Source organism: Rossellomorea orangium, assembly GCF_019334305.1.
Lineage (GTDB): Bacteria > Bacillota > Bacilli > Bacillales > Bacillaceae_B > Rossellomorea.
Genome location: NZ_JAHWGH010000006.1, coordinates 57,116 through 111,439 on the forward strand (window position 1 = coordinate 57,116; position 54,324 = coordinate 111,439).

Genomic DNA, 54,324 nt, shown 5'->3' on the forward strand with positions numbered 1-54,324 from the left:
CTTATAAAGCGGAGGCGGCTTGAACAGAGACGACAAGCATTTCTGGGCAATCAGAAGAGGGTGCTTTTTACCCTCAGCTGATTGAACTGAAATGACCTCGAGTCTCTAGCCGCCGGAGCTGGATTGCAGTCTACTGGTAATAGTAGATGCAACAATTGGTCGATATTCGGCTTTCTTGACATCAATCCTTTATCTAGTTTTCAGGGAATAAATATTATATGAAAATATAAAAAAAGCCTTGAAAAATAATATATACACGATATAATAGTACTTGTCCTTAAAAAAGAGACAATACATAGTCTGGTGACAATGGCGAAGAGGTCACACCCGTTCCCATGCCGAACACGGAAGTTAAGCTCTTCAGCGCCGATGGTAGTTGGGGGATCTCCCCCTGTGAGAGTAGGACGTCGCCAGGCATATCGTTCCGCAGTAGCTCAGTGGTAGAGCTATCGGCTGTTAACCGATCGGTCGCAAGTTCGAATCTTGCCTGCGGAGCCATTATATGGAGAGCTGTCCGAGTGGCCGAAGGAGCACGATTGGAAATCGTGTAGACGGTTAACGCTGTCTCAAGGGTTCAAATCCCTTGCTCTCCGCCATCTAAATTTTAATTAAGGCCCATTGGTCAAGCGGTTAAGACACCGCCCTTTCACGGCGGTAACACGGGTTCGAATCCCGTATGGGTCACCAAAGTTTCTTGCAAAAGCAAAATAATTTACCATTACATAACGGAGGATTAGCTCAGCTGGGAGAGCATCTGCCTTACAAGCAGAGGGTCGGCGGTTCGATCCCGTCATCCTCCACCATGATTTTTTGCGAAGCGTAAGCGGAGTAAAATAATTTTCCTTAATTATTATATGTAAAGTAACACATTTTATCGTCGCGGGGTGGAGCAGTTCGGTAGCTCGTCGGGCTCATAACCCGAAGGTCGCAGGTTCAAATCCTGTCCCCGCAATACCATTTTTGCTTGTTATTAGTAAGAGATTAGCATTAATCTTTTATGAGTGACGCAAGGATAGTTATTTTCGCTAGCGCGAAAAAACTTTGGTCCGGTAGTTCAGTTGGTTAGAATGCCTGCCTGTCACGCAGGAGGTCGCGGGTTCGAGTCCCGTCCGGACCGCCATTTTATTTTTACATAGTGGCTCAGTAGCTCAGTTGGTAGAGCAATGGACTGAAAATCCATGTGTCGGCGGTTCGATTCCGTCCTGAGCCACCATTTATTTACTTGATGCCGGTGTAGCTCAACTGGTAGAGCAACTGACTTGTAATCAGTAGGTTGGGGGTTCAAGTCCTCTTGCCGGCACCAGTCAAGTGATTTAGCTGGAGGGGTAGCGAAGTGGCTAAACGCGGCGGACTGTAAATCCGCTCCTTCGGGTTCGGCAGTTCGAATCTGCCCCCCTCCACCAAGATTTTTTACGAAGCGAGAGCGGAGTAAAATAATCTTCCTTAAACTACACGCAAGAAAACATGTGTGTTTCATATAGGGGTATAGTTTAACGGTAGAACGAAGGTCTCCAAAACCTTTGGTGTGGGTTCGATTCCTACTACCCCTGCCAATTTTATATTCTTCATGGCGATTGTGGCGAAGTGGTTAACGCACCTGATTGTGGTTCAGGCATTCGTGGGTTCGATTCCCATCAGTCGCCCCATTAAAGTCACATTTTTATTTCCGTGACATATACTAACAGTGGGCTATAGCCAAGCGGTAAGGCATCGCACTTTGACTGCGACATGCGTTGGTTCGAATCCAGCTAGCCCAGTAGTGCGGAAGTAGTTCAGTGGTAGAACACCACCTTGCCAAGGTGGGGGTCGCGGGTTCGAATCCCGTCTTCCGCTCCAATAGTAAGGCGGCATAGCCAAGTGGTAAGGCATGGGTCTGCAAAACCCTGATCACCGGTTCAAATCCGGTTGCCGCCTCCAAATGTAATGCCGGTGTGGCGGAATTGGCAGACGCGCACGACTCAAAATCGTGTTCCTCTGGAGTGCCGGTTCGATCCCGGCCACCGGTACCACATCGCGGGTGTAGTTTAGTGGTAAAACCTCAGCCTTCCAAGCTGATGATGAGGGTTCGATTCCCTTCACCCGCTCCAACTTACATACGACAGACTTTCTCTTTATGAGGAAGTCTTTTTTATTGTTTTTTATAAGGCTGTTTTCGCAAAGATTGTTGCTATTAATATACAAACTAAAATTCTCGAATGCTCTGTCATTTAGGGAGTGGGAGTGGTGCAGGAGGTGATGGGTACAGTCCCGCTTTCCACGGACGTTCGGCCAGAGCCTCCTCAGCCAAAACCGCAATGCACACTGCCTAAACCAATACAAACCACCAAAAACCCCAACTACATTATTTACCCTCACCACCACCAAACCAAAACCCATCTAGTCAAAATAGTGCACCTTCTTCGTCAATTGAGTTCCCCTTTTTAAGAAAGCGCTACCATTATAATGAAAGAAAGCGATTACATGATTAAGGGTGGTGATACGGGTGGAACCGAAAATTCAGACTGGACCAGTAAGCCCAGATGTACAAATGAAGGCAGTGACAAAGAAGAAGTTTAAGTATAAAAGCTTACTGACGTACGCTGCCTTTGTAGGACCGGCACTTTTATTTTTCTTAGTGATTCAGATTCTTCCATTCTTGATGGGGGTGTATTATTCATTTACCTCATGGAATGGTGTAAGCTCGGTAGTCGAGTGGGTTGGATTCGATAACTACAAAAAAATCTTCACGGATGATAAGACGTTTTTTAATTCGTTCATGTTTACGACGAAGTTCATGTTTGCAGCTGTGATCATCAGTAACTTGATAGGATTCGGATTTGCTTTGCTGCTCAATGCTGCCTTGAAGACGAGAAATATTCTCAGAACTGTGTTTTTTATTCCGAACGTCATTGGTGGATTGTTACTCGGGTTCATCTGGCAGTTCATCTTTGTTAAAGGATTTGCATCACTCGGGAATATGACGGATATTGGATTCTTTAAAATGCCGTGGTTGGGTGATGAGAAGACGGCGTTCTGGGGAATTGTCATCGTATTTGCCTGGCAGATCTCAGGGTACATGATGGTCATCTACGTGGCAGCGTTACAAGGGGTCGACAATTCACTCCTTGAAGCAGCGAAGATGGATGGGGCATCGAACTGGACGCTTCTTACAAAGATCATCATTCCATTGATCTTACCGGCTTTCACGATTTGTTTCTTCCTTACGATCTCAATGGCCTTTAAGATATTCGATCTGAACATCTCGCTGACAGGCGGTGGGCCGTTCAACTCCACGCAATCTGTTGCGATCAATATTTATCAGGAAGCATTCCAGAATAATCGTTATGGTCTCGGGACTGCGAAATCGATTCTGTTCTTTGTGGTAGTGGCCGTGTTTACGACGGTTCAGGTGATGGTGACGAAGAAGAAGGAGGTTGAGGCATAATGATCAATCGCTATACGAAGAGAACGTTTGTATTAGAAATCATCGGAATTGTGATCGGGCTCATTTTCCTTATCCCTTTTTACTTCGTATTGATCAACTCGGTAAAACCGTTCGCAGCGATTCTAATCGATGCGGCGGCGTGGCCAAAGGAATTTGTGTTCTCTAACTATGCAAAAGTGTGGGAAGTCATCAATTTCCCCCGGGCTTTCTGGAACTCCCTTGTCATCACGGTTTTCAGCAACCTCGGATTGGTAATCATCAGTTCAATGGCAGCATGGAAAATGGTGCGTACGCCAGGGAAATTCAGCAAAATCTTATTCGTAGTCTTTGTGTCAGCCATGGTCATCCCGTTCCAGACGGTGATGATTCCCTTGATGAAGGTTGGGGGAACGTTAGGCCTTACGAACAGCATTCCAGGTTTGATCATCATGTACTTCGGATTTGGTGTACCGCTTTCCTTGTTCTTGTATCACGGGTTTGTGAAAACCGTACCGATTGAAATCGAGGAATCAGCGATGATAGATGGCTGCAGTCAGTTTGGCGTGTTCTGGAGAATCGTCTTCCCATTACTGAAGCCTATCACAGTTACGGTGATCATCCTGAACACATTATGGATTTGGAATGATTATCTGCTCCCACTACTGGTGTTACAGGATGCGGAGCTACGTACAATCCCACTGGCAGCAAGCTCGTTCTTCGCCCAGTATACGAAGCAATGGGATATGGGTCTTGCGGCACTCGTTCTCGGGATCACACCGATCATCATCTTCTTCCTATTTTTACAGAAGCATATTATCAAAGGAATAGCGTCAGGTTCGATCAAGTAGATATAAAGTTTCTGTCGAGATGGTCTATCATTGATACAGAAATTTATATAAAATAATTTATATCAGGGAGGTCAATCCATTTATGAAGCGTATTTTATTACTATGTATGTCTTTGGTTTTAGTATTTGGAATTATTGCAGGTTGTTCTTCTAAAGACAAAACAAGCAGTTCTGGCGGGGATTCAGGTTCAGGTGATGATGTCGTGACATTGAACTTCTTCCAGTTCAAGGTTGAAATTGCCGATCAGCTTCAAGAAATGATCAAGGAATTCGAAGCAGAGCATCCGAACATTAAGGTGAAGCTTGAAACCGTGGGTGGAGGAGCCGATTACGGTGCAGCACTTAAAGCGAAATTTGCTTCTGGTGAAGAACCGGATATTTTCAACAATGGTGGATTCAAAGAGTTAGAGCTTTGGAAAGAAAAGCTTGCCGATCTTTCTGGTGAGCCATGGGTAGAGCACGTCCTTCCAATCGGGAAAGTGCCGATGACGGATGAAGACGGTAAGCTATACGGCATGCCGGTTAACTTAGAAGGATATGGATTTGTATATAACAAAGACTTATTTGAAAAAGCAGGGATCACTGAGCCTCCTGCGACGATTGATGAATTGAAAGATGCAGCGAAAAAGCTTGAAGCGAAGAAAATCACTCCATTCTCAGCTGGTTACGGCGAGTGGTGGGTTATTGGTCAGCATTTACTGAACATTCCATTTGCACAGCAGGATGATCCGGATAAGTTCATCGCAGGACTTTATGATGGATCTGAGAAGATTGTAGGGAACGAAAAGTTCAAGCAGTTCAAAGAGGTTCTGGACACAGAGCTTAAATATGCAAATGATAATCCATTAACTACGGATTACAATACACAAGTAACGCTGTTTGCTTCTGGTGAAACTGCTATGCTTCAACAAGGAAACTGGACGGAGAACATGATCACGGAAATCAATCCTGATATCAACATGGGCTTCCTTCCGATTCCGATCAGCAATGACGACAGTGCAGATCGCCTGCCTGTAGGTGTACCGAATAACTGGGTGTTGAACAAGAATTCAGAGCACCTTGAAGAAGCGAAAACATTCTTGGAGTGGATGGTCTCTTCTGAAACAGGAAAGCGTTATATCACGGAAGAATTTGCGTTCATCCCTGCATTTGATAATATCGAGCCAAATGGTCTTGGTGACTTGGGTCAATCCATCCTTGACTACTCTAAGGACGAGAAAACGATTCCTTGGACTTGGTTCAAATGGCCGGATGGTGCGAATAAAGAATTCGCAGCAACGATCCAGGAATATGCAGCGGGTAAAATTGATTATGATACTGTACTTGAGCGATTCCAACAAACGTGGGATAACCTGAAGTAAACAGAATAGTAGAAAGCATGTCTATTGAAGGCATGCTTTCTATTTTATAAGTTTAGTAGGAATATTTCGAAAAAACACTTTCAAGAGCAGGGAAAAACACTTTATACTAGGGTATAAGTGAGACCTGGGAGGTCCGTCCCTCATGTTAAAGACAAGCATTCGGAATAAGCTGATCGCACTGTTGATGATTACGACGATTGTGCCGTTCGGCAGTTCGATCATTATTACATATTTGTATACAAAGGATTCGATAGAGGAGCAGGTGGTAAAGGAGAGCAGTAATCTGCTCTACCAGGGGAAGGTGAATTTGGAGAGCTATATCAATGAGCTCAACGGATTGACTCTCTCACTCTATAATAATCCAGATTTTATTAATTTCATGAGATCGCCAAGTAAGGAGAATAATTACTTGACGATCGGCATCGTGAAGAATATTGTGCAAACGATTCTCTATACAGGAGATACAATCAACGGTGTACGTATATCCTTTGCTGACGGTGACCGGGTCATCTCTGCAACGAAGCGTTCCACAGTTGTATTCTCTAATAGAATAAAGGATTCACAGTGGGAATACTTCCGGAAGGCTGAGCGAAGCCCATATAACATGTACATTGAACCAACCTATAGTCAGGAAGAGGAGAATATTAATCGGTCGAAGGAAATCATCACGATTCACCGGGCATTCAGAAACGTTCCGGGCGATGAAGTGCTTGCGTATATTTCCCTGGATATTTCACCGGATAAAATCATTGATTTGAGCAGGAATCTATATAATTCTGACTCAGAGGAATTCTACCTCCTGTCTTCAGAAGGGGAAATGATTTACAGCTCAGACCAAGATGTATCGGATGATGGAAACAACCAGAAGTGGATTAAAAGGATAATGGAGTCAAAAGATGTTTCAGGGACGCTTGAATGGAAGGAAGATGCGTTCAATGGGGTGATGATGTTCGATCAGCTCCCTGCTTCAGCCGGCGGGTGGTTCCTCGTGAAAAGGGTATCTTATGCAAATCTTTACGAAAGTGCCTTTAGTGTGGCGAAGATCAATATTTTGTTTGGGGTCCTTGGACTGACCCTTGTGGTCCTGGCGACATTATTTGTTTCATTTAAAATTACTTCTCCGATCAGGATTCTGCTTTCAAATATCCAAGAAGTTGAGAAGGGGAATATGAAGGTCCAATCCAAAGCATTCGGTTCCGATGAAATTGGGATCCTAGGATTCCGTTTTCAGCAGATGATTGAGCGGATTAACCATCTGATCAACCGTGAATATAAGCTGGAACTAGAAAATAAGACAAATCAATTAAAGGTGCTTCAATCTCAGATCAATCCGCATTTTCTTTACAATGCGCTTCAATCCATCGGGACGATTGCCTTAAAGAACAAGGTACCGCAAATTTACTCCTTGATCACCCACCTGTCGAAGATTATGAGGTACGGGATGAATATGGAGGAGGATGTGGTTCCGTTAAGCAAGGAGATCAATTATACAAACGCCTACCTCCTTTTACAGAAAGAGCGGTTTGGCGAGAACCTTGAGTACAGGGTTGAAGTCGATGAAGAGGTGAAGGAGGTTCAGGTTCCAAAGATGATCCTGCAGCCACTCATTGAAAATTATTTTAAACATGGGTTTGACATCCGTGATGGAGTGGGGCGAATCTTTCTGAACTGTTATAGGGATAGAGAAGAGCTGGTGATGGTTGTCCATGACAACGGAGTGGGTGTGACGGCAGAAAGGCTACAGGAAATTGAGGAACACTTCAAAGCCGATGCATGGAATAAAACCGGGGATGAGACCAGCATCGGTCTGAAGAATGTATATGTAAGGTTAAAGCTCTACTTTGACCATAAGGCTACCCTATTGCTTCAGAATCATGAAGATGGAGGCTTCATGGTCACGATGAGGATGCCAATACGAATGGAAGGTGAAGCAAATGAAAGCAATCATCATTGACGATGAAAAACATGTGCGTGAAGGGTTACTTTTATTAGCAGAATGGGATAAGCATGGTATCCACACCATCCTGGAGGCGGAAGACGGGGACGAAGCCATCGAATTGATCACAGAGCATAGGCCGGAGATCATCTTTACAGACATGAGGATGCCGAAGCGTGACGGTATCAACTTATTAAAATGGCTTCATGCCTCTGACCTTACAAGTAAAACCATCGTTGTTAGCGGGTATGATGATTTTGAATATATGAGAAATGCGATCTATTATAAAAGCTTTGATTACATCTTGAAACCGATCGAGCCTGATGTCCTGAATGAAACACTTGGTAAAGCCGTGAAAGAGTGGAATGAGCATGCACGATCAAGAAAATCCCAGGTCGAGGAAAACAGGGTCATGAATGAGGCAAAGCCTCTATACTGGGATCGGTTTTTTTCAAGCCTCTGTGCCAAGGAGAGCATTACGGCAGAGATGGTGGAAAAGGTCGAAAGAGAGTTTGGTGTTTCATTACGACAGATAGAGAAAACGGTTGCGCTCCTGCCGATCAAGCCGATTGTGATGAAATCCTTTCAAGGTGACAGGGACCTTGCATTTTTTACCCTCATCAATATCTGCAATGAGCTCTTGCGTAAGCAGAATGAGGGGGTATGCTTCCGGAACAGCAATAAAGAAGAAGAACTTGTCATTCTGTTCTGGAATCAAAAAAACATACCGTATTTGCTAAAGGAAATCTATTCTTTAATCTATCAATATAGCAAGGTCTTTACCATTTTGGCACTTGGGAAGAAGTCGGAAAAAGTGAATGAAGCATACGAATCCGCTCTCGAAGTATTTTCTAGGCACAATCTGCTCGCCCAAAATAAGATTGTCACCCATCAGGATGTGATGGAAGGTTCGCTCCTTCATTTATTGGATCACTCCCATGAAATGAAGTGGGCGATCCGTTCAGGCAGCAGACAGCAGGTACACTCCCAGCTTGAAGAGATTTTCAGTCAATTGGAAAGCAGTCATACCCTTTCATTGGAGCAGCTAAAAGTATGGGAGGATCAATTTGAATTACTTCGGAACAATTGGTTGAAAGAGTATCAGATCAAACGTCAGGAACCATTCTACAGGGGCATGGACTATTGGAACGAAGACGGTTCTTTTTCGTATAGGAAATTTAAAGAAGAGAAGTCAAAAGAATTTTTCGAGCTCATACAAACCCTGACAGACGTGAAATATCAGAAAGAAAAAAATAATATGCAGCAGATCGAGGAATACCTGCAGCAGCATTACCAGGAAGATATCAATCTTCAGGAAATGGCCGACAGATTCTTTTTGAGCAGGGAATATATTTCACGGAAGTTCAAACAGGATTATGGAGCCACCATCACGGATTATGTCACGAATATCCGGATGGAGAAGGCAAAGAAGCTCTTGGAAAATCCTTATTTGAAGATATATGAAGTAGCCTACGGTGTAGGCTATGGGAATGAAAAGTATTTCAGTAAGGTTTTTAAAAAACACGCTGGTGTCACACCAAATGAATACCGGCATGCCCAAATATAAACATGGAGGTTTTACAATGGTAAACGTAACAGTATGGAATGAAAATCGTCATGAACAGAAGAATCCGAAAGTGAGAGAAGTGTATCCTGAAGGCATTCATGGTGCCCTTGCATCCTTTCTTGGAGAAGCGTCCTACAATGTGAAAACCGCTACACTGGATGAGGGAGATCACGGATTGACCGAAGAAGTACTGGAAAGCACGGATGTATTGGTTTGGTGGGGACATATCGCCCATGATGAAGTGAAGGATGAAGTCGTTGAAAGGGTGAAAGAGCGTGTCCTTGACGGAATGGGATTGATCGTCCTTCATTCAGGTCATTTCTCGAAAATCTTCAAAACCTTGATGGGAACTTCCTGTGATTTGAAATGGCGTGAAGCCGATGAGAAGGAACGAATCTGGATCGTGGATCCGAGTCATCCGATCACGGCCGGTCTAGGGGAGTATTTCGAGCTTGAAAAAGAAGAAATGTATGGCGAGCACTTTGATATCCCTGCTCCTGATCAGCTTGTGATGGTGAGCTGGTTCGAAGGGGGAGAAGTGTTCAGAAGCGGATGTACATATCAGCGAGGGAATGGAAAGGTATTCTACTTCCGTCCGGGGCATGAAACGTACCCGACCTACTACAATGAAAATGTCCAAAAGGTCATTGTGAATGCAGTGAAATGGGCATCACCGGTCGATCATGCAAGACCTGTATACGGTAATGCGCAGCCATTAGAAGAAATCAAAGGTTCTAAATAGAGGAGGAAAAATCATGAATACATTAAAAATCGGAGTGATAGGATGCGGAAGCATCGCAAAACACCGCCATCTTCCAGAGTATGCGAACAATGAAAACGTAGAGGTTGTAGCCGTCTGTGACATCGTCGAGGAACGTGCATGGAAAATCGCTGATGCAGTGGGAGCGAAAGCGTATACAAATTATAAAGAATTACTGGCAAATGCTGAAGTGGACGCTGTGAGTGTCTGTACTCCGAACTATCTGCATGCACCGATTTCCATCGATGCGTTGAATGCAGGGAAGCATGTATTATGTGAAAAACCGATGGCGACTTCAAGGGAAGAAGCTCAAAGCATGATCGATGCCGCGGATAAAAACGGCAAAAAACTGATGATCGCTCACAATCAGCGCTTTGTTCCTTCTCATCAAAAGGCGAAACAGCTTATTGAAAGCGGGGAAGTGGGTAAAATCTACAGCTTCCGTTCTGCTTTTGGCCATGGCGGACCTGAAGGCTGGAGTGCTGATGGAAAGGACAGCTGGTTCTTTAAAAAGGATGAGGCATTCATCGGTGCCATGGGAGACCTTGGTGTTCATAAGACAGATCTTCTCCGCTATATTCTGGGAGAAGAATTTGCAGAAGTCGGTGCCTTCGTTGAAACAAGTGCCAAGGAAAATGCCGATGTGGATGATACGGCTGTCTGTGTATTGAAAACCGAAAGCGGCACGATCGGTACCCTTGCAGCAAGCTGGTCCTATGTGTCAAAGGAGGATAATTCTACGATTATTTATGGAGAGAAAGCGATCCTCCGCTTAGAGGATGATCCGGTAAACTCTCTTATCGTTCAATATGTGACCGGGGAAGTAGTGAAATATGAGCTTGGAGGCATTCAAACGAATGACGAAGGCGGCCAGACGAATTCCCGAGTAATCGATCAATTTGTTCAAAGTATTCTTCAAAATGAAGAGCCTCCTATTACGGGTGAAGAAGGAAAGAAATCTCTTGAGGTGGTTTTATCTGCCCTGGAATCAAGTGAAACAAAACGGATCGTAAAATTGTAAAAGAGGTGAATGCAGCGATGACTAAACTTCGGATGGGCGTGATCGGCGTCGGGGGCATAGCCCAGACGCGTCACATCCCTACTTTTATCAAACTATCAGATTCTGTTTCGATTGAAGCGATCAGTGATATCAACCCTCTCACGGCCCAAACCGTGGGAGAGACCTTTAACATCCCCAATGTGTTCAGCGATTATCGGGATATGTTCGAGCATGTGGATGCCGTGACGATCTGCACGCCGAATAAATTTCATGCAGAGATCACGATTGCTGCCCTCGATGCAGGTCTTCATGTGTTTTGTGAAAAGCCGATGGCGATGACTCCGGAAGAATGTGAAAAGATGATTGAAGCGGCGGAGAAATCTGGTAAGGTTCTAGCCATCGCTTATCATTATCGCTTTATGAAGGACTCCCGTGCTGCGAAGCGGGTGATCATGGAAGATGAGATCGGAGAGCCGATGGTGGCAAGGGCAAGGGCGATCCGCCGCCGCAAAGTACCTGGATGGGGAGTGTTCACCAACAAGGAACTTCAAGGCGGTGGCAGCCTGATCGACTATGGCTGTCACTTCCTCGATCTATCATTATGGCTGCTTGGAAATCCGACGCCTGTTGAAGTAACGGGTACGACGTATAACAAGCTTAGTAGAATGCCAGATCAAGTGAATCAATGGGGAGATTTCGATAAAGGCAGTTTTGAAGTGGATGACCATGTGACTGCTTATATCAGGTTCGATAACGGTGCGTCCATGCTTTTTGAGACATCCTGGTCCGCAAATGTGAAGAGTGACGAAGAAAGCATGAGTATCTCAGGGGAAACGGGTGGAATCGATTTATTCCCGTTCCAGATGAACCAGATGAAGCACGGTATGCTACTGAATAGTGAAGCGGATTGGGTACCGGGGGAGGATGACCCAAGTCTCCCTCAGGCCCAAAACTTTATCAACAGCTGTCTAGGCTTAGAAGAACTTATCGTCAAACCTCAGGAAGCCATGCAAGTGTCCCAAATCATTGATGCCATCTACAAAAGCAGTGAAACCGGACAAAGCATCACATTGAAATAGGAGGAAGCGTAAATGAAACTTGGTGTATTTACTGTATTATTCTCACAAAAGAATTTGGAAGAAATGCTCGATTATGTAAAAGAAGCGGGACTTCACGCTGTGGAAATTGGCACGGGAGGATATCCCGGGAATGCCCATTGTGACCTGGATGCCCTTTTGGAGAGCGAAGAAAAAAGAAATGAATACTTAGAGAAAGTCACATCAAGAGGGCTTCAGATCAGCGCCTTCAGCTGTCACGGGAACCCGATTTCACCCGACGCTGCCTTCGCAGAAGAATCCCATGCGGCCCTTCAGAAAACGATCAAGCTTGCCGGATTTATGAACGTACCGGTCGTGAACTGCTTTTCAGGGACTGCAGGTGACCATGAAGGGGCAAAGCATCCGAACTGGCCGGTATCCCCTTGGCCGAATGAATATGGAGATATTCTTAAATGGCAGTGGGAAGAAAAGCTGATTCCTTATTGGAAAGAGATAGGGAAGCTTGCTGAGGAAAACAACGTAAAAATCGGTCTCGAGCTCCACGGGGGATTCCTTGTACATACTCCGTATACGTTATTGAAGCTTCGTGAAGAAACGTGTGAGGCAATCGGTGCAAACCTTGACCCGAGTCATCTGTGGTGGCAGGGAATCGATCCGGTTGCAGCGATTAAGATCCTCGGTAAAGAAAATGCGATTCACCATTTCCATGCGAAAGATACGTATATCGACCAGGATAATGTGAACATGTACGGTCTCACGGATATGCAGCCATACGGCAGCATCCAGACACGGGCGTGGTCCTTCCGTTCTGTAGGATGCGGACATTCATTGCAGGAATGGTCCGATATGATGAGTGCCCTGCGCACATTCGGATACGACTATGTCGTCAGCATCGAGCATGAGGATCCGATCATGTCGATTGAAGAAGGCTTCGGCCGTGCGGTGAAGAATTTGAAATCTATCTTGATTGAAGAACAACCGTCGGATATGTGGTGGGTGTAGGGTTGAAGCAGAGGGTCCTATTATGGGGCTCTCTTTTTTTGTGTGAGGCATGTTGGATTTACCTTTTATTGTAAAATGGCTGGATTATTAGTGAAAGCGGCTTGTTTTTTATTAGAAACGGCCGGATTACTCACGATTTCCGCTGGATTATGTGTGGAACCCGCCGGATTATGAACCATTATGGCTGAATTCACCCCGCCACGGGAAAAGCCCAAGCATATAATGGAAGGTTCCGCTACAAATCCCCTTGAGGGAAATCAAAAAAGATCCCTGTAAAAAGGGATCCTCTCTGAACTATCCACCAACCACTTCAAACGATCCTTCGCCACCGTGGATGCTGATAAACATATCCATCAATGATTTCGTCAGTTTCTCGCTTTCTTCTCTGGAAAGGGAGGGCTTCAAGAAAATGATCTGTACGGCATTCTTCGTTTCTTCTCTAACCGGTGCACGGTCAGAGTCGACGAAGGGACTTCCGAAAGGTCCGTTCCCGTCACAGGCGACGATGAGGTTTTCCAGTGAATTCTCCCGACCGTTGAGTCCGGTGTACGTTTGACCGGGATCCCCGACTTTCAATGCTACTTGTTCTCCGGATAGTTGATCCTTATCGTATATTCCGATGGGAACTTCATATTGAAGGGAGAAGAAGTTGTTAAGGTCGATGGCAGAGTTAATCGTCGTCAAATAGTTTTGTTTTTTGACCCGGCGAAAAAGTGCTTCTGCTGAATGGCGGTAGCGATTCGGATCTTTACCAGTCTTCTTGAAGATATCCCGCCACACGGCAATCCCTTCCAACTCAGTAACGCTTTTATCATGAAGATCAAAGAAGATTGATTCCTGGAAAAGCTGGAGCCGTCCCTTCAGCATTTGAGGAGAAGAGCTGACTTCGATATGATGATAGTGAATGAATCCGACTTTGAAATCGGGGATTTTACTTGTAATGGATGAATCTATTGTGATTTCCACTTATTTTCCCTCCACATTTGTTTTAAAATAGTTTATCATAATACACATTGCTAATTCACGTGTGCGCGTCGCTAAAAAATCAGGAAGGAGGTAGGTGTAATGGATATAGATCAGTTAAAGCAGGATATCATTGCGTATAGTAAGGAGATTGGAATAGATAAGATTGGATTTACCACTGCCGATACGTTCTCGGAAATGAAAAACAGGCTTCTCCGTCAGGAAATGATGGGATATCAATCAGGCTTTGAGGAAAAGGATATTGAGAAGCGGGTGGAACCTGCTTTGATTTTTGATAAGCCGAAATCGATCATTGCCATTGCTCTTGCCTATCCTTCTAAAATGAAGGATGCTCCTCAAAGTAAGCGGGGAGAAAGACGGGGGATCTTCTGCAGGGCATCATGGGGGACGGATTATCACCATGTGCTGAGGGATCGCCTTTCGAAGCTCGAGGAATATATCGTATCCAGGATTCCCGAGGCACGTTTTAAGTCCATGGTCGACACGGGAGAGCTGGTGGACCGTGCCGTGGCAGAGCGGGCGGGCATTGGTTGGAGCGGAAAAAACTGTTCCATCATCACTCCTGAATTCGGATCCTACGTCTATTTGGGGGAAATGGTGACGAATCTTCCCTTTGCCCCGGATACGCCAATGGAGGATCAGTGCGGAACATGCAATAAATGCGTGGACGTCTGCCCAACGGGGGCCCTTATTGAAGGCGGACAGCTGGATGCACAGAAATGCATTGCCTTCTTAACCCAAACGAAGGGCTTTCTTGCGGATGAATACCGGATGAAGCTTGGAAACCGTCTGTACGGATGCGACACCTGCCAAACCGTATGCCCCGAGAATAAAGGGATGGACTTTCATTTTCATGAAGAGATGGAGCCGGATCCGGAAATTGCCAAGCCTTTATTAAAGCCGTTATTAACGATCAGTAACCGTGAGTTCAAACAGAAATACGGGCATGTTTCAGGGTCATGGAGAGGGAAGAAACCCATTCAGCGCAATGCCATCATAGCCCTGGCTCATTTCAAGGATACAACAGCGATAGATGATCTGATCGAGGTCATGAAAAAGGATGTAAGACCAGTCATGAGAGGCACGGCTGCCTGGGCCCTTGGAAAAATTGGAGGGGAAAAAGCCGAAGAAATCCTTCTTAAACATCAGGAAGTGGAAACAGATGAAGAAGTGTTAGCAGAAATTCAGAAGGGTCTGGAATTGCTGAGACCTTGATATATTTGGATGAACTCATATTTGCCATGAGTTCATCCTTTTTAGTTTTGAACAGAGGATGGTGAGCATAACAATAAGGGAGGAGGGAAGACGATGATCAGAAAGCTGTTAATGGAGAAGGTCCAACATGTGATCGCTGAATATACTTCTCGAAATCAGTCAGATTATTATAATGACAAAGTGACAAGAAAGAAAGAGTCATGCAGGCAGCGACACGCGGAAATTGTGAAGGTGGATGCAACAGGGAAGATTCAGCGTATCACACATCAAAGAGACGAAACTCAAAGCATTTTATATGATGTTCACTATAAATATCTCATCAAACATGGAGACCTGCTCTATTTGGAAGAGGAAGTAGAGAATCGGAGCGGCGTCTTTTACAAAGATAAGATTTATGAAGATAGAGAGATCGAGGTCAAAAGAGATGAGGGTCTGGAAGAAGAAGAAGAGGATATGATTTGTGAAGAAAAGGACAGAGTGACGTACAGTTATGACCGGCTCAGTGCCGTTCAATATGCCGAACGCTGGTGGAACAGCTACAATCCTGCATATAAGAAGTTTGAGAATGATTGTACGAATTATATTTCACAATGCCTTCATGCAGGGGATGCACCGATGCGGGGATACCCGACAAAGGGTAAAGGCTGGTGGATGAGGAATCAAAGCTGGAGCTACAGCTGGACGGTGGCGAACTCCTTAAGGTGGTATATCCCGAATTCGACGATTGGGCTTCGGGGAAGGCTTGTAGATGACCCAAAAGAATTGAAGCTCGGAGATGTGATCTGCTATGACTTTGAAGGGGACGGACGTTTCGATCATACGACTATCGTCACAGGGAAGGACGCAGCCGGTGAACCCCTCGTGAATGCCCACACGTTCAACAGCCGGATGAGATATTGGAAATACGAAGACTCAACGGCGTATACGCCCAATATGAAATATCGATTTTTTACAATAGTAGATGACCGTTAAGTGTTGTTCTATGTAGAAGAAATGGTATAATGTCACTTAGAGTTTTATGAATGAGGTGACATTGACATGGGAGTACATGTTGTATTATATCAACCAGAAATCCCTGCAAATACGGGGAATATTGCAAGAACGTGTGCAGCTACGGATACGACCCTGCACTTGATCCGTCCACTCGGATTCTCGACGGATGATAAAATGTTAAAGCGTGCCGGCCTTGATTACTGGCAGTTTGTAAACATCGTTTATTATGATTCCCTTGAAGAGTTCTTCGAGAAAAATGAAGGTGGAGAGTTCTTCTACTTAACCAAATACGGAAAGATCCCTCACACGAATTTTGATTACAGTGTGGAAGACAAGGATTATTTCTTTATCTTTGGACGCGAAACATCCGGGCTTCCGGATGATGTCATCCAGAACAATCTGGATCGTGCCCTGCGCATTCCGATGAACGAGAATGTACGTTCATTGAACCTGTCCAATACAGCGGCGATTTTGATTTATGAAGCGTTAAGACAAAGAAATTATCCAGGACTCTTATAAAAACCGAGGAATGAAAATCATATGATTTTCATTCCTTTTTTTATTTGGCTTATACTAAGGGGAAGAAACGAGAGGGAGAGAGTACATAATGAATGAAACCATTGAAACGATTCTTAAGCATCGATCCATACGACAATTCAAGAATGAAGCATTGAGTGAAGAGCACATCCGGACGATTGTTTCCAGTGCCCAGGCTGCAAGTACATCAAGCTATATTCAAGCCTACACGATCATCGGGGTGAAGGATCCTGAGAAAAAGAAAAAGCTTTCAGAGCTTGCGGGAAATCAAAGCTACGTCGAAGCAAATGGTCATTTCTTCGTGTTCTGCTCTGATTTATACCGCCATGAAAAGATCGGTGAATGGGAAGGAGCTGACGTCATCCCATCATTGGAAAGCACGGAAAAATTCATGGTGGCAGTCATTGATGCGTCCCTGGCTGCTCAAAATGCATCGATTGCCGCTGAATCAATGGGACTTGGCATTTGTTATATAGGCGGGATCCGAAATGATCTGGAATCGGTGAGTGAGCTGCTCGGATTGCCGGACAGGGTCATCCCATTGTTTGGACTGGCTGTCGGTATCCCGGAAGATCATTCGGATGTGAAGCCGAGGCTGCCGATGGAATCCATTTATCACGAGGATTCATATCAAGGTGATGAAGCATATATGAAAGAGGGCCTTGACCGCTATGATGAAACCATTTCTGCCTATTATCACGCACGTACAGCAGGGAAACGGTCGGATCGTTGGACAGGCCAGATGGCGAAAATGCTGTCGGGTAAAAAGCGGATGTATATGAAGGATTTTGTGGAGAAGAAAGGGTTTAATAGAAAATAGGCTTAACTGAACTAAACAAAAAGAACTGACCTCATCAGAGATCAGTTCTTTTTCGCTTTAGAGGGTCGCCTCTGAACGAGCCGCCTCCGCTTTAGTTTGAACCCGGTTTATCATTATATCCAGCAGTGAAAATCGCTACTAAGAACGTTAAAGATACACCTATGATCATTACAGTACCCATGTTTTATAAACCTCCCAGTTTACTTATTCCACAGTCTGTCTTTAGTATAGCCTATTTTTAATTTGATGTGAACGAAAGTAGGATTTTTTTTGCAGTTTTATGACAAATAAAGAAACCGTTTTATTTTTCAGGGCCTATCCCAGTGTTTGCAGTCATGAAAGACACTTTGTCTTTAATAAATATATCTTCTTAACATGTTCGGGTGAACAAGCGCATAAAGTATATTAATCGTCTCTCATTAAGCGACAGGGGGAGGTCCTTATGGATATTTTAAAGAAAATCGAACATTACCGAGAAGAAGAAGAGAAACTGAAATGGGAAGGGACGTTTGCTCAGTATTTAGACCTGCTGAAAGAGAAGCCTTGGATTGGGCAATCCGCTCATTCAAGAGTCTTTAATATGATTAAAGATGCCGGGGTTGAGGAGGTCGAGGGAAAACGGAAGTACAAATTCTTCAGCAATCAATTATTTGGCTTAGAAGAGGCGCTGGAAAGACTCGTTGAAGAATACTTCCATCCTGCTGCGAAACGGTTAGACGTGAGAAAGCGGATCTTATTATTGATGGGTCCGGTGAGTGGAGGGAAATCAACTCTCGTTTCCATGCTGAAACGGGGCTTGGAGCATTATTCCCGAACTGAAAGAGGAGGCGTATTCTCCATTAAAGGGTGTCCGATGCATGAAGATCCACTGCATCTGATCCCTCAGCACTTACGTGAAGATTTTTATGAAGAGTATGGGATCCGCATTGAAGGAAATCTCTCTCCGTTGAATACGATGCGGTTGGAGAAAGAGTATCATGGCCGCATTGAAGACGTCCAAGTGGAAAGAGTCTTCTTCTCAGAAGATAAACGTGTAGGAATTGGTACATTCAGTCCATCTGATCCAAAGTCACAGGATATTGCCGATTTAACAGGAAGCATCGACTTCTCGACGATTGCCGAATTTGGCTCTGAATCGGATCCGCGTGCTTACAGATTTGACGGGGAATTAAATAAAGCAAATCGTGGTTTAATGGAATTCCAGGAAATGCTGAAGTGTGATGAAAAGTTCTTATGGCACTTATTATCTCTTACCCAGGAAGGGAACTTCAAAGCTGGCCGGTTTGCCCTGATTTCAGCCGATGAGCTGATTGTGGCTCATACGAATGAAACGGAGTACCGATCCTTCATTTCGAATAAAAAGAATGAAGCCTTGCATTCACGTATCATCGTCATGCCGGTTCCTTATAACCTGAAGGTCACCCAGGAAGAAAAAATCTATGAAAAAATGATCAATGAAAGTGATGTCTCGAATGTGCATGTCGCCCCTCATACGTTAAGGGTGGCTGCGATGTTCACGATTCTCACTCGCTTAAAAGAACCTAAGCGCGGTGACATCGACCTTATTAAAAAGATGCGCCTCTACGATGGTGAGAACGTTGAAGGATTCAATTCCGCCGACGTCGATGAAATGAAGAAGGAATACCAGGATGAAGGCATGAGCGGAATCGATCCGCGTTATGTGATCAACCGCATCTCTTCCACGATCATTCGGAAAGAGGTACCTACTATCAACGCCCTGGATGTCCTTCGTGCCCTGAAAGAAGGGCTGGATCAGCATCCATCCATTACAAATGAACTTCGTGACAAGTATTTAAACTTCATATCACTTGCACGGAAAGAGTATGATGATATCGCCAAGAAAGAAGTTCAGAAAGCCTTCGTATATTCATATGAAGAGTCTGCGAAAACCCTTATGGATAACTATCTCGATAATGTGGAAGCGTACTGTAATAAAGCAAAGCTTCATGATCCGTTGACGGGTGAAGAAATCAACCCGGATGAAAAGCTGATGCGTTCGATTGAGGAACAGATCGGAATTTCGGAAAATGCGAAGAAGGCATTCCGTGAAGAAATCCTCATCCGTATCTCAGCCTATGCACGTAAAGGGAAGCGTTTTGACTACAATTCACATGACCGCTTGAGAGAAGCCATTCAGAAGAAGCTATTCGCTGACTTGAAGGACGTTGTGAAAATCACTACTTCTTCGAAAACGCCGGATGAGCAGCAACTGAAGAAAGTAAATGAGGTTGTTGCCCGTCTTATTGATGAACATGGCTACAACTCGACATCTGCGAATGAACTGCTCCGCTATGTAGGAAGCTTATTGAATCGTTGATCGAAAATGAAACCAGGAGGCGTCAGATGCCTCCTGGTTTTTCGTTATAGCTTTTTTCGTAAATTGTAGCTTTTAGATGTGGCGCGTAGTCGTTGCTTACAGCAAGTAGTGCTCGCTTTCCACGTGGCTCGCGGTGAGAAACTGCTGGTCCAATTAACTTTTAACTTTAATAGTACTAATCCATTTTTCTTAACTGATGTTCATGAACCATTCTGCTCTGTCAACACTTGCTGATTTAGAGGGTGACGGGAACTGCGTAGACTCCTACGGAAAACGGGCGTGCCGAGACCCCGGAAGCGTTCTTTGCTGAGGAGGCTCGGCCGAACGTCCGTGGAAAGCGGAGCAGTTCCCGTCACCCTTGCGCACACTCTTTATGACACAGAGCATTCGCAAACCAATTCTGTGTATGTATAACAACAATCTTTTGCGAAAAGAGACTTTGTCATAGTTTATCTTTTTCAGATGAAGGGAAAAGTAGTATCCAAAGAGGTGAAGAGATATGAGTAAGAATAAACATGAACTGGATAAAAATTTTGAACCTGAAAATGGCTCCATGGCACATGACATGGAAGAAATGAAGCAGTTAGGAAAGCAAATGGACAAGCTCAGGACAAATGAAGAACTGAAAGAGGATAAAAAACAGCCCGATCCCGTCCAATATAAAAAGCAGGATAAGGAATAGTTGACGGAAAACTCTGAATATAATAACCTAAAGATAGAGAGCTGGGCCTTTTAATAAATGAAGGTGGGTTGATAAGATGTCTGTCGAACCTAAACCCCGGATAGAAGCGCAACCTCTTAACGGAAGCATGGCCTCCAATATGGAGGAAGTCATTAAGCTTGGGAAACAAATGGAGAAGTTACGTTCCAGTGGCGAATTAAAGTTGCATAACCGAGTGTCAGATCCAGCTCAATATGAAGAAGAAGCTTAATCAGGTGTTATTGCCTGGTTATTTTTTTTGTGTTAAATGATGCTGTCAGTCAAGCTCCAACTGGACATAAAAGAACCCAAAGACAAGCCCTATGAAAAATAGGCTTGTCCAAACATAAAAGAACGATTAATTGTCGAAATTATTTGTAAATTTATCAATACTTCTGCATAGGATAGAGTAATCCCCGTTTCACTTCATGGGATACGTGCAGATTAGACAGTCAACATAGTGTATGCAGGAAAATGAAAAAATGTGAAAAAAATTAAGGAGGGGAATAATTTGAGTCAAATGGATAATCATCAGTTTGTCATTTCCAAGGAAGATTGGGCCCTCCACCGCAAAGGTCACGATGATCAACAAAGACATCAGGAGAAAGTACAGGATGCCATCCGCAATAATCTACCAGACTTGATCACGGAAGAAAACATTGTCATGTCCAATGGCCGAGACGTTGTCAAAATCCCGATTCGTTCGTTAGATGAATATAAAATTCGTTACAACTACGATAAGAATAAACATGTCGGGCAGGGAGACGGCGAGAGTCAGGTAGGGGACGTCATTGCAAGGGACGGCTCGCAGCAACAGCAGGGTCCTGGAAAAGGTCAAGGGGCCGGAGATAAAGCCGGTGAAGATTATTATGAAGCAGAAGTATCAATGCTTGAGATTGAAGAAGCCTTATTCAGCCAATTGGAGCTACCGAACCTGAAGAAGAAAGAACAGTATGTCCAAACCGTCGAGCATATTGAGTTTAACGATATCCGTAAAACAGGCCTAATGGGGAATATAGATAAGAAGAAGACGATGATGTCTGCCTTTAAGAGAAATGCCATGAAAGGAGCACCAAGCTTTCACCCGATCTTCACTGAGGATCTTAAGTTCAGAACATGGAATGAAGTATTAAAGCCGGAATCGAAAGCCGTCGTATTAGCGATGATGGATACGAGTGGCAGTATGGGAGTATGGGAGAAATATATGGCAAGGAGTTTCTTCTTCTGGATGACCCGTTTCTTACGCACGAAATATGAAACCGTCGAGATTGAATTTATCGCTCATCATACGGAAGCCAAAGTCGTATCCGAAGAGCATTTCTTCTCGAAGGGAGAGAGCGGAGGAACCATCTGCTCGTCAGCTTACCGCAAAGCGCTGGAGCTCATAGATGGCAAGTATCCTCCAAGCCGTTATAACATTTATCCATTCCATTTCTCCGATGGGGATAATTTGACGTCCGACAATGTGAGATGCGTCAAGCTTGTAGAAGAATTAATGAAAGTTTCCAGCATGTTCGGATACGGGGAAGTGAATCAGTATAACCGTCATTCCACGCTGATGTCGGCCTATAAAAATATTAAAAATGACGATTTCCGTTACTACATCCTGAAACAAAAAGCCGATGTATTCCATGCCATGAAGAGTTTCTTCCACAAGGAGCAGGAAAAAGCATTCGCGTGAGAAAAACCAGCCGATGAGGCTGGTTTTTCACTGTCATCTACAAATATGATTACATATGAAAATAGTAGGCAGTTTTAGTTTCTAAGTGTTAAAATAGAAAGAGATTTCTTAAAACATTCTATAAACGGTGAGGTTTATCATGACAAGTGAAAGTCAAGAAATTCAACAACTAAAGCAAGAGATAAAGGAATTGAAAGAACAGCTGGCTCAATCTGAGCAGTTGATCATGGACATCTCAGCCCCCATCATCCCGTCCATCGTTCCTGAAACCATATTAGTCCCTATTACTGGAAGGCTCAGTCCCGAGCGATTTGAAATGATTATCTCAAAGATATTGGACGTGTCATATGGAGGTGACATCAATACCATCATTGTGGACTTCTCTGCGGTATCAGAGAAGGAAGTTGGTGAAATTGATATCTTCGGCACTTATATTGATAACATGGCCAAGGCCATCGGCTTAATGGGGATTGAAACCCTCTTCGTTGGCTTTACCCCGTCCCTCACTCAAGTGATGATAAATTCAGGAATTAAAGAACTGCAGGGAATCAAAACGTTCCTGACATTCCGTACAGCACTTCAGTATTTGATGAGGGAGAAAGATATAGAATTTCAGAAAGTGGATCAATAAAAACCAGCCCAAAAGGTTGGTTTTTATTTTATTCTTTAACTGTAATGACCTTCGTACCATCCGTTCCCCCTATAATTAAAAGGTCTGTCATATCGGTGAAAAGACCGGTTTCCACCACGCCTAATAGTTGTTTTAGTTGAGTGTGGAGGGAAGCAGGCTGGTGAATGGTTGAAAAGTGGCAATCTACAATATAGTTTCCGTTATTGGATACGAAAGTTTCTCCATCTTTTTTTCGTAAAATGGGTGTCCCCCCTAAGCTTTCAATGGCTTTAACCGATACTTCCCATCCAAAGGGAATCACTTCCACCGGGAGGGGAAAGGATCCGAGCCTCGAGACTAATTTCGATTCGTCGACGACGACAATGAACTTCTTCGTCAAGGAATCGACAAATTTTTCCCTTAAAAGGGCGCCTCCTCCCCCTTTTATCAAGTTGAACTCAGGATCCACTTCATCTGCACCATCAATGGAAATGTCTAACTCACTGACTTCAGAGAAGCTGGTCAAGGGAATCCCGGCTTTTCTAGCCAACTTCTCTGTTTCAGTAGAAGATGGAATGGCCTTGATTTGTAATCCTTCTGATACAAGCTCCCCTAATTTCTGAATCGAGTAGTATACTGTCGTTCCGGACCCGAGCCCGACAACCATCCCGTCCTGTACATATTCTGCTGCTTTTTCTCCGGCCTGTTTCTTTTTCAGGTTATCCACATAATCGCTCCTTTCGTTAATGATAATAGTTTTACTAAGCATTCTATACTAGAATAAACATGAAAGAAAGAAGGAGAGATCGTATGATAAGATTCGGTGTCATTGGAACCAATTGGATTACTGACCGCTTTATACAAGCGGCAGAAAGAGTGGAGGGATTTCATTTAGAGGCTGTTTATTCAAGGAAGGAAGAACGGGCGAAAGCATTTGCTGAAACACATAATATCAACCGTTGTTTTACGGATATACAGGAGATGGCAAATAAAGAATATATTGATGCCGTCTATATAGCCAGTCCGAATTCTTTTCATGCAAGCCAGGCGATCACATTTATGAATAATGGCATTCACGTATTGTGTGAAAAGCCTTTGGCTTCGAATGAAAAGGAAGTTCAGCAAATGATTGCGTCTGCAAAGGACAACAATGTACTACTGATGGAAGCGGTCAGGACTACTTTCCTGCCTAACTTTCACGTCTTGAGAGAGAAACTTCCTACACTGGGTGTCATAAGGAAAGTCAATGTGAGCTGCTGTAAATATTCTTCAAGGTACGATGCCTATAAAGAAGGCAGGGTATTGAATGCGTTCAACCCGGATTTTTCTAATGGAGCCCTGATGGATTTGGGTGTATATTGCCTTTATCCCATGATCGTTTTATTTGGAGAACCAGAGGAAGTAACGGCAACTGGGATCATGCTGGATTCAGGTGTTGATGGTTCTGGAACAGTCATCATGAAATACGATGAAATGGAAGTGGTGTCCACTTTCTCGAAGATTTCGAATACGCACATCCCTACTGAAATCCAGGGGGAAGCCGGAACCGTCACCATCGATCAAATAGGTGAGTTCAGTAAACTGACGTTTTATTATCATAACGGAGAAAAATCTGTTTATACTCAAAAAGAGGACTTCCCTCACATGTATTATGAAATCAATGAATTTGTTTCCATCATCAATAATGGTGAGGAATACGAATCTGCCATTAATTCTTATGAGCATTCTCTAATCAACTCGAGGGTGATGGATAAAGCGAGAAAGCAGACTGGATTGGTATTTCCGGCAGATCGTATTTGATGGGTCGTGATGCTCATTGAGTGACTGAGAAAAGGGAGAGAGCCTATGAAAAAGGTATTAAAATGGACAGTGATTCTACTTCTGGCGGTGATTATTGTCGTTTTTCTGGCATTTTATATTTGGTCAGAACAAACGTATTCAGCCACGGAGAAATTGACGAAGACAGTCAAAATAGAGGAAGACCCGTTGATTGAAGAAGAAAATGATTGGCTTGTTTTTAAAAGTGAAGATTCAAATGGGAAAGGCGTAATACTTTATCCCGGAGCAAAAGTGGAAGTGGAGGCTTATGGGTATATCGGTAAGTCTTTAGCCGATAAGGGATACACCGTCGTCATCCCCAAGATGCCCTTTCATATCGCTTTCTTCGGAATGAATGAAGCTGAAAAGATTATCAGTGATTTCGATGAAAAGCTTGAGTGGTATCTGTCCGGTCACTCGTTGGGAGGTGTGGCCGCGGCATCGTATACCTATGATCATCAAGATGAGGTGAAAGGTGTCATATTCCTGGCGTCCTATCCAACGAAGTCAGCGGATTTCTCCAAGGGGGATATGCGGGTCCTCAGCATATATGCAGAGAACGATGGTCTCACAACAGGGGATGACATTGAAAAAAGTAAGAAGTTATTACCTTCTAATGCTGCCTTCCATAAAATTGAAGGAGGCAACCATGCGGGGTTCGGTGTTTACGGTCCTCAAAAAGGTGACAAGAAAGCGAGTATTTCCGTGTGGAAACAGCAGGATGAAATCATACAGGTGATGGATAATTGGATGAGGGAGAACTAACCCTTATCGTGCCGCTTGAGACAAACTCAAGCGGCCTTTTTTGATCCCCGAATAAAGGATAATGGACGTGGCAGGTCGTATATGTCATGGTGAAGGGAGAGATAGAAATGGAGTTTATATATGTATTAAAGTTGATTCCACGCTTGTATCAAGAAGAAAATTGGACGGCCGTGGATGAAGGAATTGTGCAACGTCATTTCGAACGGCTGAAAGAATTGACGGACAGCGGGACAGTGATCCTTGCAGGCAGAACATTAAATGAAGAGGAAAATGCCTTTGGAATCGTAGTGTTTGAAGCAGACGACGAGAAACAGGCAAAAGCATTCATGGAAGAGGATCCCGCCGTGAAAGAAGGCATCATGACAGCCGAACTATTCCCCTATCGGGTGGCTCTTCTAAGAAAAAATCAACATGTCATAGACTAGGAGATAAAGAATGGAAAAGTGGATTCAAGAACTATTTACAGAGGATGTATTAAAGGATGCAGCTTCACGTTTCGGCTGTGGCACAAGTCACGCAAAGAAGCTTGGTGATTTCGAAAACTATGTGTATGAGGTGCACAGGGGAGAGGTTCCCTATATCCTCCGCCTGACCCACAGTTCCCATCGTTCCAAAGAGGAAGTGGAAGCTGAATTGCATTGGATCAATTACTTACATAAACATGGGGTGAATGTTTCACTCGTGAATGATTCAGAAGCAGGAAATCTAGTAGAAGTCCTGGAGACGGGGGATACACGTTTCTTTGTGTGTTTATTTGACAAAGCTCCGGGTGCTCCTGTGAAAATCAATGACCCGTTATTTAATGATGTACTATTCTACAAATGGGGAAAACTCACAGGGCATATGCATAGGGTCACCAAAGGGTACAAACTGGATGAAAACAGCCGTAAGCGATGGGATTTGGATGACGTTCTGGATTACGAGAAATATCTGACGTCAGAGGAAGACAAGGATATCATTGAAAAAGGCCGTCTTAACAAAGAAACGATCAGGGGCTTCGATGAAACATCTGATAGCTTTGGACTCATTCATTCAGATATCCATCCGGGAAACTTTTTCTATCACGATGGTGATCTTCATGTATTCGACTTTGATGACAGTACACAATTCTATTTTGTAAGTGATGTAGCGATTCCGCTGTATTATTCGGTATGGTGGAAGTTCAGGAATGAATCCCTTGAAACCCGCAGTGAATTCGGTGAAAGATTCCTCACTGCGTTTCTTAAAGGATATAAAACAGAGTGTGAAATCGGAGACGAATGGATCAAGCGCATTCCCCATTTCCTGCTTCTCAGGGATCTGACCCTGTACTCCGTCTTCCATAAGAAATGGGATCTATCTCATTTATCGGAAGGTGAAGAGTCATTGTTGTCTCAAATCAGGAATCGATTGCACCACGATGAACCGATCGTAGACTTGGATTATGAAGAGATCCTCACTGACGTAAGGACAACATGATATGGGCTTTATTGATTACCGGAGGCATCATCGGGGGAATGGTCAGGCTGATGAAGTCGACATTCAAGAGTGGATACGGAATGTCGGATGACCTGTTTGAGAAGCCGGAGTATGTGAAAACGTGCATTCATTGTCATAAGAAAGTTCCAAAGGATTATTCAAAGTCCCTCTGTCCCCACTGCGGGAGGCTGGTGGAATGAGGAAAGACTTAAAGGTGTCGGCCTTTAAGTCTTTTTTTTATATGGAAGGGGGAAACATTTATTTGAGGAAGAAAGTTTGGTATGATGCTAAAGACTGTTTACATACAATTAAGAGGTGATTGAAATGAATAAAACCATAGGATTCATTGGATGCGGAAATATGGCAAAGGCCATTATGGGAGGCATATTGCAATCAGGGCTCGTAGATGAACGTTCGGTTCGTGCAAGCGCCCGGACAGTAGACACCATTGAGAGAGTGGAAGCACAATTCGGGGTGAAGGCGACGAAAGACAACCAGAGTGTAGCGGCCTTTTCAGATATCGTCTTCCTGGCAGTGAAACCTGATCAATACTTGGAGCTGATCGAAGAAATCAGAGATGCTCTGAAAAAGGATGCCATCATCATTACGATTGCAGCCGGAATCACGATTGATTGGATGGAAGAGCAGATTTCCCCTTCTGCCAAAATCGTACGGACGATGCCGAATACACCATCTCTTGTAGGTGAAGGAATGACGGCATACTGTGTGAATGGGAATGTGGACGATAAGGACCTTGAAGCCGTGCAAGCAATCCTCGAGAGCTTCGGTAAAGCGGAAAAGGTGGATGAAAGTATGATGGATGCCATCCCTGCCGTAAGTGGATCATCCCCTGCATACGTGTTTATGTTCATCGAAGCACTTGCCGATGGAGCGGTCCTACAGGGCATTCCGAGGAGTCTTGCGTATCAGCTGGCATCACAGGCCGTGCTTGGTGCTGCAAAGATGGTCCTTGAAACCGGTTCTCATCCCGGAGAGCTGAAAGATGCTGTTTGTTCACCCGGTGGAGCAACGATTGAAGCAGTGGCGGAACTTGAGAAACATCAGTTTAAAGGAGCTGTATTATCGGCCATGGAAGCATGTGGGCGAAAATCGAAATCGTTGGGAGAATAAGGCCAGACAGAGGTGCTTTTAAATTCATATAGGTAAAAAAATAAAAATTTTTAACTTGATATTTGTACATACAAATGAGTATATGTTATTATTTGTACATACAAATAAGGAGTGGGAAAATATGAAAACATTAGTATTGGTTGGACACCCAAACATTGAACAATCCAGAATGAATAAAGCCTGGGCGGATCGACTTGAAAAAGAAGAGAACGTCACTGTCCGTCATTTATATAAAGAATACCCCGACATGAAAATCGATGTAGAGAGAGAACAAAATCTGCTGTTAGAACATGACCGCATCGTCTTTCAATTTCCTTTTTTCTGGTACAGTACACCCGCGATTTTAAAAGAATGGCAGGATAAAGTACTTGAATTCGGTTGGGCATACGGTTCGGCGGGGACTAAGCTACATGGGAAGGAATTTCTGGTTGTCACATCAACTGGTGGTCCTTCCGGTGCTTACCGATCAGGAGGCTTTAATCATTATTCCATGAGTGAACTTCTGAAACCATTACAGGCAACGGCTAACCTGACCGGGATGAGATTCTTACCTAGTTATGTGGAGCATGGCGTCAGGGTATTAAATGATGAAGAAGTCGCTGATTCTGCCGAAAAAGTGGCCGGTTATGTGGTGGATGAGGATTTGAAGAGAGGTCGATAGGGCGGGGGGATATGAAATCAAGTATGGTATGTGATTTAATGGTAAAAGACGCGTTGACTAGGAAAATGACGCAATTATCATAAGAAATGACGCAATCACCAACCATAATGACGCAAATCGTTCTGAACATATCTCCCTTTAAAATGAATGATAGGACTGACACGGTGAATATCATTGAAAATAGCATTCTCCAAGAATCATTAGTGTTATAAAGGGCAGTTTTCCCTTAAAAGCCCATGAATTGGCGCGCTAATGAAACGTAATGAGTCTTCCTCACTTATTCTAGAGGTCCGTCCCTCTATAAAAAAACTGCCTCAGTAGCAAATCTACTTTGGCAGTTTTTTTAATGGGTTCTGAATTCTACTGTGATGATGGCTGTGACGGATATCTGGCCGGGCTGGACGGCTGTATTTTCGTCGGCTGCTTTTAGATAGGCGGCGTTCATGAAAGGAACTGGCGCGGGACGGGATTGTTCCGTAATGGATTTTGGTTGTGGATTAAGCTGCTGATTTGATTGGCCTGATAATGTGAGTGCCTTTTGATATGCCTCTTGATAGGCTAAAGCGAGAGCCTGTTGGTAGGTTTCAATGGGATTCGACTGGACGAATTGAATGTTTTCTATTCGATTTGCTCCACTCTTGATAGCATCATCAATGATCGTTCCTACATTTTCTATTGATTTAACAGTGACCTTGAATACTTGTCGGACTTCATAACCGGTGAACGTTTGTTTCCCATCCTCAAAATTGTATTGTGGAAATACTTGATAGCTGGAGGTCTGGATATCCTGTTGCTGCACGCCGTTGTTTATAAGGGACTGAACGACCTGGCTTGATAGTTGCTGATTCTTACTTTGAGCAACTTCAAGCTCTTTATCATTCGTCACAATACCTATTGATACGACGGCTTGATCAGGCTCCACATATAGTGTATGTTCCCCACTTACGGTTATGGTTCCATTGGATTGTTGGGATCTATAGTATGGGTAGGAGTGCATCCCGGAACCTACACACACGTAAAGGATTCAATTTTATCCAGATCGATGCCGAAGTAAACCCAGGTGAACCCGATCCATCTCCATCCAGCAATGGAGCGGCGTCCGACAAAGACGGGGTAGAACCAGAAGGAATCTCTTCTCAGCCATATATAGGTGTACCGGAATAAGCATCTTCTGATGGCGCCAGGATCGACTGCAAATACACCGGGTCCACCCTGCGTCCCTTGAAGTGACGTCTTTTGCGGTTGGAAGTTCGGTGGTGGGCCGGGTGGTGGTTGATTTTGTCCGCCCTGCCCGCCAGAAGGGGGTGGTGAGCTTGGCGCACCTTGGCCTCCGCCAGGAAATCCGGGCATGCCAGGGAAACCTCCTCCACCACTGCCTTGACCGCCTCCTGGAAATCCGGGGATACCCGGAAAACCTCCTCCGGACCCCTGTCCTCCACCAGGAAAGCCGGGAAATCCGCCGCCGGATCCTCCGCCAGGCAAGCCGGGGAATAATTGTCTGTGATCGTACATAGAAGAACCTCCTCATAAAGAATTCTCTTTATCTTATGAGGAGGAGGAATGGGCGTGCGTGTCTGATTCATCAGACCTGGTGATGAATCAGTATGATTCCATCGCTGTTTTCATTACGTTTTTCAACGTTTCTGCTGAATGGATGAACTGCGCTTTTTCTTTTTTATTCAAGGGGAGTTCGACGACTTTACGGATCCCCTCCCGATTGATGATGGCAGGGACACCGATGAAAATATCCTCCTGATCATACTCTCCTTCGAGGAGTGCTGATACGGTAAGGATGCTGTTTTCATTATTAAAGATCGCTCTGGTAATCCTGGCAAGCCCCATGGCGATGCCATAATAGGTGGCCCCTTTACGTTCGATGATATGGTAGGCAGCGTCCCTGACATTCACAAAGATGTCTTCGAGTTCTTGTTGGACAGTTTCCTTATTCATATCGATCAGTTCGTTTAACTGGCTTGCACCTATGGTTGCATGACTCCATACAGGGAATTCTGTGTCACCGTGTTCTCCCATGATATAGGCATGGATGTTTCGTGTGTCAATATCAAAGTGCTCTCCCACTAAGTAGCGGAGTCTCGCGGTATCAAGAATGGTCCCGGATCCGATTACTCTTTCTTTCGGCAGCCCGGAAAACTTCCATGTGGCATACGTCAAGATGTCGACAGGGTTTGTCGCCACCAGGAAGATCCCGTTGAAACCACTCTTCATGACAGAGTCTACAATGTTCTTAAAGATCTTTACATTCTTTTCGACAAGGTCCAGACGGGTTTCACCGGGCTGCTGGTTTGCCCCGGCAGTGATGACGACCAAATCAGCATCTTTACAATCACTGTAATCCCCTGCAGAAATCTTCATTGGAGAAGCAAAAGCGAGACCGTGATTTAAATCACGTGCATCCCCGTCGGCTTTTTCTTTATTCAAATCGATCATGACCAGCTCGTGGGCAATTCCCTGGTTAAGAAGAGCGAAGGCATAGCTTGAGCCAACCAAACCTGTACCGATTAAAGCTACTTTGTTTGTGCATTTGATTGTCATACGTCATCACCTATCCACTAATTATTTTGTTTTATCCAGAAAGAATGGATCCTGCTGGATAAACAGATGATTCCAGAAATACGTTAACATGTATATTGTGAAATACTTCACAATATGATCATAACATGTTTTACATAAATATTCTATTCTTAAATCATCTTATCACACATTTATGTGAAATGTTTCACAAATATGTCATATAGAGAGGGACGGACCTTGATTCCTAGGACCTGGTCCTAGGAATCAAGGTCCGTCCCTCCTAAAAGAAGGGTTTTTCTTGTTTGTGATGAATGTATAGGGGAAGAGGTGTGTGAATGGAGGTGTGTGTATGAATGTGATAAGTGGGGCTTTGAATGTACGTCCGTTGGAAGATAAGGATAAGTACACGCTTTCGAGGTGGTTATCGAATCCGGAGGTGTTGGAATTTTATGAAGGCAGGGACCGTCCTTTCACTATACAGTTGGTGGAGGAGAAATTCCTTTCGGACAGGGGTGTCATGAGCTGTCTTGTGGAGTATGAAGGGAATGAAGTCGGTTATCTTCAGTATTATCAGCTTGATCATGAAACGATGATTCGTTACGGATATACCAATCTCGATGAAGTGATTTACGGTACAGATCAATTCATTGGTGAAACGGAGTATTGGAACAAGGGAGTCGGGACACAGCTCATCCGTGCAGTGGTAGAGTATTTGCTGCAGAAGGAAGGCGTCCACCGCCTGGTGATGGATCCGATGACATGGAACACAAGAGCGATTCGCTGTTATGAGAAATGTGGATACAGTAAGGCAAGAATATTGCGGGAGCACGAGCTCCATGAAGGGAAATATCATGATGCCTGGTTGATGGAGTTCATTCCCGAGTAACTGGGAGTTTAAATATGAAAAGAAAATAGAATAAGCGGTTGCTTTAAGAGAGACAGGTAAATACGAAGCTCCCATAGAAAGATGGAGGGCACTGATCAAACTGGAATTGGGAATGGGTTCTAAATGGGATGTACTTATTATTATTATGAAGAAGCCCTTCGTTTGGGCGTGGACGCAAGAAACATGCAAGGTGCCTATCTTGGTTTAGGAAGTACATACAGAATGTGGGGAAATGTATGCCGAGAGTCAAAAAGTATTTCAAGTTGGAATCCGGCCATCCTCTGATAACCATGCAGGGAAAGTCTTTTATTCTATGACTTTGTATAATTTGAGGGAGTATTAGAAAGCCATGGACTTTTGGACTTAGTATTGATAAGTGTAAGTCAAACTTCTCATGATCCTGACATCAAAGCCTTTCAGAAGGGAAATTCTTACTATGCCAGCCGCTTAGAAGAAGTGTGGACTCAATAAAGATGAAAAATCGGAAAGGGAACGATATGAAAACCTATTTATATTTAGTCAGGCACGCACATTCTGTTTATACTCCTGATGAACTGAACAGGCCGTTATCAGAACGGGGCATGCAAGATGCACATAAACTGACAAATAAGCTGGAAAATGAACAAATCGAAGTTGTTTGTTCCAGCCCGTATAAAAGAGCTGTACAAACCGTGGAAGGGTTGGCGAATAACCATGACATTCTCCTCGTTGAGGGATTTAAAGAGAGGTTATTATCTTCACATCCTGTTGATGACTTTGACGCAGCCATTACAAAGGTTTGGGAAAACCCCTCCTTTTCGTTTAAAGGGGGAGAATCGAATCTCTTTGCCCAGGAAAGAGGGGTAAAGGCCACATTGGCATTGCTGGAAAAATATAAAGGGAAAAGGGTGGCCATCGGTACACATGGTAATATCATGACGCTTATCATGAATCATTTTGATAAGCGATATGACTACTGTTTTTGGAAAGAACTTGAAATGCCGGATGTGTATAAGCTTACCTTCGAGGAAGACAAACTATTGAATGTAGAAAAAGCTGTGTGAGAATCTCACGCAGCTTTTTCAATTCTACCGATAATTGAATAGGAATCGGTTAACCACTGGTATAAGTAGCAGCAAGATGGCGATGAACGATACAAACACCGCTCCTGCCCAATTCCCATCTTTCCATACCAGTTTCGCAAACTTGAAGGTGTAAAGGGAAATCAGAATGATCACTACATACAGAAAAAAGTACACTGCCAAACCCCCATCAATCTCTAATTTTCTCGAGGCTTCTCGGTCTTAAATGTTTTCCGAATTGATCCAGCTTAATATGGAATCTGACATCCACATCCGCATCGGGATAGGATTTCATCCAATCATAGTCTTTGTAGGAATCTAAGGTTAAGAAATGCTTTCTTCCTGCTAAATACCATTTAAAGGGCTCTCCACCTAATTCCTGGGTTTTCTTAATGAATTTTTTACTGATTTCTTCATATCTTTCTTGCAAATGTTCATCCAGTATTTCTTGCTTATGGATGTCCTCGACGTAATTGATGGCACTTGGAATAGAAAGAATCGTAATGGACATCCAAACATCCACTTGGATGGTTGGGGAGGGCTCTGAAACATCTACTCGGACCTTCGTACTGATATTCCTTGCGTTCCCGACAACTCTATAAGTTTCATCCAATGGGTCAGGAAATGAGAAACGCATTTGTTGCGGTTTTTTCCCACCGGTCAAGACCGAAGTCAGCCTGATTTCTTCTCCGGTGAATGTATCTATCATCTTTCCATTTTTGAAGACTCCTCCTCCGATCATCTGAGTAGGCGTTCCTCCTTTTTTATCAAGCTGGCCGGAAAGAATATTGTCCTCATTCAATGTATTCTTTGCTTCGCCTTTGATTCCGGTTGAATAAATGCTGAGGGAAAGACCCGCATCTTCTTCTGTTTCCGTTAAAAACTGGTGATAAGTCGAAGGAGGAACCATGGCGATTGTTTCCCATCTCCTTGACATGAAATCATAAAATTTATGCGGGCTCGTTTCAAATGCAGGTTTATTGCTTCTGAGATAATCTTCCGCCCTTTCCTTCGACACAATCATATACATATCCCTTCTGACCTCCGGATCCCTTGCCAATGTGCTGATTAAAGGAAGAAACTCCTTGGACCTTGCAAATTCTTCCCCCACGATCATGGCCTTCGTATGGAAGAAATTGATCTTCCTGGTTTCAGATGCGTTTAGCAAGTATTTGGCAGTGATCAGATCCGGAGCCTGGATGGTGATCGTTCGCTCTTCTTGCTGGTTAGATGGTTGACTGCCCGGACTTCCGGCAGCAGGGTCTGCCAGCTGAAAGGTAACAACGAGACCTTCTCCTTCAACCGGTTTGTCCAATCCGATGACCAGAACAAAACCTGCTTCTTCAATTTCAATCTTATTGGCACACCCACCTAGAAATATGGCAAAAGCAACAAACAGAAGCTTAATTTTTTTCACTTTTGAAAACCTCTTTTCCTTTTGCCACAAGATAAATGAATATAGGAATGAAGAAAAGCAGGAGAGAACTGGATGTCAAAATGAAATCTCCCCGAAGATAAAGCATATTCTTGATGTTATTCTCAGGCATGATCCCAATGATCACGGTCAGGGCTGCCAAGGGGAGTAATAACGGTTCGAATTCCTTGATTTTAAGAGTCGCAGATAAGACTAAAGCAGAAATGTACAAATAAAATGAAAAGCGAATGATGCTCGCGACACTCCAAAAAGCAAAGAACAATGATTCAATATTAGAAACAAACCGCCCAAGTTTAATCATCCGTAAAATTTCATGAAACGGATAGGCAATGAATTCAAAGGTTGGGTAATCGAAGAAAGCAATGAAAAAGGCAAAGAATAACGATAGTTCTAAAACCGCCAAGCCATATCCGATGAGAATTCCCTTTCTAAAGGCAGGGTAGCCTTTGACGAAGGGGAAGATCATGGCCATGTATAAAATATCGCCCGATATGGATGAGTACTTTACCCCTTCCATCACTAACGGTTTGAGTCCGGGACCGAGTATGGGGAAAAGGTGTTGGAAATAGAGTTTGTTCCACAATAAGATGATGGCAAAAAGCAATGAGAATTTTATATAAGGAATGCAGATCCATGCGGTACGTCCAATGGCCAACAATCCCCGATTCGCTAAATAGTAGGAGGCCCCTACTAGAAGGATGTAAAACGAGAGGTTTGTTGATTCCTGAAAATACATGGATGTGATAATATCCACATATCCCCTTGTATTGACAATCGTAGAAGAAAAGGCTATCAGAAATAATAACATTCCTATCAGAAATCCAATATACTTTCCTGTCACCTGAAAGGCAACCTCAATAAGATTGATCTCCCCGAATTTTTTGACCAGGGAAAGAATGGCTGATAGGGGAACGACAAAGCTGACCGCGGATATAACCGGAATCATCCATGTGGCAGTAGTCGTCTCTTTAAACAGGATGGTTGCTGTCATATCTGTAAACTTGATTCCCAGAATCAGTAAGATAATCGCAATGAATTCCCTTGTCCTTATCCTCCGATCCTCTTTCATAAGCATGGATCATTTCCTCCTTTCAGGCTTTTTCATGCGCTGCGCATCGGATGGCCAAAGGTTCTTTGGACGAATCCATTCTTTCCAGACGACTCTTCTGAACAGCATATCACTGGATGATTCATAATGGGGGGCCATTGGAGATAAGAAAGGCACATCGAATGAAGTGACGGAAGTCAAATATCCGATACTGACAGTCAAACAGACGGCAATACCGAAAAACCCCCATATGCTCGCAAACAAGAGAAAGATATAGGTGGATAAGCGAACCATATAATTTAGAGAAAGGTTGGGGATGGCAAATGAAGCCAGTCCCGTAATGGCGATGACTATGACCAGGATCGGACTGATAATACTCGCTTCAACGGCAGCCTGGCCCAATATCAGGGCCCCTACAATCCCAATGGTGGGGCCAATCGGCGTTGGTACCCGTATGCCTCCTTCCCGGATCAATTCAAATGCACCAAGAAGGAGTAACAATTCCAGAATGGCTGGGAAAGGGACTTCTTCCCGTGTGGCAGAAATGGCCAATGCCAGGTCGGTCGGCAGCATTTCGATATGATAGTTGGTTGCAGCAATATAGATGGCAGGAGTCAATGCTGTAATGAAGATCGAGATAATTCGCAACAACCGTGAAAAGTTTCCGTAAAGCCATCTGGAGTAATGTTCTTCCGGTGTATGAAAGAAGGACCAGAATGTGACGGGAAGGACCAGGCAGCTTGGTGAGCTGTCCATGAGCAGGATGACGTGCCCTTCGTTTAGAAAGGAAACGGCGCGATCGGGTCTTTCCGTATATAGGATGGTGGGAACGATGGAATAAGGCCGTTCTTCCAAGTGTTGTTCCAAAATGCCTAAATTTAATATTTCATCGGTTTTAATCTGATTAAGGCGCTTTTTTATTTTCTCTATCAATGAGGGATTGACAATCTCATTCATATAAAGGATCCCAATATTACTGATACCTCTCTCGCCGACTTGAACATATTCTGTCAATAAATTCTTTGAACGGAGTTGTTTGCGAATAAGTGAAATATTGGTGCTGATAGACTCCACAAACGCTTCTTTCGGCCCCTTTAACACATTTTCATCCTGGGGCTTATCTACACTCCTTTTTTCAAATGAAACCGTACTGATCACGAAGGCTGCGTCCTCTTCGTCCATCACGAGTATGGTATTCCCCATCAGAATTCCATTCACTACATTTGCCAAGTCCTTCTCACATTGAATGGAGGAAGGAGGGAGGTTGTTTTTCAGTACATCCAGTAGAGTAGCATCGTTCTCCATTTTTTCCAGTTTCATTAAAGAAGGAATCAGGATTTTTTCAAGGGTTTCGTTGTCGTACATCCCATTTAAAAAATACAGGACACCTTTTTTATGTATGTTCGGTATATATAACTCTCTTTTGTTCAGATCCTGATTAATAGGATAAGTGAACATTTTTTCGATGTATTGCGTATTTTCCTTTAAATGATGTTGAACTGGTTTATTCCCGTTTGATTCAATCATTCTCCCACCCCCGTGTACCCATAGGGTGGTGTAATAAACTCTTATTTATGTATCGAAGCAGATAAAAAAGACCGTTCACGGTGAACGGTCTTTCAATTATCTTAATGAGGCAGGAATGCCAGCTGATAGAAGAATAGGACAGCAAAGATATAAACAAGGGGATGTACTTGCTTCCATTGTCCTTTCACTACTTTAAGCAATGGATAAGAAATGAAACCTAGTGCGATTCCTGTCGCGATGCTTGAAGTTAAAGGCATACTCAGGATGATCAGGAATGCCGGAAATGCTTCATCCAACTCGTCCCATTTGATTTGCGCAATGCTTCCCATCATCAAACTGCCGACAATGATGAGTGCTGGAGCCGTAATGGCAGAAATGCCCGATACGGCACTGACGAGTGGCCCGAAGAAGGCCGAAGCAATAAATAGAATCGAAACCGTCAAGGTCGTTAATCCCGTTCTTCCCCCTGCAGAAACCCCTGCTGAGGATTCGATGTAGGCAGATGTCGGACTGGTACCGAACATCGCACCGATTGTTGTTGCAACGGAGTCGGCCAAAAGTGCCTGGCGGGCTCTTGGGAGTGTATTCCCCTTCATCAGTCCCGCTTGCTGAGCCACTCCGACCATCGTTCCTGTCGTATCAAAGATGGTGACAAGCAAGAAAGAGAAGACAACAGCATATAATCCATAATGGAAGACATCAGCAAATGCCGTAACTGGATTTGCTACCATCAGTCCTTCAGGTAAATGGGGGATGGCAACGAAGCCTTCTTTAAATGACAGGTCTCCTGTGAAGTAGGCAATCACTCCAGTGACGATCATTCCGATAAATAGGGCACCATGGACATTCAGGACCATTAGGATCAGGGTCACAGCCAGTCCGGTAAGGGCAAGGAGTGCTGAATGAGAGTGAAGATCACCCAGCTGCACTAAATTCGTAGGATGTGCCTGAATCAATCCTGTCAGACGCAGACCGATGAAGGCAATGAACAAACCGATTCCTGCCGTAATCCCGTGTTTCAGATTTTGAGGGATGGCTTCGATCAATTTTTTCCGTAAAGGTGTTAAAGAAAGAAGAATAAAGACGATACCTGCAACAAATACCGCAGAGAAAGCAACGATATACGATATATCATCATGTGCTCCAACTACTGAGTAAGTGAAATAAGCATTCAACCCCATACCCGGTGCGATGGCAATCGGATAATTTGCGAATAGTGCCATCCATAGTGTTCCGGCGACAGCCGATATGATGGTAGCTAAGAATACTTGATCAAACGGGACGCCCGCATCGGATAAAATAATGGGATTGACAATCACGATATACACCATCGTCAGGAATGTAGTGATCCCTGCCAGAATTTCCGTTTTTGGGTTCGTGCCGTGTTCCTTTAATTTAAACATCGTAAAACCTCCAATAAAAACGAACATTAAAAACACGCAACTTCTATAATATTCGGTAATAGAATGGATTTCAATAGAAAAGGCCGAAAAAATTTTAAGAAAATATCTTGAAACCCCTTCCAAACCACATTCATTTTCGATAAGATGTTATCAATTATAGAGGAATCAGTTTCTATAATGCCCTTGCACTGATTGCTTTACTACCCAAAAGATGATATTTCTCAAAGAAAGGGGCGGTGCTAACGTGTATACCCAACTGAAAAACAAGCCTATTTCTGAACAGATTGAACTCATTACACGATCCCTGGTCGCTCTCAAAAGTTATAACGGATCAACAGGGGAAAGTGAAAAAGCCCGATTTATATACGAGTTGATTTCTTCATTTCCTTATTTCCAGGAACATCCTGATCAAGTCTGGCTCCAGGAGGTCCCGAATGATCCAATCGGAAGGAAGAATGTATTTGCCCTTGTGAAAGGAAATTCTTCTAAAACGGTATTATTCCATGCTCACTACGATACGGTGGGGACAGATGATTATGGTGCACTTCAGGATATGGCCCATGATCCCGACTTTCTTCAAAAGTTCTTCATGGATTATGAAGGAGAGGAAAAAGTGAAGGAAGATGCCCTTTCCGGAAATTGGCTGTTTGGAAGAGGGGCTTTGGATATGCAAAGCGGTATTGCCGTCCATTTAGCCAATTTATTGTTTCACACTGGTGAAAAAGTGCCGGATGGGAATCTGCTCTTCCTTTTCAATGGAGACGAAGAGAGTGAACATGCCGGTATGATTGCCGCACTAAGCGATCTCTACAGATTAAAAGAAGATGGATTCGATTACCTGGCTGCCATCAATACGGATTTCATCTCGCCTATTTATGACGGTGATTGCAAGCGATATATTTACACAGGAGCTGCCGGTAAGCTTCTGCCCAGTTTCTATATATATGGTAGGGAAGCGCATGTTGGCGATGTACTGACATCGATAGACCCGACCGTGATTGCTTCGAAGATCAATCTCGAAATCAATCAAAATCTCGATTATCTTGAGGACATTCCGGGAGAGTTCACCCTACCGCCCTCTTGCCTTTATTTCAAGGATGATAAGCATACGTATAATGTTCAGACGCCTCTCAGCGCTTCCCTTTACTTCAACTATTTTGTATACGAAAGAACGGCGAGAGAAGTGTTGTACGACATGAAAAAAGTAGCGTTGAAAGTAGTTAGTGAAATGGAAGATCGAAGCAAAAAGCAATTTGAACAATATCGAAAGTATCACGGTTTCCCTGAAAGGGAATTCTCGTGGGAAGTGGAAGTACTGACCATGAGGGAGTATATGTTCTGGCTGAAAGAAAGAGGGATCGATCCTGATCCCGTCCTGAAAAAGATCTTTCATGATATGAATGGGGAAGACCGGCGGACCATCGCTTATGCCATGGTGGAAGCCCTTCAGCACCTAGATCCTGACCGGACCCCAAGAGTCATCCTTTTCTTTGCCCCGCCTTTTTTACCTCATAACTTCGTCAATGAAGAAAATGAATACGGTAAAAAGGTGAGAGAAGTACTGGGAGTATGCTTGAAGGATATTTCAGATGAAACAGGTGAAGAATTCGTCATTAAACGGTTCTTTCCATATCTGGCAGATGGCAGCTTCCTTTCTCTTCATGAAGAAGATGAAGATATTGAAGTGTTCAAGAAGAACCTGCCCTTGATCGACCAGCTGTATCCAGTGCCCATCGACATGATCAGAAAGCTGAATATCCCCTCCATCAACATAGGAGTATACGGCAAAGATGGTCACCAATGGACAGAGAGAGTGTATAAACCATATACGTTCTCAGTACTTCCGGAGATCATTCAACGCGTGACGAGGGATTTATTGAAAATATGATGGGATAGAATAAGAGAGGGAGGTAATTCGCTTTGCGATTTGTCTCCCTTTTTTTATTTACAGCTTACAGCGAAGTTTGGAATTTGCAATTATTGTAATTCGGCTGGATAAATAACGAAAACGGCTGGATTTTTACCTGGATTGGCTGAATTATTAATAATTTTCGCCTGATCATGTAGAAAAACGGCCGGATTATTGGTGATTTCGGCTGGAATCACTTGGATACCGGTGAGATCTGGCCCGATAAATATTAAACTGGAATTTCTAATTTCACTGTGTGTGTTACAAATGTTCACCAGCTTACCTGGAATTGTCACAAAAAGGTCAATCCTACATGATGCATGATGGGAGCAAGTTTACTATAATGGAGATATAAATTTGTGAAGTATTTCACTAACTTTTAACTTTTGGAGTTGAGAGCAGAGATGAAAGAGCTTAATCAATTCGCTAAAAAGCAGAGATTATCCATTATGACGCTTTATGGAACGTCCATATTGATGGGGGGAGTCGTAGTTGGACAGGCGTACTTGCTCGTTAGCGTAGTCAATAGCATGTTTATCGAGAATCTTGAGTTCCGGGAAATCCTCCCGATGCTTGGGGCTTTGCTTCTTATTCTAACAGGGAGAGCTATCCTATCCTATATCAATGGACGCACAGGTATCAGAATGGCATCAAATGTGAAGAGGGATTTAAGGAACAGGCTCTTAATGAAATGGTCAAACAATCCTCTTCAAGCATCGATCCATGGCCAATCGGGTCAAAAGGTCAGTACGATGATGGATGCGGTCGATGGGTTAGATGGATACTACAGTCAGTATTTACCTCAGAGAATCCAAACGACACTTGTACCATTGATCCTTCTGATCACGATTTTTACGGAGCATGTTTATACAGGGTTGATCATGGTGGTTACGGCTCCATTCATTCCTTTGTTTATGGCGATCATCGGCGTCATGACCAAGAAGAAATCTGAGAAGCAGATGGACAAGTTGACGGCATTTTCAGGGAAGTTCCTCGATACTCTTCAAGGGTTGGTTACTTTGAAGCTATTGGGGAGGGGGACCCGGCAGAAAGAGGTGATCCGATCTAGTAGTCTGGACTTTCGGGAAGCGACCATGGCCGTCCTGAAGACTGCTTTCTTATCATCCTTGATGCTTGAATTCATCTCCATGTTAAGCATTGGTCTGATTGCCCTGGAGGTAGGGTTAAGGTTGGTCGTCTTCGAGAGTATTTCATTCTACACGGCATTCTTCGTCCTTGTCCTGGCACCTGAATTCTATCTGTCGTTAAAAGAGCTTGGAAACGCTTTTCATACCGGCCGTGGAAGTATGGGCGCCGCCAAGAAGGTCTTGGAGGAGCTGCAAGAAAAGGATCAGCCGGTCAGATGGGGAGAGAAAGAAATCGTATCAAATGGCAATACGCCCACAATCGAATTGAGGAACCTTGGATTTTCCTATGGTGAAAAAGGATATGCCGTTGAGGGGATCACAGCCGTCATTCCACCTGGAAGCCAAGTGGCAATTGTCGGTCAAAGTGGTGCGGGTAAGACAACGCTCCTGCATCTGATTGCGGGACTTCTTGAGCCATCTGGGGGAGATCTTCTTTTGAATGGACGCCCAAAAAGCGAATACAGAGAAAAAGACTGGTTTGATCAATTGAGTTACATTTCTCAGAATCCATATCTCTTCTCTGGGACGATAGCTGAGAATATAGCCATAGGTGGAAACGGCTCGGTGACCCGTGAAGAAATTGAATATGCGGCTGAGAAAGCAGGGATTTCTGAAATGATAGCAGGTCTTGAGAAGGGATATGAAACACGGATCGGGGAAGCCGGCAGAGGTCTTTCCGGTGGAGAAAAACAGCGCATTGCCATTGCAAGGGCATTTCTCAAAGGTCCGTCCCTCATCTTGTTTGATGAACCGACTACCGGACTGGATTTGCGGACTGAGCAGATTCTACAGTCCTCGCTGGAAGAGTTGTCTAAGGGGGCTACAGTCATTACGGTAGCGCACCGTCTTCATACGATACGGAAAGCGGATCACATTCTGTTGTTGGATAAAGGAAAAGCAGCGGGACTCGGGAATCATGAAGAACTCATGAGGTCCGTCCCTCACTATCGGGATATGGTGACTGTGCAGAGAGGGGTGAGAGTGTAGATGAAGGAATTGGGGTTTGTCGTAAAGTTGATGTTGAAGGAAAAGAAGGATATTGTGTATTCCGTCCTATTGGGTTTTCTGGCTGGACTTACCTCGGTTGGCCTGTTTGCTTCCAGCGGCTATTTAATCTCAAAAGCGGCTTTGGAGGTCCCTCTTTATGCGTTGACCGTGATGATTGCCCTTTTGAAACTGTTCGGTTTTACAAAGGCATTGAGCCGGTATGGGGAGCGCTATTTCTCCCATAGGGCTACGTTTACAATCCTGGCGAACTTGCGGGTATCCATTTATGAAAAAATAGAGCCGCTAACACCGGGGATATTCTCTCGATATCGAAGCGGGGACTTACTTTCACGTATCGTAGGGGACGTAGAGAGCCTGCAGAATTTCTTTCTTCGCGTTTTTTACCCACCAATTATACTGGTGATGGTGTTCTTAAGTACTATATTTTTTACGATGTATTATTCTTTGTTCGTTGCAATGATCCTCCTCATGGGTCTATTATTGACAGGGCTGATTGTACCATCCTTATTTGCATGGAAACAAAGAAGTATCAAAACAAACGTGCGTGAAAGCCGGGGGGAATTATCCACCGAAGTGACGGAATTCCTCCACGGTTTCAGGGACTTGAAGATATATCAGAGATTGGAGGGGAAGGAGAGAAATCTTGCCCGGGCCGCATCCACATATGTGAACGAGCAAGAACGGGAGAGCATTTTTTCTCTTTTTAGTCATTCAACCAACATCCTGATTTCCCTGTTCATATCATGGACGGTTCTGGCAATAGGGGCGTATTCCGTCGCCACGGATCAACTGGATGGGATCTTCCTCGCAATGCTCGTCATGATTTCCTTGACTGTATTTGAAAATGCGACGCCAATGGCAATCCTCCCAACCCATTATGAAGATTCACGCCGAGCTCAAGGCCGGCTATCTGCCATTCATAATGGAGGAAAAATCAAGAGGGACGGACCTTCAACCGGTCGGCGACTTGAGGGGGTTCCTCCTTCTTTCAGCTTGAAGGATGTAAGCTTTACCTTTCATGGAGAGGGAAAAAAGGCATTGGATGGAGTGACTCTCGACCTGCCGGCAGGCTCGAAAACAGCGATTGTAGGACCTTCGGGATCAGGGAAGTCGACATTGCTTCAATTATTATTAAACTTTTACTCACCAGATCAAGGAGCGGTATTCGTAAATGATGTTTCCTTAAAAGATATAGATCAAGAGTCCTTGTGGGAACATACCAATGTGGTTCTTCAAGAAAACCATTTCTTCTACGGGACAGTGAAGGATAATCTTATGCTGGTGAGTGACGATCTGACAGACGGCGAATTGGAATCGGTATTAGCTATCGTGAAACTGGATCATTTCTCATTAGAAGATGAAGTATTAGAAAAAGGGGAGAATCTATCCGGTGGAGAAAGACAGCGTCTCGCGATTGCCAGGGCCCTGCTGAAAGGGTCACCGATTTGGATGCTCGATGAGCCGACATCTTCCGTTGACCCGTTAATGGATAAAGAACTCTTTCATCATCTACATGCAGTGGCGAAAGATGACACACTGATCCTCATTAGTCATAAGTTGACCGGCCTTGAAGAGATGGACCAGATCATCGTCATGGATCATGGAAGCATTGTGGAGTATGGAAGCTATGAGGAGCTTATTAGGAAAAAAGGATACTTCTATGAGATGAAGCAGATTGAGCAAAGCGTACTGTTTTAGCATATTGAAAAAGCCACACCCTGTACGGATGTGGCTTTTTCATGTTCATGAGTTTATTCTGCCCAATCGATTAAATTACGTATATCTAAACGATCGGATTTACGCGCTTTTTGAAGAGGTTTTCCGATTGTAATCAACATGATTGGGATATAGCGGTCAGACACGCTGAATTCTGAAACGAGTGCTGCCGGATTGAAGCCGCCGATCGGGCAAGTGTCCCAACCTTTCGCTTTCGCTGCAAGCATGAATTGCATGGCTGCAAGGGAAGCATTACTGAATGCAGCATCCCGGGGATATTCTTCGCGGCTGTATGCCCCATCGATTTGTTTTTTCAAAACGTCTTTGATCTCGGCCGTCATTTCTCCTTTTTCAATGGCTGGATCAAAGACTGGGTCGATGTTTTTGTTGGCTTCCAGGTCACCCAGGATCGCCACAACTGCAGAAGCATCCTGTACCTGTTGCTGGTAATAAGCTATAGGAAGCAAGCGTTCCTGCACTTCTTTTTGATCAAATACAAGGAACTTCCACTGTTGAAGATTCCAGGCAGATGGAGCTTTCCCTGCGGTTTCGAGCAGGCTGACTAATTCCTCGCGTGGGATCTCCACCTGAGGGTCGTACACTTTCGTTGAGCGGCGTTCGTCGACGATTTGAAAGAAATTATCCATGGTAATGCCTCCTTGATGTTTAAAAAAGTGTTATAATATGGTATATATTTGTATGTTACTTACTTTTTGTAAGTGGGTGGGCAATATGAACAATATAACCGACGATGCTTGTTGCGTCAAGGGAAAAAGATGTAGGATGTGTGAACGAAATGGAAACGAAATTATGTCCGAAATATGCCAATGCCTTTGAGTTACTGGGTAAGCGGTGGATCGGGATGATCATAAAGGTATTATTTGACGGAACCTGCCGTTTTAAAGATATAAATGAAAGAATACCAAATATCAGTCAAAAGGTATTGACGGACAGATTGAAGGAATTGGAAGATCGTGGAATCATTTGCCGTGAGGTGATTGATGAAAAGCCTGTGAAAGTCCTATACAGTTTGACCAATAAAGGAAAAGAGTTGGAACCTGTCATGGATGCGGTCCAGGTTTGGGCAGTGAAATGGATAAAATAAAAGCCTGCTTCACATGAAAGCAGGCAACCAGAGTTAGTTCAGGGTCTTATTGTATATATTTTCTAGTGGATCCTCCTGATCTTGGGGAGTATAGAAATGGATGGGCTTTAATGCAGCGTAACTTCCTCCTATGATAATGATACAAAGCAGGGGTAGATACAGAAAACCGAGCATGAGAATAGCCTCCTTGTCATGTTTTAGGGTCTTAATGTAGTAATCGATCCCTTTACATGTTTAACTCTAAAGTGTGAAACGCGTTTCAGAGCAAGCGTCTTTACATATTTATTTTCACATATTGCCAGTTAGGGGAATGTATATGACAAATATCAGGAGTATCGCGAAGCTTGCAGGGGTTTCTGTTTCGACGGTATCCAGGGTCTTAAATGATCATCCGTATGTGAAAGAAGAGAAACGACGGAAGGTGCTTGATGCTGTCGAGAGGTTGAATTATATAAAAAACGCCAATGCCGTTCATTTATCAAAAGGGAAAACCTATAGTATAGGAGTGATTTTACCTTATTTGAATCTTCCTTACTTCGGAGAGATTCTCCAGGGCATCGCGGGGGAAGCGTTAAAACACGGGTATCATCTTCAACTCTTCCAGACGAACTATGACAGAGGAGCAGAACTAGATGCCTTTCATCGCTTGCAGATGAAGGAAGTGGATGGATTGATCCTCACTTCACGCTCCAATTCACTCGAAGTTTTGGCGCCGTTCATCGGCCCCAACGTCGTTCTCTGTGAAAATGTATCAGAGGCAAAGTATAAAAAAGTGTTCATCAATCACTATCAGGGAATCAGAAGCGGCGTAGAATACCTCCACTCAAAGGGGCATTCACGGATCGGGCTGTGCCTGCACCGTACGTTTGGAACGAATAGTGAGGAGCGGATCAGAGGTTTCTACGACAGCTCGGAAGCCGCCGCTATCCATCCGGTCTGTGAGGACTGGATCTTCAACGACTGCTATGATCTTCAAGATGGTAGGGATGTATTGGATGCCTGGGAACGTCTGGGGGATAGACCTACTGCCCTGATTGTAACGAGCGATCAAGTATCCGCAGGCATGGTGGCTGAGGCGGGGAAAAAGTCCATCAGGATACCGAAGGATCTGGCCATCCTCAGCTTTGATAACCACCCTCTTGCAGATGCCCTCGGTATCACCTCCTTTGAAGTACCGATAAGGAAATTGGGGGAAGAGGCATTTAAACTTTTCCTGCAGGAAGAACATCCTGATCCGGTAATACTTGACACAAAGTTATTTGAAAGGGGAACCGTATAACTGTCACCCATCATGAGAGGAGGCAAATATAAATGTCAGCGGAAAAGGAAGAAAAAAAACTCGTCATTCTAATGGGAGTCGTCGCATTCATTATGTTGGCCGTCATAGTAGGAAAATATCTTCTATAAAGAATTATATTCCTGTCTTCATATCTCGCTTTTCCTTCCCATATGTTAAGAGTAATGAAGCGGTAGGTGAACTTAATTATGTGGGCAGAGTTCAAGCAGTTCATTTCAAGGGGGAATGTGTTTGATTTAGCAGTAGCAGTCATCATTGGATCCGCATTCGGTCAAATTGTGGAGTCTCTTGTCCATGACATGATGATGCCTGCAATAGGGATCTTCTTTGGCGGAATTAATTTTGAAGGGTTGCATCTTCGAATAGGGGCAGAGGTGATTGAATTGGGGAAATTCCTGGGCTCATTGGTGGATTTTCTTCTTATATCCATGTGTGTGTTTTTAATGATCAAAGTGGTCAACCGGCTAAAAGGCGGAGATCAGCCTTATAAGGTGAAACAAACGACCAATCTCGAAGTCCTTCAGGAAATCAGAGACATCCTAAAGGACGATCAACGGAGTGCCAAGATAGAGAAGCCGTCAATGGCCCGAGAACTGTTAACAAAAAGCGGGATGAAGATCCAAATGAGGAGAACGGACCGGAAGTCGAAGTGAATTCCTGATCATTGACCTAAATCCTACTTTTATAGTAGGATTACTTTGTGTTGTAAGACTTTTTAAAAAATCCTACGAACAAATGGGGTAATGATCGTGAAAAAAATTCATATCATACATGAAAATAGCGAATGGACCAATCATTTAACGAAACGTCTTGAGGAGCTTCAGCTGGATTATGAAGAATGGTTTTTGGACCAGGGACTTGTGGATCTATCGAAAGAGCCGCCTGAAGGTGTATTTTATAACAGGATCAGTGCATCGTCCCATACACGGAATCATCGTTTTGCACCAGAGTTGACCGAGAGCGTTCTTGCCTGGTTAGAGAGATATGGGAAAAAGGTACTGAACGGAAACCGAGCCCTCCGATTGGAAGTAAGTAAAGTGAATCAGTATATGGCTCTGAATGCCGCAGGAATTAAGACGCCTGAGACCTTTGCCGCTGTCGGAAAAGAGCAAATAATAGAAGCGGCAGAAAATCTCAATAAACCCTCTTTCATCACCAAGCATAATCGTGCTGGAAAAGGACTGGGTGTCCAACTGTTTCATTCGGTCGACGCTTTGAAAAACTACGTATACAGTGATTCGTTTGAAGAACCGTTGGATGGGACGACGCTCATCCAGGAGTATATTGAAGCTCCAGATGCTTCCATTACACGCTGTGAATTTATCGGAGGGAAGTTCATGTATGCTGTAAAGGTGGACACATCAAAGGGATTTGAACTATGTCCTGCTGATGTCTGCCAGGTAGATGATTTATTCTGTCCTGCAGGAGAGCAGGAAGAAAAGCCTAAATTCGAAATCCGGGAAAACTTTACCCATGACATCCTTTCATCTTACGAAACATTTTTATTAGAGAACAGGATCGATATAGCAGGGATCGAATTCATACAAGACAAAGAAGGAACGATCTATACGTATGATGTGAACACCAATACGAATTACAATAAAGATGCCGAAGCGAAGTACGGGCAATACGGTATGTTGGAGTTGGCGAAGTACCTTGGTGAACAATTGAAGACTGTGTAAGTCAGATGACTCTCCTGTTCTTTTCAGGGGAGTTCTCTTATGAAATGCAGGATAAATAGAAAAGCGTAACGAATATGTTTGCAGTATGGTAGAATTTTATAAAGAATACTATTTCTGTGAAAGGTCAAAGGGTAAGGATGATTATTTTTAATCAGGATGTTATTAATAATTTCTTTTATATCATTTTAAGTATATTTTTAGTTTTTTTCCTTATTGAAAAAAAAATGATACATGGTTGGTATACAAGGTTAGCAACCCTTGTTTCTTTTAGTATTGCCATTATCCTGTGCATGCTTTCTCCCATATACCATAATCAATACTGTGTCCATGATCTGAGGATGATCCCGTTTGTTCTTGGCATATTGTATGGGGGCCCTTATACTGGTCTTGCGCTGCTGGCGGTTTTACTTGTATCGAGGACCATGATGTATAGTTGGAGTATCGTTGCATTTGTGATTTATGTGGTCATCTTCTTGATGACGGTCTTCGGGATGAAATGGTTCAAATTCGACCGGTTATCCAGTCGCAAAAAAATCATATTCTCAGTGTTTCTCTTTACCATCCATTCCATCGTTGCTGCCCTGATTGCAAAGGCGATGACGGTATTTGTAATCGATGAAAGTTACTTAATCAATTTCATTCTGCTTCCTTCGTTGGGAATGCTGATCCTGACATACATATGTGAGACGCTGCTAAAACAGATCCAAATCAAACAAGCACTAGTCAAAATAGAAAAGATGGAAGTACTGGCTCAGCTCGCTGCCAGTATCTCTCATGAGGTGAAAAATCCCTTGACCGTGATCAAAGGATTCCTGAGACTTCTCCATCAGGAAAATCTACCAATAGGAAAAAAAGAACAGTATTTAACCATTGCATCATCCGAACTGAACAGGGCAGAAGACATCATCAATGATTATCTTACATTTGCCAGGCCCGACCCGGAACAAGTGGAGGACATCTCCATTGCCGAACAGTTGCATAAGCTTGCTGATATGGTCGAGCCATTGAGTAATCAACAATCTGTGCTTGTGCACAAAGATATTCAGGAGGCCATGATTGTCGGCAATACCCGCAACTTTCAACAGGCATTTCTCAATATCATCAAAAACGCGATTGAATCCATGCCTAAAGGAGGCACCCTTACGATCCATTCAATGGTTCAAAAAGGGGGCGTGACCATTACGATCACCGACACAGGAACCGGCATGACGCCATTGCAACAAGCGAGACTCGGCGAACCTTATTTCTCAACGAAAGAAAAAGGAACGGGCCTTGGACTGATGGTGTCTTACCGGATCATTGAAGCGATGAGGGGCGTTATTACGGTTGAGAGTCGAGTTGGTAAGGGGACAAGCTTTCAAATAATATTTCCGATGGATCAAAGGAAGAATCCTTCATTTATTTAGTAAGGGGGTTCCGTTCAGGGAGGGAACAGCTTCAATCCCACCAAATTCAACAGCAGAAATAGCCGTGTGAATAACACGATATTTAACAGTACAAACCCAGAGCTACTAACTCTGGGTTTTGTATTTAAATAAACCTTTTTAAATATTCGTCAAATATTTTATTCATCACCTTGGGTGTGTTCTCTAAATAAACATTTATTTGTTCCATGTTTGATTCAAATTTATCAGCGTTTCTTTCATCTGTTGGAAAATCGGATATTCCTTTGATAATAATGCATTCAACATCATTCTTCTTACAGATGTAAGCAATGGCACCCGCTTCGGTATCGGCTATGGTTATGTCGTTTTCTTTCAGTTCTAAATAGTCCTGCCACATCACTACTGCTCTATCGGCGGTGCCGATCGTACCGGTGTGAAAATCATTTCCATATTTTGATAGATTTATATCGACTATGAATGATTGTTTAATAAGGGGCTCTACTTCTTTTACTGTGCAATCATATTGAACGGCTTTAATGGGTACAAAAATATCAAGATTACTGAACCTTTCATCTATTCCTGCACATGTTCCGGCAACGATTACTTTCGTTAAATGAAATTTCGAAATCATATACTGATTACCGCCAACACCATTTACTTTTCTTACACCGGTACTATAAAATACAAGTTCGGTATCATCAATGGTTGTGATGAAATACTCGCCATAAGGATAACCGACACGTTCATTATCTTTTATTCCGAAATATGCTAATGTCGCTTCATATTCCCACTTCGTTGCTACACTGATACCTATCATCGACTTACCACCCTACAAATATTAAATTCTTCTTTACTCTGGTCATCAACCATTCGTTATGAATATATCAACATCCATTATTTACAATTTTATCACACTTACAAGAGGCTCAATGATCATATTTCGAATTATGTATTGAATCCTCTTGAATTATCTGATAATATAAATTTCTGCTCCCAAACGCCTACATAATTTTTACAGATTTCGATATGTCTATTTTATCTTGTTCATCCACCTGAGCCTCGTTACCTTAGTGGAAATGACAGGACGTTTTTTTCTCCATTGCGGCTAAAACATTTGGAAGGAGAAATGTATGACGAAGGAATCGAATATCCATCCCGATTTTTCAAGTGAATCAGAACGCTTAGAGTTTACGAAGCGCTACATTGATGTTGTCATCAGTACATCCCAGACGAGTAAGGAAAAGTATAAGGAAAACATGGAAAAAGCTTTTGGAGATATCGATTGGGGCGAGTCGAGTGCCGCCTATATCGATATTTTGACGAACTCAAGCTTTTTTGAAATGTCCAAAGAAGAATTGGAGTCCCTTACGAAAGCAAAAACAAAACCGTATTTTGCCCGGATCGATTTCCAGCATGAGGGGTCCGGCAAGGTGGAGAAGCATTATATTGGGAAGACTTCCCTGTATCAGCGTGAAAATCAGGAGCAAATCATCGTCGACTGGAGATCCCCCATCGCAAACTTGTACTACGAAGGAAGGATCGGTGATGTCTCATACGATGCAGAAGGTGAAACGTATGATGGAGACTTGTCACTAAAGCGTCAATATATGATTGAGGATGGACTTCTGGAGGAAATACGAGATATTGACTTAACCACCACGGATGAACTGCTGCAGGATTCTTTAGCCAAAAGCTCCAGTAACCGTTTGACTGAGATCATTTCCACGATCCAGGAAGAACAGAACCGGATTATCCGGGCCGATTTAAACAAGCCCATCATTGTCCAGGGAGCGGCTGGAAGTGGGAAGACCACAATAGCTCTTCACCGGATTTCGTATTTTATTTATAACTACAAACAACACTTTGATCCAAATCAGCTGATGATCCTTGCTCCCAGTAATTTATTTATCGACTATATATCAGAAGCACTGCCGGAACTTGGCGTTGAACGGGTAAGGCAGACCACATTTACAGATTATGTCATGACTTGCCTGGAGAAGGAACTTTCCATGGTTGAAGATCACAAGCTCATAAAACTGATTGAAACCCATGATGAAGAGATTGAAAACGCATCTTGGATTTCAGGTTTCAAAGGGTCCAAAGCATTCAGGAGGATCCTAGATGATTACCTGGAAGAAATCGAACAGCGCTTTTATACATCGAAAGATTTTTATGTGGACAAATATAAGCTATATACGGCTAAGAAGTTCACCCACCTTTTTAAAGAAGAGTATACGTATATGCCAATCTATCGCAGGATGGAAAAGCTAAAGTCGCTCCTGCAAAGCTACGTCCGTTCAAACAAAAAGCAAATGGTGGATAGGGTAGAGAAATTCTTTGATGAGCGGATCGAAACGGCTCTCTTTGAGCGTTCAAAGGCGGGGAATAGGAAGGAATATGTATCAAAAGCGTTGGACAAGAAAATTGATCGTGTAAACGAGATTAAAAAAGCGATCCGTACAAGCGTCACCGGATATATGAAGCAGTTTGAAAAGAAGAATCTGGATCGATACTTTATCGAATTATTCTCGGATCCCGAGCGCCTTGCTTCCTACTCGAAGGGGGAGCTGAGCAGGGGACAGGCGGAACAGCTTTGTCACTACACGTTGAAGTACGCAAAGAAGAAGCAGTATGAAGTGGAAGATTTGGCAATCCTTCTCTACTTGCAGTCCCATTTGTTTGGAATTGATAAATTTCACAAAGCGAAAAACATCGTGATAGATGAAGCGCAGGATTATAGCTATTTGCAGCTCTATTCATTGAAGAGGGCACTGGAAACCGACATGTTCACGCTGGTCGGGGATCTGGCTCAAGGTATCCACTCTTACCGTGGGCTTCAGTCCTGGGAGCCGGTCTATCGGGATATCTTTCCTAGGGCGACATATACCGAACTTCAAAAAAGCTATCGTACCACGATTGAAATCATGGAGGAAGCGAATAAATTGCTGAGTCTCTTACCCTATGATTTTCCGAAAGTGAATCCGGTGGTGAGGCACGGGGATTCTCCAAGCTTTGATGAGTATGTGGCATTGGATGAACTCGCTTCCTTGATTGAGGAGAAAGTGGATGCAGGACGAGAAGAAGGATTCCAAACCTTCGCTGTGATCGGGAAAAGCATGAAAGACTGTGTGAAGATCAGTTCACTCCTTCAAGAACGGCAGCCCGGGAAAGTGAAGTTACTAGAAGAACAGGAATCGATCCCAAAAGATCAGATCGTCGTCGTTCCATCCTATCTGTCAAAAGGACTTGAATTTGATGTCGTCCTGATTGCTGCACTGGATGAAGCATTCAATCCAAATAATGAACTCGACATCAAGCTGCAATATGTGGCTATGACCCGTCCCCTTCATAAGCTTGCGTTTATAGGGAAAAACAGAGATCAATTTATTGGCCAGTAGAATTTTATAAGGAAAGGTCCGTCCCTCAATCCGAGGGACGGACCTTTCCTTTGTGAAACATTCTTTTTCAATCATAAGATTCGCTTTCTGTTATTGAAATTTGTAAAATAATAAATCAGGAGGGATGCAATATGTTGAAAAACTTACAAAGCACGAAGACGTTACATAACGGGATTGAAATTCCTTATGTCGGTTTAGGAGTTTACCAAATGAAAGATCCGTCTGAAACGGTACAGGCAGTGCGCACTGCGATTGAGTCAGGGTACCGTTCCATCGATACCGCGGCGATCTACGATAATGAGGAAAGCGTAGGACAGGGCGTGAAGGACGGTGGAGTAGCGAGAGAAGAACTGTTCATCACATCAAAAGTATGGAATAGTGATCAAGGCTACGATACGACATTGAAGGCATTTGAAACCAGCCTTAAAAAGCTTGAAATGGATTACCTGGACATGTATCTCATTCACTGGCCGGTGGAAGGCAAGTACAATGATACATGGAAAGCGATGGAGAGGCTCTATGGCGAAGGATTGATCAAGTCGATCGGTGTTAGTAATTTCCATCAGCACCATCTTGAAGACCTGATGAAAAATGGCAATGAAAAGCCCGTTTTAAACCAAATCGAATTACACCCTCGCCTGAATCAGGAAAAGATACGTGAATTCTGTGCATCACAAAATATCGCAGTAGAAGCATGGTCTCCAATCGCTCAAGGAAGAGTATTGGATGAACCTACTTTAAATCACATTGCTGAGAAGCATGAGAAGTCTGCAGCACAAGTGATTCTGCGTTGGCATCTTCAGAACGATGTCATCATTATTCCGAAGTCTGTTCATGAAAGCCGCATCCAAGAAAATGCTGATCTCTTCAACTTCGAACTTTCCATGGAAGAGATGAATCAAATCAACCAATTGAACCTTGATGAACGCTTCGGTCCAGACCCAGACAACTTCGATTTTTAATATATACTTTATATTGAAGAGTTCCGTTTACGAACGGATCTCTTTTTTTTTACCTGTATGTAAAAGGCTGTTTTCGTAAACATTGTTGCTTTTGGATGTAGCGAGTGGCGGTTGATTTCCGCTACAGGTGCTCGCTTTCCGCGGGGCTGGCGGTGAGCCTCCTCGGCTACGCCTGCG

At 43.6% G+C, this 54,324-nt stretch carries 50 protein-coding genes, 16 tRNA genes and 1 rRNA gene; 54 read left to right on the forward strand and 13 right to left on the reverse strand.

The window, feature by feature from the left end:
- Nucleotides 1-299 precede the first annotated feature (299 nt).
- The 26 genes from rrf to KYJ26_RS02830 all read left to right on the forward strand — a co-directional run bounded on the left by rrf (nt 300) and on the right by KYJ26_RS02830 (nt 12,934).
- Nucleotides 300-416: ribosomal RNA gene (gene rrf, locus KYJ26_RS02705) — 5S ribosomal RNA — on the forward strand.
- Nucleotides 417-423: 7 nt separating this feature from the next.
- A tRNA-Asn gene (locus KYJ26_RS02710) sits at nt 424-498 on the forward strand.
- A 6-nt stretch (nt 499-504) separates the two neighbouring features.
- Nucleotides 505-596 (forward strand) — tRNA-Ser (locus KYJ26_RS02715).
- A gap of 16 nt (nt 597-612) precedes the next feature.
- Nucleotides 613-687 (forward strand) — tRNA-Glu (locus KYJ26_RS02720).
- A gap of 40 nt (nt 688-727) precedes the next feature.
- Nucleotides 728-803: transfer RNA gene (locus tag KYJ26_RS02725), tRNA-Val, on the forward strand.
- Nucleotides 804-878: 75 nt separating this feature from the next.
- Nucleotides 879-952 (forward strand) — tRNA-Met (locus KYJ26_RS02730).
- Nucleotides 953-1,043: 91 nt separating this feature from the next.
- Nucleotides 1,044-1,120: transfer RNA gene (locus KYJ26_RS02735), tRNA-Asp, on the forward strand.
- A gap of 17 nt (nt 1,121-1,137) precedes the next feature.
- Nucleotides 1,138-1,213: transfer RNA gene (locus KYJ26_RS02740), tRNA-Phe, on the forward strand.
- A gap of 14 nt (nt 1,214-1,227) precedes the next feature.
- A tRNA-Thr gene (locus KYJ26_RS02745) sits at nt 1,228-1,303 on the forward strand.
- A gap of 16 nt (nt 1,304-1,319) precedes the next feature.
- A tRNA-Tyr gene (locus tag KYJ26_RS02750) sits at nt 1,320-1,403 on the forward strand.
- A 76-nt stretch (nt 1,404-1,479) separates the two neighbouring features.
- Nucleotides 1,480-1,553, forward strand: a tRNA-Trp gene (locus tag KYJ26_RS02755).
- A 17-nt stretch (nt 1,554-1,570) separates the two neighbouring features.
- Nucleotides 1,571-1,646: transfer RNA gene (locus tag KYJ26_RS02760), tRNA-His, on the forward strand.
- Between the two features lie 39 nt (nt 1,647-1,685).
- Nucleotides 1,686-1,757: transfer RNA gene (locus KYJ26_RS02765), tRNA-Gln, on the forward strand.
- Between the two features lie 4 nt (nt 1,758-1,761).
- A tRNA-Gly gene (locus KYJ26_RS02770) sits at nt 1,762-1,836 on the forward strand.
- Between the two features lie 7 nt (nt 1,837-1,843).
- Nucleotides 1,844-1,917, forward strand: a tRNA-Cys gene (locus KYJ26_RS02775).
- An 8-nt stretch (nt 1,918-1,925) separates the two neighbouring features.
- Nucleotides 1,926-2,009: transfer RNA gene (locus KYJ26_RS02780), tRNA-Leu, on the forward strand.
- Between the two features lie 4 nt (nt 2,010-2,013).
- A tRNA-Gly gene (locus KYJ26_RS02785) sits at nt 2,014-2,087 on the forward strand.
- A gap of 440 nt (nt 2,088-2,527) precedes the next feature.
- Nucleotides 2,528-3,424, forward strand: coding sequence for a carbohydrate ABC transporter permease (locus KYJ26_RS02790; protein ID WP_257474862.1), 897 nt, complete (start codon nt 2,528-2,530; stop codon nt 3,422-3,424).
- Nucleotides 3,424-4,251, forward strand: coding sequence for a carbohydrate ABC transporter permease (locus KYJ26_RS02795; protein WP_219165804.1), 828 nt, complete (start codon nt 3,424-3,426; stop codon nt 4,249-4,251). The genes KYJ26_RS02790 and KYJ26_RS02795 overlap by 1 nt, the downstream gene beginning before the upstream one ends.
- An 82-nt stretch (nt 4,252-4,333) precedes the next feature.
- Entirely contained in the window at nt 4,334-5,611 is a 1,278-nt protein-coding gene (locus KYJ26_RS02800) for an ABC transporter substrate-binding protein (protein ID WP_219165805.1), read from the forward strand.
- Nucleotides 5,612-5,753: 142 nt separating this feature from the next.
- A complete protein-coding gene (locus KYJ26_RS02805; RefSeq protein WP_219165806.1) occupies nt 5,754-7,565 on the forward strand; it encodes a sensor histidine kinase in 1,812 nt (603 codons plus the stop codon).
- Entirely contained in the window at nt 7,546-9,114 is a 1,569-nt protein-coding gene (locus tag KYJ26_RS02810; RefSeq protein WP_219165807.1) for a response regulator transcription factor, read from the forward strand. Before KYJ26_RS02805 ends, KYJ26_RS02810 begins: the two co-directional genes overlap by 20 nt.
- A gap of 16 nt (nt 9,115-9,130) precedes the next feature.
- On the forward strand, nt 9,131-9,856 hold the full coding sequence (locus KYJ26_RS02815) for a ThuA domain-containing protein (RefSeq protein WP_219165808.1): 726 nt from the start codon (nt 9,131-9,133) through the stop codon (nt 9,854-9,856).
- Nucleotides 9,857-9,869: 13 nt separating this feature from the next.
- Nucleotides 9,870-10,895: a Gfo/Idh/MocA family protein gene (locus KYJ26_RS02820; RefSeq protein WP_219165809.1), complete on the forward strand. Its 1,026-nt coding sequence runs from the start codon at nt 9,870-9,872 to the stop codon at nt 10,893-10,895.
- Nucleotides 10,896-10,912: 17 nt separating this feature from the next.
- Entirely contained in the window at nt 10,913-11,953 is a 1,041-nt protein-coding gene (locus KYJ26_RS02825) for a Gfo/Idh/MocA family protein (RefSeq protein ID WP_219165810.1), read from the forward strand.
- A gap of 12 nt (nt 11,954-11,965) precedes the next feature.
- A complete protein-coding gene (locus KYJ26_RS02830; protein ID WP_219165811.1) occupies nt 11,966-12,934 on the forward strand; it encodes a sugar phosphate isomerase/epimerase family protein in 969 nt (322 codons plus the stop codon).
- Between the two features lie 294 nt (nt 12,935-13,228).
- Here KYJ26_RS02830 and KYJ26_RS02835 read toward each other — a convergent pair whose 3' ends face one another.
- On the reverse strand, nt 13,229-13,900 hold the full coding sequence (locus tag KYJ26_RS02835; RefSeq protein WP_219165812.1) for a B3/B4 domain-containing protein: 672 nt from the start codon (nt 13,898-13,900) through the stop codon (nt 13,229-13,231).
- Between the two features lie 99 nt (nt 13,901-13,999).
- Between KYJ26_RS02835 and queG the strand changes: the two genes are divergently transcribed.
- From queG to KYJ26_RS02880, 9 genes are all read left to right on the forward strand, one after another.
- Nucleotides 14,000-15,133: a tRNA epoxyqueuosine(34) reductase QueG gene (queG, locus tag KYJ26_RS02840; RefSeq protein WP_219165813.1), complete on the forward strand. Its 1,134-nt coding sequence runs from the start codon at nt 14,000-14,002 to the stop codon at nt 15,131-15,133.
- 93 nt (nt 15,134-15,226) lie between these two features.
- Nucleotides 15,227-16,105, forward strand: coding sequence for an amidase domain-containing protein (locus KYJ26_RS02845; RefSeq protein ID WP_219165814.1), 879 nt, complete (start codon nt 15,227-15,229; stop codon nt 16,103-16,105).
- Nucleotides 16,106-16,171: 66 nt separating this feature from the next.
- Entirely contained in the window at nt 16,172-16,645 is a 474-nt protein-coding gene (gene trmL / locus KYJ26_RS02850; protein WP_219165815.1) for a tRNA (uridine(34)/cytosine(34)/5-carboxymethylaminomethyluridine(34)-2'-O)-methyltransferase TrmL, read from the forward strand.
- Nucleotides 16,646-16,733: 88 nt separating this feature from the next.
- Nucleotides 16,734-17,483, forward strand: a complete 750-nt coding sequence (nfsA, locus tag KYJ26_RS02855) for an oxygen-insensitive NADPH nitroreductase (protein WP_219165816.1) — start codon at nt 16,734-16,736, stop codon at nt 17,481-17,483.
- A 442-nt stretch (nt 17,484-17,925) separates the two neighbouring features.
- Nucleotides 17,926-19,821 carry a PrkA family serine protein kinase gene (locus KYJ26_RS02860; protein ID WP_219165817.1) on the forward strand — a complete coding sequence of 632 codons (1,896 nt, stop codon included), beginning with the start codon at nt 17,926-17,928 and terminating at the stop codon, nt 19,819-19,821.
- A 499-nt stretch (nt 19,822-20,320) separates the two neighbouring features.
- A complete protein-coding gene (locus KYJ26_RS02865) occupies nt 20,321-20,503 on the forward strand; it encodes a hypothetical protein (RefSeq protein ID WP_219165818.1) in 183 nt (60 codons plus the stop codon).
- Nucleotides 20,504-20,579: 76 nt separating this feature from the next.
- Entirely contained in the window at nt 20,580-20,753 is a 174-nt protein-coding gene (locus tag KYJ26_RS02870) for a hypothetical protein (RefSeq protein ID WP_219165819.1), read from the forward strand.
- Nucleotides 20,754-21,041: 288 nt separating this feature from the next.
- Nucleotides 21,042-22,202: a sporulation protein YhbH gene (gene yhbH / locus KYJ26_RS02875; RefSeq protein WP_374939747.1), complete on the forward strand. Its 1,161-nt coding sequence runs from the start codon at nt 21,042-21,044 to the stop codon at nt 22,200-22,202.
- 139 nt (nt 22,203-22,341) lie between these two features.
- Nucleotides 22,342-22,833 carry an STAS domain-containing protein gene (locus tag KYJ26_RS02880; protein WP_219165821.1) on the forward strand — a complete coding sequence of 164 codons (492 nt, stop codon included), beginning with the start codon at nt 22,342-22,344 and terminating at the stop codon, nt 22,831-22,833.
- Nucleotides 22,834-22,861: 28 nt separating this feature from the next.
- Here KYJ26_RS02880 and rpiA read toward each other — a convergent pair whose 3' ends face one another.
- Nucleotides 22,862-23,539 carry a ribose-5-phosphate isomerase RpiA gene (rpiA, locus tag KYJ26_RS02885; protein ID WP_308807538.1) on the reverse strand — a complete coding sequence of 226 codons (678 nt, stop codon included), beginning with the start codon at nt 23,537-23,539 and terminating at the stop codon, nt 22,862-22,864.
- A gap of 83 nt (nt 23,540-23,622) precedes the next feature.
- Here rpiA and KYJ26_RS02890 point away from each other — a divergent pair, with 83 nt between their 5' ends.
- The 7 genes from KYJ26_RS02890 to KYJ26_RS02920 all read left to right on the forward strand — a co-directional run bounded on the left by KYJ26_RS02890 (nt 23,623) and on the right by KYJ26_RS02920 (nt 28,645).
- Complete coding sequence (locus KYJ26_RS02890; RefSeq protein ID WP_219165822.1) at nt 23,623-24,612, forward strand: Gfo/Idh/MocA family protein; 990 nt, start codon at nt 23,623-23,625, stop codon at nt 24,610-24,612.
- A 45-nt stretch (nt 24,613-24,657) separates the two neighbouring features.
- Nucleotides 24,658-25,395, forward strand: a complete 738-nt coding sequence (locus KYJ26_RS02895) for an alpha/beta hydrolase (protein WP_219165823.1) — start codon at nt 24,658-24,660, stop codon at nt 25,393-25,395.
- Nucleotides 25,396-25,502: 107 nt separating this feature from the next.
- Nucleotides 25,503-25,820, forward strand: a complete 318-nt coding sequence (locus KYJ26_RS02900; RefSeq protein WP_219165824.1) for a YciI family protein — start codon at nt 25,503-25,505, stop codon at nt 25,818-25,820.
- A gap of 10 nt (nt 25,821-25,830) precedes the next feature.
- Entirely contained in the window at nt 25,831-26,853 is a 1,023-nt protein-coding gene (locus KYJ26_RS02905) for a phosphotransferase enzyme family protein (RefSeq protein ID WP_219165825.1), read from the forward strand.
- Nucleotides 26,850-27,053 (forward strand): hypothetical protein, encoded by a 204-nt coding sequence (locus tag KYJ26_RS02910; RefSeq protein ID WP_219165826.1) that lies wholly within the window; start codon nt 26,850-26,852, stop codon nt 27,051-27,053. Before KYJ26_RS02905 ends, KYJ26_RS02910 begins: the two co-directional genes overlap by 4 nt.
- Nucleotides 27,054-27,177: 124 nt before the next feature.
- The gene (gene proC, locus KYJ26_RS02915; RefSeq protein WP_219165827.1) at nt 27,178-27,984 is read left to right on the forward strand and encodes a pyrroline-5-carboxylate reductase; all 807 of its coding nucleotides are present in this window, start codon (nt 27,178-27,180) and stop codon (nt 27,982-27,984) included.
- 121 nt (nt 27,985-28,105) lie between these two features.
- The gene (locus KYJ26_RS02920) at nt 28,106-28,645 is read left to right on the forward strand and encodes an NAD(P)H-dependent oxidoreductase (RefSeq protein ID WP_219165828.1); all 540 of its coding nucleotides are present in this window, start codon (nt 28,106-28,108) and stop codon (nt 28,643-28,645) included.
- Between the two features lie 343 nt (nt 28,646-28,988).
- Here the strand turns inward: KYJ26_RS02920 and KYJ26_RS02925 are convergent, their stop codons facing one another.
- From KYJ26_RS02925 to KYJ26_RS02935, 3 genes are all read right to left on the reverse strand, one after another.
- Nucleotides 28,989-29,642 carry an SIMPL domain-containing protein gene (locus tag KYJ26_RS02925; RefSeq protein WP_219165829.1) on the reverse strand — a complete coding sequence of 218 codons (654 nt, stop codon included), beginning with the start codon at nt 29,640-29,642 and terminating at the stop codon, nt 28,989-28,991.
- Between the two features lie 8 nt (nt 29,643-29,650).
- The gene (locus tag KYJ26_RS02930) at nt 29,651-30,157 is read right to left on the reverse strand and encodes a hypothetical protein (RefSeq protein ID WP_219165830.1); all 507 of its coding nucleotides are present in this window, start codon (nt 30,155-30,157) and stop codon (nt 29,651-29,653) included.
- 87 nt (nt 30,158-30,244) lie between these two features.
- Nucleotides 30,245-31,198, reverse strand: a complete 954-nt coding sequence (locus tag KYJ26_RS02935; RefSeq protein ID WP_219165831.1) for an L-lactate dehydrogenase — start codon at nt 31,196-31,198, stop codon at nt 30,245-30,247.
- A 328-nt stretch (nt 31,199-31,526) separates the two neighbouring features.
- On the opposite strand from KYJ26_RS02935, the gene KYJ26_RS02940 reads away from it, so the two are divergent.
- Together KYJ26_RS02940 and KYJ26_RS02945 are read left to right on the forward strand one after the other, a co-directional pair.
- Entirely contained in the window at nt 31,527-32,063 is a 537-nt protein-coding gene (locus tag KYJ26_RS02940) for a GNAT family N-acetyltransferase (RefSeq protein ID WP_219165832.1), read from the forward strand.
- 473 nt (nt 32,064-32,536) lie between these two features.
- The gene (locus KYJ26_RS02945) at nt 32,537-33,106 is read left to right on the forward strand and encodes a histidine phosphatase family protein (RefSeq protein WP_257474858.1); all 570 of its coding nucleotides are present in this window, start codon (nt 32,537-32,539) and stop codon (nt 33,104-33,106) included.
- A gap of 24 nt (nt 33,107-33,130) precedes the next feature.
- Here KYJ26_RS02945 and KYJ26_RS02950 read toward each other — a convergent pair whose 3' ends face one another.
- The 5 genes from KYJ26_RS02950 to KYJ26_RS02970 form a co-directional block, all read right to left on the reverse strand.
- Nucleotides 33,131-33,301 (reverse strand): hypothetical protein, encoded by a 171-nt coding sequence (locus KYJ26_RS02950; protein ID WP_219165833.1) that lies wholly within the window; start codon nt 33,299-33,301, stop codon nt 33,131-33,133.
- A 13-nt stretch (nt 33,302-33,314) separates the two neighbouring features.
- On the reverse strand, nt 33,315-34,541 hold the full coding sequence (locus KYJ26_RS02955; protein WP_219165834.1) for a Ger(x)C family spore germination protein: 1,227 nt from the start codon (nt 34,539-34,541) through the stop codon (nt 33,315-33,317).
- On the reverse strand, nt 34,528-35,634 hold the full coding sequence (locus tag KYJ26_RS02960; RefSeq protein ID WP_219165835.1) for a GerAB/ArcD/ProY family transporter: 1,107 nt from the start codon (nt 35,632-35,634) through the stop codon (nt 34,528-34,530). Before KYJ26_RS02960 ends, KYJ26_RS02955 begins: the two co-directional genes overlap by 14 nt.
- Before the next feature lie 3 nt (nt 35,635-35,637).
- A complete protein-coding gene (locus KYJ26_RS02965) occupies nt 35,638-37,134 on the reverse strand; it encodes a spore germination protein (RefSeq protein ID WP_219165836.1) in 1,497 nt (498 codons plus the stop codon).
- Between the two features lie 101 nt (nt 37,135-37,235).
- The gene (locus tag KYJ26_RS02970; RefSeq protein ID WP_219165837.1) at nt 37,236-38,537 is read right to left on the reverse strand and encodes an NCS2 family permease; all 1,302 of its coding nucleotides are present in this window, start codon (nt 38,535-38,537) and stop codon (nt 37,236-37,238) included.
- 244 nt (nt 38,538-38,781) lie between these two features.
- Between KYJ26_RS02970 and KYJ26_RS02975 the strand changes: the two genes are divergently transcribed.
- A complete protein-coding gene (locus KYJ26_RS02975) occupies nt 38,782-40,425 on the forward strand; it encodes a M20/M25/M40 family metallo-hydrolase (protein WP_308807539.1) in 1,644 nt (547 codons plus the stop codon).
- 89 nt (nt 40,426-40,514) lie between these two features.
- Here the strand turns inward: KYJ26_RS02975 and KYJ26_RS02980 are convergent, their stop codons facing one another.
- The gene (locus KYJ26_RS02980; protein WP_219165839.1) at nt 40,515-40,742 is read right to left on the reverse strand and encodes a hypothetical protein; all 228 of its coding nucleotides are present in this window, start codon (nt 40,740-40,742) and stop codon (nt 40,515-40,517) included.
- A gap of 108 nt (nt 40,743-40,850) precedes the next feature.
- Between KYJ26_RS02980 and cydD the strand changes: the two genes are divergently transcribed.
- Both cydD and cydC read left to right on the forward strand, forming a co-directional pair.
- A complete protein-coding gene (gene cydD, locus KYJ26_RS02985; RefSeq protein ID WP_219165840.1) occupies nt 40,851-42,581 on the forward strand; it encodes a thiol reductant ABC exporter subunit CydD in 1,731 nt (576 codons plus the stop codon).
- Nucleotides 42,582-44,300 carry a thiol reductant ABC exporter subunit CydC gene (cydC, locus tag KYJ26_RS02990; protein WP_219165841.1) on the forward strand — a complete coding sequence of 573 codons (1,719 nt, stop codon included), beginning with the start codon at nt 42,582-42,584 and terminating at the stop codon, nt 44,298-44,300.
- Nucleotides 44,301-44,353: 53 nt separating this feature from the next.
- On the opposite strand, the gene KYJ26_RS02995 is transcribed toward cydC, so the two are convergent.
- The gene (locus KYJ26_RS02995; protein ID WP_219165854.1) at nt 44,354-44,971 is read right to left on the reverse strand and encodes a nitroreductase family protein; all 618 of its coding nucleotides are present in this window, start codon (nt 44,969-44,971) and stop codon (nt 44,354-44,356) included.
- A gap of 143 nt (nt 44,972-45,114) precedes the next feature.
- Between KYJ26_RS02995 and KYJ26_RS03000 the strand changes: the two genes are divergently transcribed.
- From KYJ26_RS03000 to KYJ26_RS03020, 5 genes are all read left to right on the forward strand, one after another.
- Nucleotides 45,115-45,423 carry a winged helix-turn-helix transcriptional regulator gene (locus KYJ26_RS03000; protein WP_219165842.1) on the forward strand — a complete coding sequence of 103 codons (309 nt, stop codon included), beginning with the start codon at nt 45,115-45,117 and terminating at the stop codon, nt 45,421-45,423.
- 316 nt (nt 45,424-45,739) lie between these two features.
- Nucleotides 45,740-46,702 carry a LacI family DNA-binding transcriptional regulator gene (locus KYJ26_RS03005; RefSeq protein WP_219165843.1) on the forward strand — a complete coding sequence of 321 codons (963 nt, stop codon included), beginning with the start codon at nt 45,740-45,742 and terminating at the stop codon, nt 46,700-46,702.
- Between the two features lie 206 nt (nt 46,703-46,908).
- Entirely contained in the window at nt 46,909-47,373 is a 465-nt protein-coding gene (gene mscL, locus KYJ26_RS03010) for a large conductance mechanosensitive channel protein MscL (protein WP_219165844.1), read from the forward strand.
- A 96-nt stretch (nt 47,374-47,469) separates the two neighbouring features.
- Complete coding sequence (locus KYJ26_RS03015; RefSeq protein ID WP_219165845.1) at nt 47,470-48,402, forward strand: ATP-grasp domain-containing protein; 933 nt, start codon at nt 47,470-47,472, stop codon at nt 48,400-48,402.
- 224 nt (nt 48,403-48,626) lie between these two features.
- A complete protein-coding gene (locus KYJ26_RS03020) occupies nt 48,627-49,808 on the forward strand; it encodes an ATP-binding protein (RefSeq protein ID WP_219165846.1) in 1,182 nt (393 codons plus the stop codon).
- Nucleotides 49,809-49,932: 124 nt separating this feature from the next.
- Here the strand turns inward: KYJ26_RS03020 and KYJ26_RS03025 are convergent, their stop codons facing one another.
- Entirely contained in the window at nt 49,933-50,604 is a 672-nt protein-coding gene (locus KYJ26_RS03025) for a 5'-methylthioadenosine/S-adenosylhomocysteine nucleosidase family protein (RefSeq protein ID WP_219165847.1), read from the reverse strand.
- A gap of 313 nt (nt 50,605-50,917) precedes the next feature.
- On the opposite strand from KYJ26_RS03025, the gene helD reads away from it, so the two are divergent.
- Nucleotides 50,918-53,185, forward strand: coding sequence for an RNA polymerase recycling motor HelD (gene helD / locus KYJ26_RS03030; protein ID WP_219165848.1), 2,268 nt, complete (start codon nt 50,918-50,920; stop codon nt 53,183-53,185).
- 131 nt (nt 53,186-53,316) lie between these two features.
- Entirely contained in the window at nt 53,317-54,147 is an 831-nt protein-coding gene (locus KYJ26_RS03035; RefSeq protein WP_219165849.1) for an aldo/keto reductase, read from the forward strand.
- Nucleotides 54,148-54,324 lie beyond the last annotated feature (177 nt).

Excerpts from the sequence above, each read along its gene's own strand:
- mscL (WP_219165844.1), top strand. The coding sequence starts at position 46,909 with ATGTGGGCAGAGTTCAAGCAGTTCATTTCAAGGGGGAATGTGTTTGAT.
- KYJ26_RS03025 (WP_219165847.1), bottom strand. The coding sequence starts at position 50,604 with ATGATAGGTATCAGTGTAGCAACGAAGTGGGAATATGAAGCGACATTA.
- KYJ26_RS02825 (WP_219165810.1), top strand. The coding sequence starts at position 10,913 with ATGACTAAACTTCGGATGGGCGTGATCGGCGTCGGGGGCATAGCCCAG.
- KYJ26_RS02930 (WP_219165830.1), bottom strand. The coding sequence starts at position 30,157 with ATGTACGATCACAGACAATTATTCCCCGGCTTGCCTGGCGGAGGATCC.
- KYJ26_RS02820 (WP_219165809.1), top strand. The coding sequence starts at position 9,870 with ATGAATACATTAAAAATCGGAGTGATAGGATGCGGAAGCATCGCAAAA.
- KYJ26_RS02905 (WP_219165825.1), top strand. The coding sequence starts at position 25,831 with ATGGAAAAGTGGATTCAAGAACTATTTACAGAGGATGTATTAAAGGAT.
- KYJ26_RS02945 (WP_257474858.1), top strand. The coding sequence starts at position 32,537 with ATGAAAAATCGGAAAGGGAACGATATGAAAACCTATTTATATTTAGTC.
- KYJ26_RS03000 (WP_219165842.1), top strand. The coding sequence starts at position 45,115 with ATGGAAACGAAATTATGTCCGAAATATGCCAATGCCTTTGAGTTACTG.
- KYJ26_RS02925 (WP_219165829.1), bottom strand. The coding sequence starts at position 29,642 with ATGCACTCCTACCCATACTATAGATCCCAACAATCCAATGGAACCATA.
- KYJ26_RS02845 (WP_219165814.1), top strand. The coding sequence starts at position 15,227 with ATGATCAGAAAGCTGTTAATGGAGAAGGTCCAACATGTGATCGCTGAA.
- cydC (WP_219165841.1), top strand. The coding sequence starts at position 42,582 with ATGAAGGAATTGGGGTTTGTCGTAAAGTTGATGTTGAAGGAAAAGAAG.
- KYJ26_RS03035 (WP_219165849.1), top strand. The coding sequence starts at position 53,317 with ATGTTGAAAAACTTACAAAGCACGAAGACGTTACATAACGGGATTGAA.
- KYJ26_RS02910 (WP_219165826.1), top strand. The coding sequence starts at position 26,850 with ATGATATGGGCTTTATTGATTACCGGAGGCATCATCGGGGGAATGGTC.
- KYJ26_RS02805 (WP_219165806.1), top strand. The coding sequence starts at position 5,754 with ATGTTAAAGACAAGCATTCGGAATAAGCTGATCGCACTGTTGATGATT.
- cydD (WP_219165840.1), top strand. The coding sequence starts at position 40,851 with ATGAAAGAGCTTAATCAATTCGCTAAAAAGCAGAGATTATCCATTATG.
- KYJ26_RS02940 (WP_219165832.1), top strand. The coding sequence starts at position 31,527 with ATGAATGTGATAAGTGGGGCTTTGAATGTACGTCCGTTGGAAGATAAG.
- KYJ26_RS02880 (WP_219165821.1), top strand. The coding sequence starts at position 22,342 with ATGACAAGTGAAAGTCAAGAAATTCAACAACTAAAGCAAGAGATAAAG.
- helD (WP_219165848.1), top strand. The coding sequence starts at position 50,918 with ATGACGAAGGAATCGAATATCCATCCCGATTTTTCAAGTGAATCAGAA.
- yhbH (WP_374939747.1), top strand. The coding sequence starts at position 21,042 with ATGGATAATCATCAGTTTGTCATTTCCAAGGAAGATTGGGCCCTCCAC.
- KYJ26_RS02960 (WP_219165835.1), bottom strand. The coding sequence starts at position 35,634 with ATGCTTATGAAAGAGGATCGGAGGATAAGGACAAGGGAATTCATTGCG.
- KYJ26_RS03020 (WP_219165846.1), top strand. The coding sequence starts at position 48,627 with ATGATACATGGTTGGTATACAAGGTTAGCAACCCTTGTTTCTTTTAGT.
- trmL (WP_219165815.1), top strand. The coding sequence starts at position 16,172 with ATGGGAGTACATGTTGTATTATATCAACCAGAAATCCCTGCAAATACG.
- KYJ26_RS02895 (WP_219165823.1), top strand. The coding sequence starts at position 24,658 with ATGAAAAAGGTATTAAAATGGACAGTGATTCTACTTCTGGCGGTGATT.
- queG (WP_219165813.1), top strand. The coding sequence starts at position 14,000 with ATGGATATAGATCAGTTAAAGCAGGATATCATTGCGTATAGTAAGGAG.
- proC (WP_219165827.1), top strand. The coding sequence starts at position 27,178 with ATGAATAAAACCATAGGATTCATTGGATGCGGAAATATGGCAAAGGCC.
- KYJ26_RS02900 (WP_219165824.1), top strand. The coding sequence starts at position 25,503 with ATGGAGTTTATATATGTATTAAAGTTGATTCCACGCTTGTATCAAGAA.
- KYJ26_RS02860 (WP_219165817.1), top strand. The coding sequence starts at position 17,926 with ATGGATATTTTAAAGAAAATCGAACATTACCGAGAAGAAGAAGAGAAA.
- KYJ26_RS02790 (WP_257474862.1), top strand. The coding sequence starts at position 2,528 with ATGAAGGCAGTGACAAAGAAGAAGTTTAAGTATAAAAGCTTACTGACG.
- KYJ26_RS02830 (WP_219165811.1), top strand. The coding sequence starts at position 11,966 with ATGAAACTTGGTGTATTTACTGTATTATTCTCACAAAAGAATTTGGAA.
- KYJ26_RS02970 (WP_219165837.1), bottom strand. The coding sequence starts at position 38,537 with ATGTTTAAATTAAAGGAACACGGCACGAACCCAAAAACGGAAATTCTG.
- KYJ26_RS02810 (WP_219165807.1), top strand. The coding sequence starts at position 7,546 with ATGAAAGCAATCATCATTGACGATGAAAAACATGTGCGTGAAGGGTTA.
- nfsA (WP_219165816.1), top strand. The coding sequence starts at position 16,734 with ATGAATGAAACCATTGAAACGATTCTTAAGCATCGATCCATACGACAA.
- KYJ26_RS02795 (WP_219165804.1), top strand. The coding sequence starts at position 3,424 with ATGATCAATCGCTATACGAAGAGAACGTTTGTATTAGAAATCATCGGA.
- KYJ26_RS02935 (WP_219165831.1), bottom strand. The coding sequence starts at position 31,198 with ATGACAATCAAATGCACAAACAAAGTAGCTTTAATCGGTACAGGTTTG.
- KYJ26_RS02800 (WP_219165805.1), top strand. The coding sequence starts at position 4,334 with ATGAAGCGTATTTTATTACTATGTATGTCTTTGGTTTTAGTATTTGGA.
- KYJ26_RS02920 (WP_219165828.1), top strand. The coding sequence starts at position 28,106 with ATGAAAACATTAGTATTGGTTGGACACCCAAACATTGAACAATCCAGA.
- KYJ26_RS02890 (WP_219165822.1), top strand. The coding sequence starts at position 23,623 with ATGATAAGATTCGGTGTCATTGGAACCAATTGGATTACTGACCGCTTT.
- KYJ26_RS02870 (WP_219165819.1), top strand. The coding sequence starts at position 20,580 with ATGTCTGTCGAACCTAAACCCCGGATAGAAGCGCAACCTCTTAACGGA.
- KYJ26_RS02815 (WP_219165808.1), top strand. The coding sequence starts at position 9,131 with ATGGTAAACGTAACAGTATGGAATGAAAATCGTCATGAACAGAAGAAT.
- KYJ26_RS03005 (WP_219165843.1), top strand. The coding sequence starts at position 45,740 with ATGACAAATATCAGGAGTATCGCGAAGCTTGCAGGGGTTTCTGTTTCG.
- KYJ26_RS02865 (WP_219165818.1), top strand. The coding sequence starts at position 20,321 with ATGAGTAAGAATAAACATGAACTGGATAAAAATTTTGAACCTGAAAAT.
- KYJ26_RS02965 (WP_219165836.1), bottom strand. The coding sequence starts at position 37,134 with ATGATTGAATCAAACGGGAATAAACCAGTTCAACATCATTTAAAGGAA.